A 48,175-nucleotide genomic window follows, 5' to 3' on the forward strand; every position below is an offset into this window, starting at 1 on the left:
ACGCGTTTAAGCAGTTAACGCCCGCACAACAGCGCGTTGTAAATGAAGCGGTAAAAGACTTCAAACTTTCTGGGGTTGGCTTGCCACAGGCACAAAAAGAGCGTTACGGCGAAATTCAAGCGCGCCTTTCTGAGCTGAGCTCAACCTTTAGCAACCAAGTGCTCGACGCTACGCACGCTTGGCATTGCCACATTACGCACTCAGAAAAATTAGCAGGATTGCCGGAAAGTGCACGCGAAGCTGCAGCTGAAGAGGCAAAGGCGCGGTCACTCGAAGGCTGGGTGTTCACCTTAGATATTCCAAGTTACTTGCCAGTAATGTTGTACGCGCAGGATCGTGCTTTGCGCGAAGAGATGTACCGCGCCTACACAACCCGAGCCTCTGAGCTTGGCCCAAATGCCGGTGAATTCGACAACACCGAGATAATTGAAGAAACCTTAGCGCTGCGCCATGAGCTGGCGCAACTCCTTGGCTTTGAGCATTATGCTGCGCTGTCACTCGAGAGTAAAATGGCGGAGTCTGCCGATCACGTTATGGCGTTCTTACACGATTTAGCAAAACGTTCTTACCCACAAGCGCAGCAGGAACTCGCGGAGGTGCGGGACTTTGCCGCGGCACACGGGGTAGCGCAGCTAGAAGCCTGGGATATTGCCTTTTATTCCGAACAACTTAAGCAGCAGAGCTATGCTATTTCCGACGAATTATTGCGCCCTTACTTTCCAGAGCAGCAAGTGATAGAAGGCTTGTTTAGCGTAACAGAGCGCTTGTTTGGCATTCGTATTCAAGAAGTGAAGCACGTGGAAACTTGGCATGAGCATGTTCGTTATTTTGAGCTGCTCGACGAGGCAAACAATGTGCGTGCCAGTTTCTATCTCGACCTTTACGCACGCAGTAAAAAACGGGGTGGTGCTTGGATGGCCGACTGTGCTGTCCGCCGTCGCACAACTTCGGGTATGCAAAAACCAATTGCGTTTTTAACCTGTAACTTTAATAAGCCTGTGGGTAATAAGCCTGCGTTGTTTACCCACGACGAAGTGCTCACTTTATTCCATGAATTTGGCCATGGCTTGCACCACATGCTCACCCAAATGGACATTGCTGCAATTTCCGGCATTAATGGGGTGCCTTGGGACGCGGTAGAGTTACCGAGCCAGTTTTTAGAGAACTGGTGCTGGGAAAAAGAGGCATTGGCCTTTATTTCAAAGCATTACCAAACCGCTGAGCCCCTGCCGGAAAGCTTGCTGAACAATATGCTGGCAGCACGCAACTTCCAGTCGGCAGTGCAAATGGTGCGGCAGCTTGAGTTCTCAATGTTCGACATGGCGATTCACATGCAGCCTAATGCGTCTGAACCCGGTGTGGTGCAACAGATACTGAATCAGGTCAGAGCTGAAGTGTCGGTGGTGCCTACACCCGAATTTAATCGCTTCCAAAATAGTTTTGGGCATATTTTTGCAGGGGGCTACGCGGCTGGCTATTACAGCTATAAATGGGCAGAAGTGCTGTCGGCAGACGCGTTTGCTCGGTTTGAAGAAGAGGGTATCTTTAACACCGCAACCGGCCGAGACTTTTTGCATGCAATTTTAGAGCAGGGCGGCAGCGACGATGTGATGAATCTCTTTAAAGCGTTCCGAGGGCGCGAGCCGGATATCAGTGCGCTGTTACGCCATTCGGGCATTCAGGAGCAAGCCGCTTAACCTGTGCGATTAGCATAGGCGGCTACCCGCCGGTGCTTTGTATCACCCATTTTACAATGCCGGCAATAGAGAGCACGAAAAGCACAATAAAAAGCACACCAACAATTAAGTAGGGTAGCGGGTTTTTTTGGCTGAAATCCCGCTTGCGGTTGGCCTCCGTTTGGACACCAAACATGGCGGCCAACACGCTCCAAATAATACTGAGTAAACCGGGTTGTTTTTGCGAGCTTTCACTCATTCGGTAGGTCCTCGTTATTCGCCAGTATAAAGGGTCAATCTAGCACTATCGTTCTTTTTAGGCTAGCACCGAGGGTGCAAGGGCAGAGCGGTCTTGCTAAACTAGCGCAGCGGCGTTGTGCTGCGCGTTAGAAAATCATCACACAAAGGGTTAGGTTATGGCTAATTTTCTCATTGCTCCATCGATTTTGTCGGCCGATTTTGCCCGTTTAGGCGAAGACGTAGAGCGCGTGTTAAATGCTGGAGCGGATGTTGTTCATTTTGACGTGATGGACAACCACTTTGTTCCTAACCTTACCTTTGGGCCCATGCTGTGCCAAGCCCTGCGCGATTACGGTATTACCGCGCCGATCGACGTGCACTTAATGGTGTCGCCGGTAGACAGCATTGTGCCGCAGTTTGCCAAAGCGGGCGCGTCTATGATTACCTTTCATCCAGAAGCGTCTGTGCACATTGATCGTACGTTGCAGCTCATTAAAGATGAAGGCTGCCAAGCCGGGCTGGTGTTCAATCCCGCTACACCATTGCACTACCTTGACTATGTAATGGACAAGCTCGACGTTATTCTACTCATGTCGGTGAACCCAGGCTTTGGTGGTCAGTCTTTCATTCCAAGCACGTTGGATAAACTGCGTGAGGTGCGCAAGCGCATAGACGCCAGTGGCCGTAACATTCGCTTAGAAGTTGACGGCGGCGTAAAGGTCGATAATATCGGCGAGATTGCGGCTGCCGGTGCCGACATGTTTGTTGCAGGCAGTGCCATATTTAACGCGCCGAACTATAGCGACGTAATTCAGGCTATGCGCACTGAAATTGAGCGCGCCACTGTATAATTATCTGATTTTAAAAACTTTAAAAGAGAAACAAAGATGACCAAACCTGTAGTGTTGAGCGGCTGCCAGCCTTCTGGACAACTGACCATTGGTAACTATATGGGGGCTTTGCGCCAGTGGGTGCAAATGCAACAAAGCCACGACTGCTATTTTATGTTGGTAGACTTGCATGCCATTACCGTGCGCCAAGATCCACAAACACTTCGTGAAGCGACACTCGATGGTTTGGCGCTTTACATGGCTTGCGGCCTCGATCCCGAACAAAGTACGTTGTTTTTGCAGTCGCATGTACCGGCTCATTCACAGTTGGCGTGGGTATTAAACTGCTACACGCAAATGGGTGAGTTGAGCCGCATGACCCAGTTTAAAGACAAGTCGCAACGGCACGAGTCGAATGTAAACGTGGGGCTTTTTACCTACCCAGTGCTGATGGCTGCCGATATTCTTATTTATGGTGCAAACGAAGTGCCTGTGGGGAACGACCAAAAGCAACATTTAGAACTGAGCCGCGACATTGCCACGCGTTTTAACAATATTTACGGCAATGTTCTGGTGGTGCCTGAGCCTTTTATTCCGCAGCACGGCGCGCGCATTATGAGCTTGCAAGATCCCACCAAAAAAATGTCGAAGTCGGACGATAATCCGAATAATTTTATTGGCTTGTTAGAAGACCCCAAAGTGATTGCGAAGAAGATTAAGCGGGCGGTGACAGACTCCGACGAACAAGCACGAATCTATTTTGATCCTGCAGAAAAAGCAGGCGTGTCGAACCTGTTGACCTTACTGTCGGGAGCGACAGGGCGCACTATTGATGATTTAGTGCCGGAATATGACGGTAAAATGTATGGTCACTTGAAAACTGATGTGGCCGACGCGGTGGTCGCCTTTTTAGAGCCGATGCAAAGCCGTTTCAAGGATTTGCGCAGTGATCGCAATACATTAAACAGAGTTATGCAGCAGGGTGCTGAAAAAGCGCAGGCTCGTGCGCATGAAACGCTAGCGCGAGTGTATGACGCCGTTGGTTTCGTTCCGCTCGGGCGATAAGCGCTACGGCGACAAGGGCTCGGGCGCCCAGGTTAAAGTAAGGTGCATTGCGCTAATTTTGTAAGAAAGTATGAAAGAAAGGCGGTTTTTTCAGTGATTATGGCTGAAAAACCGCCTTTTTTATTCTTTTTGAGATAGATTGTTTTGATTTTGTTATTTATTCGTATTGTTGCAGAAGCGTTAATTTTGTATGCTCGGCGCAGGTTGTTAGCTGTTAAACATGGCGTTCGATCGTGTGAGCTACTCTGTTCTCTCTATTAAAAGGATTATTTTATGTTTTCTTCTCGCTTTCCCCGAGCGAAAGCTTCCCTTATTGCGTCATCGGTTTCGATCGCATTAGTGGGAGCTATGGGTGTTGCTGCGCATGCAGAACCCAGCAATCCTCTCTCCGTAGTGTCGGTTGACCGCGCGCCAGTGGCTGATGTTGAGCGCGCGAAGGCGCAGCCTCGCAGCCGCCTTTCCATTGTTGAGCCGACTTATTACATTGTAGAGCTCGAAGCGCCAGCAATGGCGGCGCATCTTGCTGAGAATAGCGACACCATGCTAAGTGCGCAAAATGCAGGAAACGCTCGTGCTGTGGGTAATCGATTAAATTTACAGTCTATTGAAGCGCGCGAATACGGTGCCTTCTTAACAGCACAACAGAACGCCTTTGTGCAGCAACTACAACGCCGTTTACCGAGCGCTGAGGTACATCGTCAATTCAGTACCGCTATGAACGCAGTGGTGGTGAAGAGCACTGAGCAACAAGCCATGGCAACTTTGCGTAATTTGCAAGGCGTAAAGCGCGTATATCGTAGCGAAATGCGTTACGCCATGATGGACGATTCTTTGTCGCGCATGAAAATAGAAGGCGCTTGGGCTGATGCGGGTGGCCGTGACATGGCCGGTGAAGGTGTGCGCATTGCCATTATCGACTCGGGCATTCGTCCGGAAAACCCAATGTTCACTAATACTGGGTTAGCGCCTGCAAGCGAACTGCCGAGTGACGATTACTGCAGTACCACTGACGCTACCTTTTGTACCGACAAAGTGATTGTGGCACGTTATTCAGAGCCCACGTTTACCGTACATGAAAACGAACATATCAGTCCGCTCGACTATAGCGGCCATGGTACCCATGTTGCCGGGAGTGCTGCTGGTGCCTACGTGGCGGCAAATTATTTGGGCAGTGAAGTGAACCTTTCTGGCGTTGCGCCAGGGGCCTACATTATGGCCTATAAAGCGCTATTTACTACGCCAACGTCGCCGGGTGGCGGCAGCGACGCCATGTTAGTGGAAGCACTCGAACATGCCTTAAATGACGGTGCCGACGTTATCAACAATTCTTGGGGCGGTGGGCCAGGTCAAGACGGCACCGACACCGTATATGACACCATTTTTGCGAATGCGGAAGCCGCCGGCGTAGTGGTTGTTACTGCTGCCGGTAACGACGGTTCGGGTGCAGAAACCATTGGCTGCCCAGGCTGTGTAGAGGCCGGTATTACCGTGGCTGCGCTGGACGAAACGCGTACTTTTAGTCAAAAAGTAAGCTTTAACGGGAGTGAGTTCGACGCTCGTATTGCGAGTGGTGACTTTGTAGTCACCGAGAATATTGAAGGGCCGTTGGTCTTGGCTGCCAATGTAAGCGAAGGTAACGAGCTGGGTTGTACTGCCTTTAGTGAAAACGCCTTTGCTGGCGCTATTGCTATGGTTACACGTGGCGAGTGTTCGTTTGTTGAAAAAGCACAAAATGTACAAGCGGCTGGCGCCATCGCTATGGTGGTAGGCAATAATGAAAGCGGCGTAATTGGTATGGCGCTCGACGGCATTACGCTACCGTCGGTGATGGTGTCGCAGTCGACCGCAGAAGCAATTGCAGAAAGTTATGAAGCGGGCGACGCTCTTACCATTCAAACAATTGAAGCAGAAACAATTGCCGACAGCGCTATGGGAATTGCCAGCTTTAGCTCGCGGGGGCCGAATGGGAATAACAGCTTCTTGAAGCCAGATATTGCCGCGCCCGGAACCAGTATTCTTTCTGCTTATTCTCCCGACCAAGGTGCTACTTTTGCGCTAAATAGCGGTACGAGTATGGCGAGCCCGCATGTGGCCGGTGCTGCGGCACTATTGCGCCAGCTTCGTCCAGAGCTCGATGCTTATCAAGTGAAGTCGGTGCTGATGGGTACGACACGTCTGTTAGCCAATACGACTATTTTTGAGCAGGGCACCGGCCTTGTGCAGGTGGACAACGCGCTAGCAGCCACTTTTGCACTCGACAAAGGCGCTTATGTGAATAGCGATTGCCGCCTAACATGCACGTTCACGATGGAAGTGACCAATTTAACCGACGAAGCGAAAGGTTACATGGTTACGGCGAGCCGACTTGACTATGTTGACATAAGTGTAGATGTAGGCGGTGATCTGGCGGAAGACGGAGACGCGATTGATCTCCTAAACGTTGCTGCGGGTGAAACCGAGTCGTTCACTGTTACTGTGGATAGCCGCTTTGCCGAGCAAGGTTGGAACCGCTTTGTGTTGACCCTAACCGACTCCGACACAACGCAACGTATTCCGGTAGTGTTTACGCCAAATCGTACAGACGACGCGCGCGTGCTGACCAGTGTTGTAAGCACCGGCGAACCGTCTTGGGGCGAAAAGGCAGTAGTGGAAACCTACTTCTCCGGTGAGAGCGATGCCGACAACGAAGTGCGGATAAACTTCCCTGAAGGCGTGAGCGTGAGCAACGTTCAGGTTCAGGAAGAAAACGCCATGGGTACCTTCACCGTTAACGAGGACCATGCGTTATGGACCGGTGACTTTTTGGCGGTTGCAGGCGATTCGGGTGTGGAAAGTGCGAACTTGCCGTCGATGAAATTGAACGACATGCCGTCGAGTATGCTGCTCGGTCCAATTCAGTCGTTTGGCTGTGCCGAAGAAGCTTGTGACGAGGTTGTTGTGCCTATTGGTGGAATTGGTGACCTTGGCGGCTTTATGTACAACGGTGAAGTGTATGAAACACTAACCGTGTGGGACAACGGCATTGTCGCGCCGGGTGACCAGTCGCGTACCCAGTTAACTTTTGACAACCTTGCCATGCCGGATACGGAGCTACCGAACAACGTGATTGCGCCGTTCTGGACTGATTTCGTACTCGGTGGCGCGCTGGGCGGCGAAGTGTACTTTGCACTTGCAACACACAACGGTGGCCAGTATGTGGTTATCGAGTGGAGTGACGCCAAGGTTTACAGCGAAACTTTGTCTCCTGCCGATCCAAGCTATACCGTTCAAGTTTGGTTACGATTTGGTGAAGACGAGCCGGCTCAGGTGTTCTTCAACTATGTAGAAATTCCAGAAATGCCGGAATGGCTGACCATTGGAATGGAAGACATTAGTGGCGAAACAGGCTTTACCTACCATTTCGACGGTGACGGTGAAGCGGTGGCGTCGGGCGATTCGTTAGAAGCTCGTTTAGCGATTCAAGACAGCCAAGTCATGGTGAGTTATGAAGTACCCTTCAACTTTGGTTCGAATGTAACGGCGAGCACAGACTGGAATACCGCCGTACAGGTGAATGTATTGGCAAACCTGAACTTAGACGCCCAAACCTTCTTAGGCGACGCAGTGGGTACGGTTGGCGAACAGCAGTTCTCTGCGCTGGCGCCAGTTATTGCCGATGCAACCGGGAATGTGAAGGCGGTAGTCACTAGTCAGCATGGTACCAATGCATCGCTGTCTACCTCTGGTGGTACTATTACCTTTACACCGGATCGCAGCTTTGCGGGTGACGAAGTAGTGACCTATCACTTGGAAGATGCGGCAGGAAATCGCACCCAAGACTACACCTTAACTGTGTCGGTGGGTAAACGCCCGAACGACAAAAAATGGTATGAAGGTTCATTTGCTTTATGGCTCGCACTCGGTGGCCTGTTGGCGAGTGGTCGCCGCTTAAGTGTTCGTCGCCGCTAGGTAACTTACCAAGCAGCAAATAAACACGCTGCTTTATCTTAGTGAAAAGCCCGTAACCAAGAAGTTACGGGCTTTTTTTTGTGTGGCGTTTTGCGCAGCAATAAGCGGTGGTATAGTAGCGCCCGTTCCAAAGCAATGCGGCGATAATCGGTATGATGCTCCTGATTGATAATTACGACTCGTTTACCCATAACCTGCAGCGTTATTTTCGCGAGTTGGGGCAACAGGTGCTGGTGGTGCGAAACGACGCCATAACATTGGCCGATTTAGAACGCTTAAAGCCACAAGCCGTGGTAATTTCGCCGGGGCCTTGTACGCCGAATGAGGCTGGAGTTTCCTTGGCTGCAGTCGGTTATTGCGCCGGGCGCATTCCACTGTTGGGCGTATGTTTAGGGCATCAAGCTATTGCCCAGCATTTTGGTGGTAACATTATTCGCGCAGACCGTGTTATGCATGGCAAACTCTCGCATGTGCAGCATAATGGCGCGTCGTTATTCGAAAAGGTGAACCCCACTTTTTCAGTTGTACGCTATCATTCCCTTATGGTGGATCAACATTCATTGCCCACTGAACTTGAAGCGACAGCGTGGCTCGCTCAGAGTGAGCAAGAGCAGCAACGGTTAATGGCATTTCAACATAAAACCTTACCGATTGTGGGCGTACAATTTCACCCCGAGTCGGTGTTAAGTGACAGTGGCCACCAAATATTAGCGAATTTTTGCGCACTAGCGGGATTAACGCACAGCCCCGTAGCAACAAAGGAATAGGGTTTATGGCGCTTACCTACAAGGACTTTACGAGCCGTTTCGAGTCTGCTCCAGCAGACTCGGTGGCGTTGCTCGAGCGCAAGTTTTGTAGCTTATTGATTAGCCTTGATTTTGCACACAGCCTTGATGCCACAAGCACTTACGAAGTTGAAAAAGAAGAAATACGTCAGCGTGAACTCTTACAGGTTGAGAAGCGGCGAGCCGAAGAGCGACAACGGGTACGAAACTCGTTGCGCTACCAACGGGAAATGATGAGTGCGGAGCTGCATGAACGCTTATTTGAGCAGTTGTCTGAGACCCTGAATAACCCCGACTATGTGCGTACTCGAATACTCGCGATAGAACCCAATGCCCTCAGTTTAGTCGACGTGGTGCAAGCTCGAGCTGCTTCAATGAAAGCCCTTGAGCAAAAAGCCCAAGGGCTTGATTGGTTGCATGAGCAACTGCTTCGCGTTGTCAATTTACCGCCATTTGCCGACGCCAAAGATAAGCGCAGAGTGAAAGTGACCAGTGTAAGAAATGCGCTCGGTTTTGTTGGGATCGACGATTTACGCATACTTATTCCCGCTATGGCCATGCAACATTGGCTACCCAAGCGGTTAGAGCCTTTTAATTTATTGCGCCGAAAGCTCTGGGAGCATTCATTGGCAACGGCCATTACCTGCCAGGTACTCGCTGAGCTCGACGGCCAGCTGGACCCTGTTATTGCCTTTCTAACCGGGCTTTTTCATGATTTAGGCAAAGCCGCGGTAGCGCGACTGTATGTTGTTTGCTTTGACGATGTTCAGCGCGACTTGTTGCGTGAATTAAGGGCTGAGGTACGTTCCCACCGTTACAACGCCTTGCTCGAAATTGAACCCTCGGAGCTCATGTTGCGCAACCTCATGATGTGTTTCGCAAAAACGGCAACCGCGCGGTTGATTGAAGGGCTGGGTTTGCAGCATATTCCAATTGCAGAAAGCTACCAAAACCTCGCTAAAGCAAGCGCGCCAACTGCGTTAACCGGCTACTCCAAGATTCTCTATCAAGCCGCAAAGTATTCGGATTTCCGCATGCTCTACGCCGCTAAACTGGTCGACGCGGAAGCCGGTCGCGAAATGAGCCGCGACGCCCATTTTAACCACCAAACTTTAGCGCTTTTAAAAACTGTAAAGTTAACTCGCTTGCGCTTGAATCGCGGTATGGCCGATCAGGCTTAGCGCATAATTATGCGCCAAGTTTGCAAAACTAAATTACTTTTTTAATCTATACATTTCAAAAAGTTACCGTGCAGACTTTTCACAGGAGACGTGCCATAATAACGGCACTTTTTTTAGCTCAATAGAGAATCAATGGAGAGAACAACATGTCGAATGCAATGCCTGTAAATCGCGCGCTTTTTGACGAAGTTATGGTACCCAACTATAACCCTGCCGCTATTATTCCGGTGAAGGGCAAAGGCTCTCGGGTATGGGACCAAGAAGACCGTGAATTTGTCGATTTTGCCGGTGGAATTGCCGTGAGTTGTTTGGGGCATTGTCACCCCGCCATGGTAAACGCATTGACCGAACAGGCGAATAAGCTGTGGCATTTAAGTAATGTAATGACCAATGAGCCAGCGCTGCGTTTAGCGAAAAAATTGACGGACGCCACTTTTGCCGACCGTGTGTATTTTGCTAACTCGGGTGCGGAAGCGAATGAAGCAGCGTTAAAGCTGGCGCGTCGTTGGGCATTAGACCACTTTGGTGAAGAAAAGAACCAAATTATTGCTTTCCACAAAGGGTTCCACGGCCGTACGTTCTTCACCGTAACCGTGGGTGGGCAAGCCGCTTATTCCGATGGTTTTGGCCCAAAGCCAGGCGCAATCGAACATGTTACTTTTAACGATTTGTCTTCTCTTGAAGCGGTAATGAGCGATAAAACTTGTGCCGTTATGATTGAGCCGTTACAAGGCGAAGGCGGTGTAGTGCCAGGCGAGCGCGAGTTTTTGAAGGGTGTTCGTGAGCTTTGTGATCGCTACAACGCCCTGCTTATTTTCGACGAAGTTCAAACCGGCTTTGGCCGCACCGGTAGCTTGTATGCATACGAGCAAACCGGCGTAACGCCAGACATTCTTAGCAGTGCAAAGGCGTTGGGCGGTGGCTTTCCGATCGGCGCAATGCTCACCACGGCAAAAATTGCAGAACATTTGAAAGTAGGTACCCACGGCAGCACCTACGGCGGTAACCCGTTAGGTTGTGCGGTAGCCGAAGCCGTTATGGATGTTGTGAATACCGACGAAGTACTGCAGGGTGTGAAAAAGCGTGAACAATTGTTTAAAGACGCACTGCACGCTATTAACGACAAGCATAACGTGTTTGCCGAAGTGCGTGGCCAAGGCTTATTACTTGGCGCAGCATTGAATGAAAACTACCAAGGTAAAGCGCGCGATTTCTTGGTGGCCGCCGCAGAAGAAGGCTTAATGGTGTTGGTTGCTGGCCTTGATGTAGTGCGCTTTACGCCGTCGTTAATCATTCCAGAAGCCGATATTTCAGAAGGAATGGCTCGTTTTGAGCGTGCTGTAGAGCGTGTTGTTCGCGCTCAGCAGGGCTAATTATGGTTGTTGTTCGCCCTATTCAAGCAAGCGACTACGACGCACTTTATCAGTGTGCAGTGGAGTCGGGGCACGGCTTTACCTCATTGCCGGTCGACCAAAGCTTGCTTGAACGGCGGCTCGCAAAGGCCGAATATGCATTTCGTCAACAGGTTATTGAAACCCCGGGCGAAGAGGGCTACCTGTTTGTAATGGAAGATACCTCGAGCGGTGAAATTTTGGGCGTGAGTGGTATTGAAGCGGCGGTCGGGTTGAGCGACGCTTTTTGGCATTATCGCTTAGGCAAAGAGGTGCACCACTCGTCTCGGCATAATGTGCATAAGGTGCTCGACACACTGACGCTCTGTAATGACTACACGGGCGTGAGCGAGCTCTGCACCTTATTTTTACGCGAGCCTTTTCGCAAAAACCGTAATGGCCGAGTCCTGTCGAAGTTCCGGCTGCTCTTTATGGCGCAGTTTCGTGAACGCTTCGCCAAGCGGGTAATTGCAGAAATGCGCGGCGTTTCCGACAACAATGGCCAGTCACCGTTTTGGGACTGGTTACAAAAGCACTTTTTTGGCATGGACTTTACTTATGCCGATTATCTCACGGGTATTGGCGACAAAGCCTTTATTTTCGAGTTAATGCCACGTCACCCCGTGTACGTGAATTTACTCGACGAAGCGGCTAGAAATGTAGTCGGGCAGGTACACGAAAACACAGTGCCAGCGTTACGCTTACTGAAGTCGGAAGGATTTCGTTTTAGAGGCTACGTCGACATTTTCGACGCGGGTCCCACCGTAGAAGCCGAAGTAAAAGAGTTGCGTACGGTAAAGGCGAGTCATTTACGCACGGTGCGTGTAGGCGAGGTGAAAACGCCCGAAAGCATACTCGCGTGCAATACCGAATTAGCCGGATTTAGAGCGCTGCAGGCGAAAGCGGAACTCAGTGGTAATGGCACCGATGGTGAAATACTGATCACGCAGAAGGTTGCCGACGCACTGCAGGTGAACGCGGGCGACCGTATTCGGGTAGCGCCCTTTTAACACAGAATTGGAGAAACACATGACAGCAGAACATACGCATTGGATTAATGGTCAGTGGGTTGCTGGCAAAGGCGTTGCCTTTGAGTCGGTCGACCCTGCGCGTAACGAAGTGATTTGGCAAGGGAATGCAGCCGACGTAACACAGGTCGACAGTGCCATGCAGGCAGCGCGTACAGCTTTCGTAGACTGGTCGCGGAAGTCGGTAAACGAAAGGCTGGTAATCATTCGTGCATTTGCGAACGAACTGGGTGAGCGAAAAGAGCATATGGCCCGCGTTATTGCTCAAGAAACCGGAAAGCCTGTGTGGGAAACACTCACAGAAGTGGGTGCCATGATTGGCAAAATAGAGATTTCTGCCCGTGCTTATGAAGAGCGCACTGGCACAGTTGAAAACGAAATGCCGGGTGCGAAAGCTTTTATTCGGCATAAACCGCACGGCGTGGTTGCCGTTTTTGGTCCTTATAATTTCCCTGGCCATTTACCGAACGGCCATATTGTTCCCGCGCTTTTAGCAGGCAATACCGTGGTGTTCAAACCGAGCGAGCTCACGCCTAAGGTTGCTGAAGAAACCGCGAAAGCTTGGCAAGCCGCGGGCTTGCCTTCTGGTGTGCTTAATTTAGTTCAAGGCTTGGTTGAAACGGGTAAAGCTATTTGTGCGCACTCCGAATTAGACGGCTTATTTTTCACAGGCTCGTCCACCACGGGTAAATTATTACATGAACAGTTCGGCGGTCGCCCCGACAAAATTCTTGCGCTCGAAATGGGCGGTAATAACGCGCTGATTGTTCGAGACGTGAAAGATCGCGACGCCGCCGTGCACACCATTATTCAATCCGCTTTTGTAACCAGTGGACAGCGCTGTACCTGTGCACGTCGTTTATTTGTGCCAACGGGCGAAGCGGGCGATGCATTAATGGCGCGTCTTATTGAGGTAACCAAAGCGATTCAAGTAGGCGACTATGCAGCTGAACCGCAACCCTTTATGGGCGCAATGATTTCTGCCAAAGCAGCAGCAGGCATGGTGGCTGCGCAACAGCAGTTAATTGATGCAGGTGCGTCGGTATTGGTAAAAATGGAGCAAGCAGACGCAACCAAAGGCTTTGTTACACCGGGTATTCTCGACGTGACTGAAGTAGCTGACATGCCCGACGAAGAACACTTTGGGCCGTTGTTAAAGGTGGTGCGTTACACAGATTTTGACCAAGCGATTGCGCAAGCGAATCAAACCCGATTTGGCTTGTCTGCCGGCTTGCTGTCGGATTCGCGCAAAGATTGGGACCACTTCTTCACCCATATTCGTGCTGGAATTGTAAACTGGAATAAGCCCATTACGGGCGCCAGTAGTGCCGCCCCATTTGGCGGTATCGGCGACAGTGGCAACCACCGCCCGAGCGCTTATTATGCAGCAGACTATTGTGCCTATCCGGTTGCTTCGGTAGAGTCGGAACATGTTGATATGCCGAGCCAATTGAACCCTGGGCTGTCGTTCAATTAAGCGATATACAACCAAGCAGCACAGCAGGCGCGGCGCATAGAGCGTGAGGCAAGCATGATTATTGACACCGATGGCTACATTGAACTTGTGCATTACTTGAGTGAGAACCTAGAGCTCTTCACTCACACAGATCCACAAGCGCAAAAGTCGGAGCAAACCGTTGGAGAGTTGTTCGAAACAGAACTCGCCGACAATATCATGCGTGCTTGCCAGCAACACTCAATGAGCCAAGACGATCGCATTAATATTGTGCGCGAAGCCGACGCTATCTTTCACGACTTAGAGGAAGTTTTAGCCTCGGTGCTCGCGCGCCGGCCAGATGCACGGCAACATGCGTTTATTAAGGAATATGCAGGGTTGGTGAAAAACCTGATCGATTCCGAATTGTCGAAACTCGTATACTAAGGAAGCAACTTATGGCGGCAAAAATGGAAGCGCGCGTACAATGGCTGAATGACCTTACTTTTGTGGCGACCAGTGGCAGTGGGCACCAAGTAGTGATGGACGGTAACAAAGGTGCTCACGCGCCGAGCCCGATGGAAATGGTTTTGATGGCGGCGGGTAGCTGTGCCTCGGTAGATGTTGTGAGCATTTTGCAAAAGGCGAAACAAGACGTGCGCCATTGCGAAGTGAAAGTTACAGGTGAGCGTGCAGACGCGGTGCCTGCCGTTTACACCGACATTCATCTCCACTTTGTGGTAACCGGTCAGGCGGTGAAAGCCAGCCATGTTGAGCGTGCCGTAAGCTTATCGGCGGAGAAATACTGTTCAGTGTCGATTATGCTCGGCCACTGTGCGCGAGTAACGCACAGCTTTGAGATTATCGAGATCTAGCTGCGTCGCGCCGTTCAATTAATTGTTCAATGAGCGGCGTCAAAATAAGCTCCATCGCCAACCCCATTTTACCACCTGGTACCACCAACGTATTAATACGTGACATAAATGAGCCGTCGATCATTTGTAGATAATACGGAAAGTCGACGCCTTGCACGCCGCGAAATCGAATCACTACAAAGCTCTCGTCCATAGACGGAATGTCTTTTGCACTAAAAGGGTTTGAGGTGTCTACTGTGGGCACGCGTTGAAAGTTAATATGCGTGCGGCTGAACTGCGGTACGATGTGGTGGATGTAGTCTTCCATACTGCGAACAATACTTTGGGTAACCGCTTCGCGTGAGTGCCCACGCTCAGCGGTGTCGCGGATCATTTTCTGAATCCATTCAAGGTTTACAATGGGCACCATGCCGATTAGCAGGTCGACATGCTGGCATACATTGTAGCCTTCACCCACTACGCCGCCGTGTAAACCTTCATAGAAAAGCGTGTCTGTATTTTCCACAAAGGGTTCCCAAGGGGTAAACGTGCCGGGCATTAAATTGTAGGGAACGGCTTCGTCGAAATTGTGCAGGTAACGCCGCGTTTGGCCGTTGCCGGTTTCACCGTAGCTTGAAAAAAGCCGCTCTAAGGCCTCAAAATCATTCGCCTCCGGGCCAAAATAACTGATGTGCTTGCCTTGTTCTTGTGCTTTGCGAATAGCTAAGTCCATTTCTGGGCGCGAATAACGATGAAAACTGTCGCCTTCAACAAAGGCGGCATTAATTTTCAAATGCCGAAAAATATGGCGTACAGCTTGACTGGTAGTGGTGGTCCCTGAACCAGAAGAGCCGGTAACCGCAATAATAGGGTGTTTCACAGACATAATTTGCCGAGTCCCTGCAAGAATGAATGGTTACCTTAACCTAATTTTTTGCCCAGCAATAGAGCTCGATTTAGTAGTGTGGTGGTCGCTCGTCGGCGGCACTAAAACTTTGGCTTTGTTCGTCGCGCTCAAGAATAGGGGCAACTTTGTCGGCGATAAAGCGTAACTGTTGTTGCATGCGCAGCAGCTCGTCGGTTTGTTTGCTCACCAGTTGGTTGAGTGCTTCTATAGTGTCTTCCTGAAATGCGAGTTGGCTTTCAAGATCATCAATACGTTTGCTCAGGTGTTCCACGTGCTAGTTTTCCTTGTTGCAACAATTCACTTGTTCATTGAGTTGCCAGCGTTCGCCAAAACCCGCCGACGACTCACTTAGAATGGTTTGGTTGGGTAAAAATGCAAGGGCCAATACCGCAGCGCGCGGGGGGTGGTCGCTCGGTTTGCCGTCGGCTCGCCAATGCGCGATACGGTTGCCTGAGTTCATGGACCACAGTTCTATTTGCCGCGAAGCAGAACCAGTAAGTAAATACTTACTATTAGGGCTGAAGCGCGCGCTGGTGAAAACATTCTGCCGCGACAATGTCGACAAAGTATGCAAGCGCTCGCCGCTTACCAGATGATAAATAAAGGTGTCTGGTCCTGCGTTCACCATGGCTAATGTTCCATTTGCATCCAGCGCAATGCGGGTAACGCGGCCCGCAGCGGGTAAGCGGTGTACTATCGCCACTTGTTCTGTGTTCCAGAGTAATGCTTGATGGTCGTTGCCGCCACTCAACACATAGCGCCCATTGGCAGACACTTGCACCTGATTAACGCGGTCGCTATGGCCCTGAAACTCAAGGCGCCGGCCGGTGCTAGGGTTAAAAAATAATACAACACCGTCGTTTCGCGCCAAAACAATATGTTCACCACGGTTTGACACGGCAACGTCGATAATAAAGCTTTCGTCGTTGCGCCATGCGCCTAATACTTCTCCGCTTTCGGTACTCCAGAGCACAAGCGTCATGCGGCTAGCCGCGAGCGCAACACTATTGTCGGGGGAGAAAGCGACAGCCACGATTTGGCTAATGCCTTGTTCTTCTTGTTGCCAATTAAAGCGAATGGTGTTTTTTTGATTGTCGAACAGCCTTAGGCCTTCCTCGGCTGTTGCAACTAACGATAAGCTGCCGTCGTTTGTTAAGGCCGCCGCTTGTACTGTTCCTTCGGTACGCGTTTGGCGCTCGAGCAACTCTGAGCCTGGACTACAACCGAGCAGGCTGATAATCGCGCTGAACAAAGCAAATTTAAAGACGGTCCGCTGAAATGTCATTAGTCATTACCCTCTAATTATGTTTATTATAGAGCGTTCGCGTTTGAAATGCTGAGGTATTGAAAACGCCTTTTTTAGGCTCTCAATGATTAGATCGGAGAAATACATGAAAATTATGGCTAAAACAGTGCTTGCGTCGGCATTAGCACTCGCCATCGCCGGTTGCGGCGCAGAAGCGCCTTCGGCACAAAATGCTGCAGGGCAAAGCAAAGTAGCGCTCGACAACGAAGCGAATCGCCACGCATACGCGCTCGGCACGGTATTAGGGCGTGAAGTAGCCGCGAATATGGAACATCTTACCGAGACCGGCATTGAGCTCGACAACGCCGTGGTTCTCGCTGCGCTTTCAGACGCATTAAACGACAACACCCGTATGTCTGACGATGAAGTGCAAGAAGCCATTATGGCCCTCGTTGAATTGAGCACCAATTATGCTGAAGAGCAAAGCCAAGTGGCGAGCGAGCAGAACTTACAAGACGGTTTAGCTTATCAGGCTGAAAACGCTGCGCGTGAAGGCGTAATAGTGACCGAGAGCGGTTTACAGTATGAAGTGATTACCGAAGGTGAAGGCGAAAGCCCCGCCGCGGAAGATACGGTAACCGTACATTACGAAGGCACGTTAATTGACGGCACAGTATTCGATAGCTCTTATGAGCGCGACGAACCCATAGCGTTCCCACTGAACCGGGTAATCCCGGGTTGGTCTGAAGGCGTTCAGCTTATGAATGTAGGCTCGAAGTATCGTTTTGTTATTCCTGCAGAGCTCGCTTATGGTAGCGAAGAGCGCCCGGGTAGCCCAATTCCGCCAAATGCGACTTTGATTTTCGAAGTGGAATTGTTGGAGATCGAAAAAGCTGAGAGCGTAAGTGAATAAACGCTAGGCGTTAAGAATAAAAGCTCGCCGTTGAGGCGAGCTTTTTTTTAGGGGACTGGTTTTTCGTCAAGTAGCTCGCGAGCACTCAACAGTTGCAAGAGTTTATCTTCAAGTTCAAGGCGCTGCTCAATCGCTTCACCGATAATGCTTAATTGTCTGTCGAAGCCGGTTAAACTGCTGTCAGTGTCGATCTCACCAAATTGATCGTTAAACGCAAGCGCGGCTTCTGTGGTTTCTGCAATCTGTGGATAGACTTGCTCGGCAACTTCTTTCGCATGTTGGTCATGTTCATTCGCTTGGGACAAAATACGGTCGTATAATTCAAAATGGCCAGCCGATACGTAATCCACCAAGGTTTCACAAAAATGCTGAATGTGTTCAATGCTGGGCAATTGCCCGCGGTTTTCACTGTAAGGGGGTAACCCCGCCAAGCTGCAATACTGTACAAGTATAGACTGTCGTTCTTCTAGCCATCGGTCGAGTGAGGTGTCTTGCCCACCCCAACGTTGTTTTGCGGCTGTATTTCGGCTTAACATAGCCTCTCCTTTGCCATACGCACGTCATAAAAATCCACTGTACTGTTCGTATGAGGCAAAAAGCAACTATTTCTCGGTGGTCGGAGAAGCCAACTTATTATGATAATTCCAGATTGTATGCCCGAGCCTAGCGAATCGGTGTTATGGCTTATTTTGTACAATAATCAACTTATAGACACCAAGCCACAACAGCCGCACTATGCACCGCCACTACTCACGCTAGAGGAGCTCCCTCAAGCTAAACGCGGGTACACTGCTAAAATCGGCGACTATGAGGGGCGAGCGGTTTACATGTTGGTGGCCGATGCCGATATGAAGTTTCCGGCCCGTTGGCAGTGGCTGCCGCTCCGGCAATGCCTCTTGCGCACTAACGAGCTTCTGTTTAGTTTAGGTGCGCGAGCCTGCCAAATTCAGCACTTTTTGTCGACCCACAAGTTTTGTGGGCGCTGCGGCTCTGCGCTGGCGCAGTCGCGCGATGAATTGGCGGTTGTTTGTGGCGCGTGTAAAACCACTGATTACCCGCGTATTTCGCCTTGCATTATTGTGGGTATTTATAAAGATAAACAGATTTTACTGGCGCAGGGAACACGCCACCCGCAAGGGCTCTATTCTGTTTTAGCGGGCTTTGTGGAAAGTGGCGAGTCTCTTGAGCAAACGTTAAAGCGAGAGGTCAAGGAAGAGGTAGGCATTGAGGTAACCGATATTGAATACGTAATGAGCCAAGCTTGGCCGTTCCCACATTCACTGATGGCCGGCTTTGTGGCGCGCTACGCCGGCGGCGAGATAACGCCCGACCCAACGGAAATTGTTACCGCTGACTGGTTTCACTTCGACGCACTTCCGCAAACCCCACCGCAAGGCACCATAGCCGCTAAATTAATTAATGTGGTAGCGCAAAAGGTGGGCCTGTGATTTAACTGACAGCAGCGCACGGTCTTGGTAGAATCCGTGCATCCATTTTTTTGAGTTGTGAATTGTTATGAGTGCAGAATTAAAGAACGATCGTTACCTTCGAGCCTTGGCAAAACAGCCGGTTGACCGCACGCCCATTTGGATGATGCGTCAGGCGGGGCGTTATTTGCCAGAGTATCGTGAACTGCGTAAAGAAGCCGGTGACTTTATGGCGCTGTGCAAAAATGCTGAACTTGCGTGTGAAGTAACGCTACAGCCGTTACGCAGGTTTCCGCTCGACGCTGCCATTCTGTTTTCTGACATTCTAACCATTCCCGACGCCATGGGTTTAGGCCTGTATTTTGAAACCGGTGAAGGACCACGTTTTGAGCGCCCGGTTCGTGATTGGCGCAGTGTGAATGCACTTGGAATTCCGGATCCAGAAGACGAGCTCGGCTATGTCATGAAGGCCGTGAGCACTATTCGTCGCGAACTGAAAGGTGAAGTGCCACTTATTGGATTTTCCGGCAGCCCATGGACGCTTGCTACCTATATGGTTGAGGGCGGCAGCACTAAGAACTTCTCTGAAGTGAAAAAAATGGCGTTCGAAGAGCCGGAAGTAATGCACATGTTACTCGACAAGCTGGCCAAGTCGGTAACCTTGTATTTGAATGCGCAAATCGCTAACGGTGCGCAGTCGGTGATGATCTTTGACACTTGGGGCGGCGTATTGTCTCCAAGAGACTACCGCGAGTTTTCGTTGCACTATATGGCGCAGATCGTAGACGGTCTAACCCGTGAAGCCGATGGCCGGAAGGTGCCGGTTACGTTATTTACCAAAAATGGTGGCCAATGGTTAGAGGCGATGGCCGCTACGGGCTGTGATGCACTGGGCCTCGACTGGACTACAGATATTGGTGAAGCACGGCGCCGGGTGGGTGATAAGGTTGCGTTACAAGGCAACATGGACCCAAGCATACTGTATGCGTCACCGGAGCGAATTCGCCAAGAAGTGCAAATTATTTTAGACGGTTACGGCGAGGGTTCTGGACACGTTTTCAACCTTGGTCATGGTATTCACCCTGGTGTAAAACCTGAGCATGCGGGTGAGTTTATTCGAGCGGTAACCGAGCTGAGTAAAACCTACCACCGTTAGGCCTTTGCGACCAGTTCCTCGAATACAGCGGTAAGGTGTACCGATTTTTAGCAGGGAAGGGCGTACAATCGGGCTATAACTTTAGGCATATAACGATCGATGGGGATAGTATGGCAAAGCGAGCGTATGTGACACCACTGAGTGTAGTCGCCGTTCTTCTGGCAGGCGTGGTGGCGTGGTTGTATTTTGGACCGGCCGACGAACAAGGCGGTCAACGCGAAATGCCGAAACCGACGATCGTAACAACGACCGCGCAAGTCATGGAATTCCGCGACACAATCGAAGGCTTAGGCACCTCGCAAGCGAGTGAGTCTGTGAACATTATGGCGCGTGTGACCCAAACGGTGCGCGAGCTTCATTTTAATGACGGACAAGACGTAGAGCGCGGTGACCTTTTGATCGTTTTGAACGATCGAGAAGAACGCGCGCGGGTACAGGAACTAGAGTTTCGTTTAGCGGAGAACAGACGCCAACTTGATCGTTTACGTGAGCTGGCGCGTGAGAACGCTGCCTCGCGCAGCATGATCGACGAACAAGAAGTGCGGGTAGAACAAACTGCTGCAGAGCTCGATGTGGCGCGCAGTCGATTAGAGGAAATGACGATACGTTCGCCGTTCTCGGGACGCGTAGGTCTGCGCGAGGTCAGTGTCGGTTCACTGGTGCGCCCTGGCGATACCATTACCACACTCGACGCGCTGGACCCGATTTACGTTGACTTCAGCGTGCCCGAACTTTATTTACCAAGCTTAGCCTCCGGACAAAACGTAGCGGCTTATTCGGCTGCTTATCCAAATCGTGCGTTTAATGGTCAAATTGTAAGCTTGGCGTCGCGTGTGGACCCGGTAACCCGTTCTATTCAGGTTCGCGCTGCAATTAATAACGAGTCGCGCGAGCTGCGGCCCGGTATGTTGTTGCGGGTTGAACTTGAACGTAGTGTCGACAACACCTTGATGGTGCCAGAAAGTGCGGTAATTCCAATTCGTAACGACCAACACGTGTACTTTGTGAATAGCGAAGACCGAGTTGAGCTCAAAGTTGTGCAAACAGGTCGCCGGCTACCGGGCTGGGTAGAAATTTTAGGCGGCATTGCCGAAGGCGACAGGGTGGTTGTTGAAGGAACGGTGCGAGTACGCGACGGCTTGCCTGTCAATGTCGTGGAGCGCTAAGCCATGTTGTTGTCTGATGTATCGGTAAAACGCCCCGTATTCGCAACGGTTATCAACATACTGTTAATTATCTTTGGGGTGGTGGCATTTACCTCACTGCCGCTGCGTGAATACCCAAATATTGACCCCCCAGTAGTTTCAATTGGTACGTCGTACCCCGGCGCAAACGCTGAAATTGTTGAAACCCAAATTACGCAAGTTATTGAAGAGCGCATTAGCGGTATCGACGGCATTAAAACCGTTAACTCAAGCAGCCGCGACGGCCGCTCTAATATTACCATTGAGTTCGAGCAAAGCCGCGACATCGACTCGGCCGCCAACGACGTACGCGAGCGCGTACAGCGTGTTTTACGTAGCCTACCTGAGCAAGTAGACCCGCCAGAAGTGACCAAAGCCAACTCCGACGAAGACACGGTGGTTTGGTATAACTTGCGTAGTGAAAATATGACCACGCTGGAGCTGACGGATTATGCCAACCGCTACATTGTGGACCGTTTATCGGTTGTCGACGGTGTTGCACGGGTCAATATTGGTGGTGAACGGCGCTATGCGATGAAGCTATGGCTCGACCGCAATGCCATGGCGGCGCGTAATATAACCGTGGGTGATATTGAAAGTCGGTTACGGGCAGAAAACGTAGAGCTACCAGCCGGAACTATTGAGTCGCGCGATCGTGAATTCTCGGTGCGGGTAACCCGTAGCTATTTATCGCCGTCTGATTTTGCAAATTTAACAATTGTAAGCGGAGCCGACGGCTATCTTGTGCGGCTTGGTGAAGTGGCACGGGTGTCGCTTGAGGCTGAAAACGACCGCTCCGAGTTCCGTGGCAACGGCATTAACATGGTGGGTATTGGAATTATTCGCCAGTCGAATGCCAATACGCTCGACGTGGTAGACAACGCCAACCGAGAAGTTGAGCGCATAAAAGCAACGCTGCCCGCCAGTATGCAATTGGTGCCGAGTTACGACTCGTCGGTGTTTATTCGCGAGTCGATTAAAGAGGTGTACAACACTCTTTATATCGCTATGGCCATGGTTATTATCGTTATTTACCTGTTCTTGGGGAATTTACGCGTAACCCTTATTCCGGCGTTAACGGTGCCCGTGGCATTGTTGTCGTCTTACATTGTACTTTCCGCCATGGGTTTCTCCATAAACTTGCTCACATTGCTTGCGCTCGTGCTGGCAATCGGCTTGGTGGTCGACGACTCGATTGTAGTATTGGAAAATATTTATCGTCGCGTTGAGCAAGGCGATCCGCCTTTGCTGGCCGCTTATCGGGGTGCCCGTGAAGTTGGCTTTGCGGTGGTAGCCACCACCCTAGTACTGATTTCTGTGTTCGTACCATTAGTATTTCTCGACGGTAACATTGGTTTGCTGTTTACCGAGTTTGCCATAGCACTTGCAGCCGCAGTGGCGTTCTCCAGTATTACCGCGCTTACCTTATCGCCCATGCTCTGTTCCAAACTGTTGAAAAAGAAAGAGCGTAGTTCACGTTTTGGTCGCGCTATGGACGCTGGCTTTGGCAAGCTCGAAGCGGGCTACGAGCGCTGGGTGCGGAAAACCATTAGCATACCGGTGATTGCTTTTGCTGTCGTTGTGTTATCGGCGGCGGGCAGTTACCTGCTACTCGACCGTCTAGGCCAAGAGTTTGTGCCACCAGAAGACCGCGGGAACTTTTTCGTGATGGTACGTGCTGCGGAAGGTGCCAGCTACGAGTCGAATTCGCGCAATATGAAAAAAGTGGAAGAGATTTTGTTGCCTTATATCGATCAAGGCAAAGTTGAGCGCCTTATTGTCCGTACTCCCGGTTGGGGCAACAGCGCGGGTATTGCCATTGTCGGCACTATACCTTTTAGCGAGCGCGACTGGAGTTCATTCGAACTGTTAAATGAAGTGCGTGCACGCTTAGAAGAAATTCCAGACGTAATTGCCTTTGCCAACATGCGCAGCGGTATTCGTGGAGGGGGTAGTTCACGGCCTGTTGAGTTCGTACTGCAGGGCAACACCTTTGAAGACTTGGCGCGTTACCGCGACATTTTGCTCGAACGCGCCTATGAAAACCCTGGATTAGTGCAGCTTGACAGTGATTATCGTGAAACCGTGCCGCAACTGCGTATTCGTATTGACCAAAGCCGCGCTGCTGACTTAGGTGTGTCGGTGGGCGATATCGGCCGTACGCTTGAAAGTATGCTCGGTACGCGTCGGGTTACGACCTACCAAGACGCAGGTGAAGAATACAACGTAATTTTGGAAGGCGAACGCAGCGATTATCAATCGCCCCAAGCCATCGACAATATTTACGTTCGGTCGCAACGTACAGGCCAATTAGTGCCGATGTCGAACTTGGTAACGGTAGACGAAGGAGCCACTGCTGCGCAATTGAATCGCTATAATCGGATGCGATCGATCACCATTACGGCAAACCTCGCCGACGGCTATTCGTTGGGTGAAGCGTTAGCCTATTTGGAGAATATTGTACTGACTGAATTGCCTGAAGACGTTTCATTCGACTACAAAGGCCAGTCGTTGCTGTACCAAGAAGGCGGCAGTACAATTATCTTTATATTTGCGCTGGCTTTGGCCATTACATTCTTGGTGCTCGCAGCGCAGTTCGAGAGTTTTATTCACCCACTGGTGATTATTCTCACGGTACCGCTGGCCATATTTGGGGCAGCTTTTGGTTTGTACATCACAGGGCAAACCATCAATATATACAGCCAAATAGGGATTATTATGCTGATCGGCTTGGCCGCGAAAAATGGTATTCTTATTGTGGAGTTTGCCAACCAGTTACGCGACGCAGGCATGAAGTTTGAAGACGCGTTAGCGCGTGCGTCTCGTTTGCGCTTAAGGCCTATTGTGATGACCGCGTTTACCACCATTATGAGCTCCTTGCCGCTGGTACTTGCAGTAGGACCGGGTGCTGAAAGCCGTATGGTTATAGGTGTGGTTATTTTTGCAGGGGTAGCGTTCTCGGCGTTTTTAACCATTTTCTTGGTGCCGGCGCTTTACATGGGCCTTGCCAAAAATACCTCATCGCCGAAGGCAATTGAGAACGAGCTGGAACGCTTAGAGGCTATTTATCCTGACCGCCGCGCGGAAGACGATGCAATAGCGCAGGCTGAGGCCGTAAAAGACTAAAGCAAAAGCAATTAGAACTGGCGAAGAAGGCTGTTTTGGGAAACGGGCAGCCCTTCTAAAATGTTCCGAGACAACTGGGGGTGATTGGTAAAAATACCATCCACCCCCATTTTTTTCAGCCATGCAATGTCGTGGGCCTCGTCGACGGTATACACAAATACTTTTAACCCCCGTTGATGAGCGTCTTCAACAAAGCGTGAGTTCACTACATTAATGTCGATGTGGGCCGACCATGCCTCTAAAGTCGTCGCGAAGGCCGCATAGTCTAAATGACAGCTGGCGGTAAGTGCACCTAGCAAGGTTTGCGGGCGAAGGTTTTTTAAGCTTTGCAACCAATGATGATCAAAAGACGAAACCAAGAGTTGGTTGTTGGCAAAGCCTTGCTCGGCGCAAGCCCAGTCGAGCAAAGCGGCAAGTCGGTGGGTGTCAATTTCCGACTTCATTTCAATATTGAGTAAACAGCGCCCTTGGAGAAACGAAAGTGTTTCCTGCAAGGTAGGAATGGGGTGCTGACCGAAAACTTTTAAGGTGCTAATTTGAGCTTGGGTTAGGTCTTGAATTCGACCGGGTTGTGCTGCAAGGCGCTCGAGGTATCGGTCGTGGAACACATAAATTTCCCCGTCCACTTCAATAATGTCAATTTCGATGCCGTCGGCTTTAGCGTCTAAAGCGCGCTCAAAAGACGCCAAGGTATTTTCCGGCGCTACCGCACTGGCACCTCGATGCGCAATAAGCAACATAGCTTTAATTAGTCCCACTCGCCTAAAATTGAGCCCATACGGGTTACCTCGCCAATTTTCATATTTTCGTGCCAGTGCATTTTGTTTTCGGCAAAGGCAAGAATAACAGTAGAGCCGAGTTTAAAGCGCCCCATTTCTTCGCCCTTTTTAAGCATAATAGCTTGTGGCCCTGCTGCTGGGTAATTCCATTTGTGCACGTGTGAACCGCGCGGAGGAGTAACGGTACCAGACCACGAAGTTTCGATACTGGCAACAATAGTCGCTCCCACCAAAACCATTGCAAATGGCCCGTGTTCACTGTCGAAAATGGCAACAACGCGTTCGTTACGGGCAAACAAATTCGGTACGTTCTCAGCCGTTAATGGGTTTACCGAGAATAGCTCACCCGGCACATACACCATACTCCGCAATACGCCGTCGCAGGGCATGTGAATGCGATGGTAATCGCGTGGTGCTAAATAAATAGTCGCGAATTCGCCACCTTCAAATTCTGCTGCTGTTTCTTTACTGCCGCCAAGTAGTGCGCTGAGGGTGTAGTCATGATTTTTAGCCTGCACTAGTGTGTCGTTGTAGATTGGGCCAAACTGACTCACGCGACCGTCGACCGGGTGGGCTAACTCATTGTCGCTTGCGAGCATTGGGCGGGCATCGGCCTTTAATGGGCGGGTAAAAAAGTCATTAAAGGTTTTGTAGCTACTGGCATTTTCATGTTCCGCTTCGCTCATATTTACGCTGTAATTGCGAATAAAGGCCTTAATAGCAAGCTGGGTAAACCAACCCGCCCGAGCCGCGGCGAATTTGCCGACAAGCCGCGAAAGCAAATGCTTGGGTAAAATATATTGGCTAATAATTTTGGTACGATCGATAGCAGACACGCTCTTTCCCTTCTTAAATTACATATAATTACTTATAAGCTGCAAGCGAACTTATAATGCGATGGTAGTTGGCAAAACGCCCTTCGTCTATTTCTCCGGCTTCTACTGCGGCACGAAGGGCGCAACCCGGGTCGTCTAAATGTTTGCAATCGCGAAATTTACAGGTTCCCAAAAAAGGATGAAAGTCACGAAAGCCAAAAGTAATACGGTCTACCGGTAAATGCCACAAGCCAAATTCTCGAATGCCCGGAGAGTCGATAAGCGCGCCCCCATTTTCAAGTGCATACCAACGGGCTACTGTGGTGGTATGTTGGCCTAAACCCGAGTTTTCCGAAATAGCGCCAATTACTAAACTCACTTCGGGTAATGCTTTGTCGATGAGTGAAGACTTACCCACCCCCGACTGACCAACTAACACGCTGATGCGTCCCTGAAAGGCCGTGCGTAGCTCGTCAATGCCTTCGCCGGTTTCAGCGCTTACATAAAGCACAGGGTAGCCAATGTGCTGATAAACGTGCAGCCGTTGTTCAATATACTCGCGCTCGTCGTGGGCAATAAGGTCGGCTTTGTTCATTAAAATAAAAGGTTCGATACCCGCGTCTTCACAGGCTACCAAATAGCGGTCGATGATTTGATCGGAAAAAGCAGGTTGTGGCGAAGAAACAATAAAAATCCGCTCTACATTGGCCGCCACGGGCTTAAGGCCGTCGTACATGTCCGGCCGGCATAGTTCCGACTCGCGCTCTTGTACCGCTTCAATAACGCCTTGCATACCTTGTTCACTTGCTTGTGCGCGGCGCCACACTACGCGGTCGCCGGTAACTAACGACTCAACAGCACGGCGAATATTACAGCGCAACGTTTCACCTTGTTCGCTAAGAACATCGGCGTGTTGGCCAAAGCGACTGACAATGCGGCCCGGTTCTGGCGCGCCGAGTTGCTCGTTCTCCAATGCAGTATCAGCAGCTGGTTTTTCCAGCCGCTTGGCATGGTTTGCGCGAACGCGCCGTTGTTGCCCTTTGGTTAGTTTTCTCTTTTGTGCCACCCGCGCTCCTCGGTGATTTTGGCAAGCATTTACTTTGCCTGTATCATACAATAAGCGAACGCGAGAAGGCAGTAATATGCCATTGATTAAGGTAAGGACAGTGAAATGACAGAGAACACCGGGCGCTTAATCTGGATTGACTTAGAAATGACCGGTTTAAGCCCAGAGCAAGACGTTATTATTGAAATAGCGACGATTGTAACCGACGACCAACTGAATGAAATTGCGGTTGGCCCCGTGTTGGCGGTAAAGCAGCCTGACGCTGTTCTTGCAGGTATGGACGAATGGAATACCCGCACCCATACGCAATCTGGGTTGGTAAAACGAGTGAAAGAGAGCGCTCATGACAGCACCGCAGCGGAGCAGGCAACGCTGGAGTTTCTGAAAGCCCATGTAGGGCCAAACGTTTCGCCCATGTGTGGGAATAGCATTTGCCAAGATCGTCGCTTTTTAGCACGCTATATGCCTGAGCTCGAGGCTTTTTTCCACTACCGAAACCTCGACGTAAGCACGGTAAAAGAGTTGGCGAAACGTTGGCAGCCCGAAATTCTACCCGGGTTTAAGAAGCACAACATGCACGAAGCATTAGCCGATATTCGGGAGTCGATAGAAGAGTTAAAATACTATCGTGAACACTTTTTCGTCGAACAGAAAAATTCTTAAAAAAGAGGCTTGCATTAGCAACAAGAATCAGTAAAATGCGCTTCGCAGTTGAGGCAAACACCAGAGCCCAACACAAAGTACGTTTTGCGAGTATAGCTCAGCTGGTAGAGCGCAACCTTGCCAAGGTTGAGGTCACGAGTTCGAACCTCGTTACTCGCTCCAAATTCTAAAACGCCACCTTCGGGTGGCGTTTTGCTTGCTGCCGCTTTAGCAATCACGTAGTAATCCTTTTTCGGATCAATCCGAATTCCTTGCGAAAACGTATTCTCTTACACATAGTAAAACCATACATTCCGCTTTCGGCATGTTTCAATCTGTGAGGTGCGTAGTGAAACACATACTAAAACTAAAATATCTGATTCCGAGCATGGTGGCGGTTGCTGCTAGCTTTCTTTGGGTTACGCCGACTTATGCGAACAGCTGCGAAGGCCCACTTAACGGCGAGCAGCGAATGTTACGTTCAGACAACGTGGCAAACCTTTGTGAACTGACCAAAGGCAAAGTAACACTGGTGGTGAATACGGCCAGCCAATGCGGCTTTACTGGCCAATTTGAAGGGCTTGAGGCGTTGTATCAAGAATACAAAGATCAAGGCTTTACTATTGTGGGTTTTCCTTCGAATAGTTTTCGCCAAGAGCATGCCGACGAGGAAGCGGTGGCAGAAGTTTGTTTCGCGAACTTTGGAGTAACCTTTCCTATGATGGCAACTTCCGACGTGACGGGCCGCCGAGCAAACCCTGTATTTGCGCGCCTCACACAAGAGAAAGGCCCACCGGCGTGGAATTTCCATAAATACTTGGTAGGCGCAAATGGCGAAGTACTTGATGCTTTTCCAAGCAATGTGGCACCTAACGACAGCCGGATAAAAACGCGTATTGAAAGCGCTTTGAATTAAGCAGTCTACTCTATAAACGCAGCTTTTAAGGTGCCGAGGAGTTCGTAGTCCTCGGCACTTTTGTTTTTGGGACTGTGTAGAAGGCTGATTAAATATTAAATTTTATCGCATAACACACAAAAAGCTTGACAAGCTATAAATAGAGCTCTATATCGTCACTTGAAAAACACGCTTAGCAATTTTTAAGCACGCCTTCGCAAGAGGCCAAGCCCATAAGGTGGATTAAAATGGCGACAATGACTCGTGACACACTCTTAAGAAAGCCCTTTAATGACTTTCGTAATTATCCCTATGGTTTTTCACGCTCCGGTGACTTCTCCATTCGTGAGAGTGACGCACTGTTGCATTACGGCTGCCTGATTACGGCCTTGGTTGCCGGTGATATTCAACCTGAAACTGACGAAGATAGAGGCTTACTTGCGGTAGCTAGCGGCCAGAAAGAAGCAGAAACAGCGGTCGAGAAAGCGTGGGACAAATACATGAAGCGCATTAATCGGCCGAAGGTAGGCAGTATGTATGGTCGTTCGAAGGTGGTTGACGACGACAGCGACTTCGACGCGAGCGCCACCGAAGATGATTTAGTGGTTGAAGATTAATCGCTTAGAATTATAGCCTGGCTTTACTTGGGCTGATAAAAAACCCACTAAGTTTAGTGGGTTTTTTTATGCGGACTGGACGTGAGCTGTTTACTGCTCACGAGCAATGGCTCGGTACCCAATGTCGGTGCGGTAGTAAGCATCTGGCCATTGAATCTTTTCAACCAGCGCGTAAGCCTTTTGCTGAGCTTCAGTGACGCTATTGCCAAGCGCTGTACAACACAGGACGCGGCCACCGGAAGTAACAACCTTTTGCTCGTCTAGTGCTGTTCCGGCATGGAATACCTTGGTATCAGCATGCTCAGCCGCAGCGTCTAAGCCTATGATAGTATCGCTTTTGCGGTAACTCTCCGGATAACCACCTGCAGCCATCACCACGCCCACTGCAGCGCGCGGGTCGAAGGTTATGGGGTTTACGCCCAGTTGACCAGCAAGCGCGTCGAAACAAAGCTCCACCAAGTCAGCGGTAAGGCGCATCATAATAGGTTGGGTTTCTGGGTCGCCGAAGCGGCAGTTGTATTCCAATACTTTTGCGCTGCCGTCTGGAGCAATCATCAATCCAGCGTAGAGGAAGCCAACATAGGTATTGCCTTCTTTGCGCATACCATCGACAGTCGGCTGCATAATGTGCTGCATAACCCAATCACTCACGCTGTCGGTGAGTACCGGCGCTGGCGAATAAGCGCCCATACCGCCGGTATTTGGCCCTTTGTCACCGTTGTCGCGCGCTTTGTGATCTTGGCTCGAGGCAAAAGGCAAAATGGTATCGCCGTCTACCATGGCTATGAAACTTGCCTCTTCGCCCACCAAAAACTCTTCAATCACCACACGGCTGCCAGCGTCACCAAATTTGTTGCCGGCGAGCATGTCGTCGATGGCCGCGTCGGCTTGTTGCAAGGTTTCTGCAATAATGACACCCTTTCCAGCGGCAAGACCGTCGGCCTTAATAACAATCGGTAAAGACTGCGAACGAACATAGGCTTTTGCTGGCTCAACCTCGGTAAAGTTCTGGTAGGCCGCGGTTGGAATTTTGTGCCGCGCTAGAAAGTCTTTACAGAATGCCTTGGAGCCTTCCAGTTGAGCCGCTCCCTTGGTAGGGCCAAAAATGGCCAAACCGTGCTGTTGGAATAGGTCTACAACACCCAAAACTAGGGGCGCTTCGGGACCAACGATCGTGAGCGCAATATGTTCTTTTTTGGCAAAGTTGAGCAGTTCCTGAATATTGTCTGCCGCAATTGCTACATTGCTAATTCCGCTTTCAACTTCGGTTCCGGCGTTGCCTGGTGCAACGTAAACGTGCTCAACGCGAGGCGACTGCGCAACTTTCCAAGCGAGGGCGTGCTCTCGCCCTCCGCCTCCGATAATCAATACTTTCATGAACAATCCTATGCGTCTGGCTTTCTAAATTTCAGCGTAAAGCGGTCGCTCTCGCCAATTTCCATGTAGCGGTCGCGGTCGGTGTCGCCATGGCGCAATGTTGGCGGTAGCGCCCAAACGCCGCCTTCATGGTCTGCCGTGTCTTTCGGGTTGGCATTGACTTGACTCGCTCCTACGAACTCAAAGCCGGCAGCTTCGGCAAAGGCAATGGCCCAACTTTCTTTCATATAACCACTACTTTGCATGTCCGCGTCACGTCGAATTTCAGGCAAACGGTGATCGACAATGCCCAATACTCCGCCTGGCTTTAGCGCGTCGTAGAAGGTACGAAAAGCAATTTCAAGCCCCTCGTCGCCCGCCTGCATGTACCAATTGTGCATACTGCGGAAACTCAGCACCATGTCGGCGCTACCTGCGGGAGCAATCGGTGTTTTCAGGTCTAAATCAAAGGTCGTTACTTGTACTGCACTGTAGAGCGGATCTTGAATCTTTTGTTCGAAGTTAGCGCGTGAGTTACGGTAAAAGTCGCGTGGGTGCTCAGCATTAAAGTGAGCGGCATAAAGGGTGCCGTTATTCTGTAAATAAGGCGCCAGAATCTCGGTATACCAGCCACCGCCTGGCCATACCTCAACAACCGTCATGTTAGGCTCTACACCAAAAAACGCTAAGGTCGCTTGCGGATTACGGTAAGTGTCGCGCGCAGCGAACGACTCAGTGCGGTGGCTTCCTGAAATAGCACTCGCTAACGCCGCATTCTCGGCGCCGGTGCTATTGGTGTTATCGCTGCAGGCGCTTAACGCCAACGCGCTGAGTACAGAAAAAGAAATGAGCATGGTTTTTGAGTTTGTTATTGGCATTGCGTGTTCCTTTCTTCAATCTTTGAGTGTGGTGTAGTTATAGCACAACTTCACTTCATTTCGTCTAATGACGGAAATGACGCATGCCGGTAAAGACCATAGCGATACCGTGCTCGTTTGCGGCAGCAATAACCTCGTCGTCGCGAATGGAGCCGCCGGGTTGAATAATGGCCCGGATACCATCTTTCGCGGCGTTATCTATGGTGTCGCGGAACGGGAAGAAGGCGTCGGATGCCATGACCGAGCCGGCAACTTCCAAATTCTCGTCAGCGGCCTTAATGGCTGCAATTTTGGCACTATAAACACGGCTCATTTGGCCCGCTCCAACGCCAATGGTCATGCCGTTTTTGGCGTAAACAATCGCGTTTGACTTGACGAAGCGAACAACGTCCCATGCGAAACGTAAGTCTTGCAGTTGCTCTGCGTTCGGTTTGGCGTCGGTGACAATTTTCAGTTCTGAGTCGGCTACTACTGCATGATCGCTATCTTGAATTAATAAACCGCCTTGCACCCGTTTAAAGTCAAGCTGGCCACTGGGCTGAGTTAAAGACTCGGTGGTGAGGAGCCGAACGTTGGGCTTGGTGGCAAGTAAGCTCATGGCTTTTTTGCTGACTCCAGGTGCGATAATAACTTCAACGAACTGACGCGAAATAATAGCGTGCGCGGTGGCTTCGTCGAGTGGCTGATTAAAGGCAATAATGCCGCCGAATGCTGAAGTAGGATCGGTTTTATAGGCCCGTTCGTAGGCGGCGAGGCTTGTTTCACCTATGGCCACACCACATGGATTTGCATGTTTTACAATCACACAGGCAGGAGCGCTAAAGCTTTTCACGCATTCGTAAGCAGCGTCGGTGTCGGCAATGTTGTTGTAGGAAAGTGCTTTTCCTTGTAGCTGCTGCGAGGTGGCTACACTCGGTGCTGTCGCGTTGGGGTCTACGTAGAAAGCAGCACGCTGATGGCTATTTTCGCCATAGCGAAGATCTTGTTTTTTCTCTACCTGCAAATTAAAGGTACGCGGAAATGCACTTGCCTCTTCGGTGTTATTTTCCACGTGAAGCCCGAGATAATTGGCAATCATACCGTCGTACGCTGCGGTGTGCTCAAATGCTGCAGTCGCGAGATCTAATCGTGTGGCAGCGGTAACGCCTTGGTGAGTTTGGAGTTCCGTAAGCACGCGCGAATAGTCCTTAGCGTTCACCACAATAGTGACATCATTATGATTTTTCGCGGCAGCACGCACCATGGTAGGGCCACCAATATCGATATTCTCAATCGCGTCGTCAAAGCTGCAGCCAGGCTTTGCAACGGTTTCTTTGAATGGGTAGAGGTTTACGGCAACGAGATCGATAGCGCCAATATTCTGTTCGCTCATTACGCCTTGATCTTGGTCGCGTCGACCGAGAATGCCACCATGAATTTTGGGGTGAAGCGTTTTAACCCGACCGTCCATGATTTCGGGTTGCCCCGTGTAGTCGGAAACTTCAATCACAGAGATGTTGGCTTCGCGGAGCAGCTTGGCTGTTCCTCCGGTCGATAAAAGCTCAACGCCACGTTGCTGCAAGGCTTGGGCAAACTCAACAATACCGGTTTTGTCTGAAACGCTTAATAGCGCACGCTGAATAGGGCGGATCTGGCTCATAGTTAACGCTGCTCACTGTGCTGTAGGGTGTCGGCGGCCGAAGGAACGGGCCAAAGATGTGTTGCACACTGCGGTTTGATAGGCTAAGCAGGACAACACCAATGCGGTTGCACATTATACGGCAAAAGTAAGGAAGACGCATTAGCTTAACGGTACAAAAAAAGCGCCCGTAGGCGCTCTTCTAAAATGAAGCTCGGCTTAGTTCATGCCGTATTTTTTCAGTTTTTTACGCAGTGTGCCGCGGTTAATGCCAAGCATAGTGGCCGCCCGCGTTTGGTTACCACGGGTGTAAGTCATTACTTCTTCGAGTAATGGCGCTTCTACTTCGGCGAGCACAAGCTCGTATAGCTCTTCTGGATCTTGCCCGTCCAGTTGGCCTAAGAAATTATTTAGCGCTTGTTTCACTGAGTTACGCAAGGGCTTAGGATTTGCGTTCGGGGCCTGAGTCATCAGTGGATTGGTTACTACTTCACGATTTCCATTTGGGTCAAACATAATAGCGCTCTTATCTCTCTGCTAAATTGACGAAAAAAAATCTAGGGCGTCCAGTTGCTCTTGAGCCGTTTCAAGTTGATTAAACTTGGCTCTAAAGTGGCTGGGATCGCCAATACCTTGCACGTACCAACCGATATGTTTTCGGGCAATGCGCACGCCGCGCCAGTCGCCATAAAACTTATGCAGTTCTTGCACGTGTTCCTTCATTACTGTGGTCACTTCCTCGCGCGTTGGCGCGCCAAGATGTTGCCCAGTATTTAGATAGTGCACAATTTCCCTGAAAATCCAGGGGTTTCCCTGTGCGCCGCGACCAACCATTACAGCGTCAGCCTCGGTGTAGTTCAGCACTTGTTCCGCTTTTTCGGGAGTCGTGATGTCGCCGTTAGCAATTAGCGGTATGCGAATTGCTTGGCGAATATCACGAATGGTGTCGAACTCGGCTTGCCCTTTATACATGCAAGCTCGCGTTCGCCCGTGCACGGTTAGTGCGTTCATGCCTTCACGCTCTGCCAGTTCTGCAATTTGAACACCATTACGGTGTTCTGGTGCCCACCCTGTCCGTATTTTCAGGGTTACAGGTACTGTTACTGCTGCTCGCACAGCACTGAGTATTTCTTGAACTAACCCGGGCTCCTTTAATAACGCAGAGCCCGCGAGTTTTTTGTTCACTTTCTTTGCCGGGCAGCCCATATTGATGTCGATAATTTGTGCGCCCTCAGCAACGTTATGCTGCGCTGCACGCGCCATCAATTCCGGGTCAGACCCTGCAATTTGTACAGAACGAATTCCCGGCTCATGGTTATGAACCATGCGAGCACGCGATTTTTCTGTGTCCCACACCTCTGGGTTACTCGACAACATTTCCGAAACAGCCATTCCTGCACCTAAGCGTGTGCAAAGGCGTCGAAACGGGAGATCGGTAACACCGGCCATAGGTGCAAGCAGCACATTGTTCTGAAGTTGATAACTTCCAATCCGCATCGGTTAAAAACTGTTCAGCGAAAGGGGGGAGAATTCTAAGGAATTTGCAGCGAAAAAAAAAGGCGAATAAGTAACCAAAACTACCTTTTTTTGCCTTTTTTACGCTTGACATTACGGGCCTAAACACCATCCATGGTGTGCTACGTAAAGGAATTGTTATCCAACCTCACTTTGGGTACAGCGGCCTTCAATGAGGGTCCATTCGTCTATGTAGCGCGGACTATTAAATGCAATACGCGATTGGTAAGCGTTCATAACGCTAGTGGCCTGGCGCCGCAAAATACCCGACATAGCAATTGGTCCGCCTGCTTTAAGGTATCCCAGAATAACAGCAGAAAGCTCTTGCAGTGGGCCAGCGAGGATATTGGCAATAACGATATCGGCTTCAAGTTGCGGAGCTTCATGAGGAAGGTAAACGTCGAAGGCGTCGCCAACGCCATTACGAACTGCATTGTCCTTGGTGGCAATGAGTGCTTGCTTGTCAATGTCGGTGCCGATACAGCGCGCTGCGCCTAACTTAAGCGCGGCAATACCTAAAATGCCTGAACCACAACCAAAGTCGACAATGGTTTTGCCTTTTAAGTCCTGTTCGGTAAGCCACGCAAGGCAAAGCGCTGTGGTGGGGTGGGTGCCGGTTCCAAACGCCATACCGGGGTCGAGCATAATATGTGGCTGTGTGGGTTCTGGTGGTTCATGCCAAGAAGGAACGACCCACAAGGTACCACCAAAACACATAGGTTTGAAGTTATCCATCCATTCCCGCTCCCAGTCTTTGTCTTCGAGCGGGTCTGTTTTGTACTGCAAAGGTTTGGCGAGAAAACTCACTTTGCCGAGGTTTGTTAAGATAGGCTGCAAGTTGGTTTCTGCAGGGTACAAGCCGGTCACCAAGGTTTGTGACCACAGTTGCACCTCACCGGGACCCGGTTCGAAAATAGGGGCGTCTTTTGCGTCTCGATAGGTGACTGCTTGGGCCTGATTCGCCATCAGTATGTCGCCGAGTTGGCGGGCATAGTCTTCGCTGGTGGTGAGCGTTAATTGAATCCATGCCATAAAGGGTCCTCGCGGCAGATATAAGAAAGCTCAGGGTTTTACCTGAGCTTTCGTTGAATCGCAAGTTGAAGTTTAGCTTAAACCAAGCTTCTTCTCGAGATAATGAATATTAGTGCCGCCATGTTGGAAGTTCTCGTCGGCCATGATTTTTTTCTGAAGTGGCACATTCGATTTGATCCCTTCCAAAATAAGCTCGCCTAATGCATTCCGCATGCGGGCAATGGCCACGTCACGGTTATCGCCGTAGGTAATAAGCTTGCCAATCATAGAATCGTAGTTTGGCGGAACGCGGTAGTCGGTATAAATGTGTGAGTCCCAACGAATACCCATGCCACCCGGTGGGTGAAATCGCGTAATCGTACCTGGCGAAGGAATAAATTTCTCTGGATCTTCGGCGTTAATACGGCACTCAATTGCGTGACCACGAATAACAATATCTTCTTGGCTAATAGACAATGGGCGTCCGGCAGCAATACGAAGCTGCTCTTTAACTAAGTCAACACCGGTCACCATTTCGGTAACAGGGTGCTCCACCTGAATACGGGTGTTCATTTCAATGAAGTAGAACTCACCATTTTCGTAGAGGAATTCGAAGGTTCCAGCGCCACGATAACCAATTTCAATACAGGCGCGAGCGCAGCGCTCACCAATACGATTGCGCATTTCTGGCGTAATACCCGGTGCTGGTGCTTCTTCTACAACTTTCTGATGGCGACGCTGCATGGAACAGTCGCGTTCGCCTAAGTGAATAGCATTGCCTTGACCGTCGGCTAAAACCTGAATTTCGATATGGCGTGGGTTCTCGAGGAACTTCTCCATATACACCACCGGGTTACCAAAGGCTGAGCGGGCTTCGCTTTGGGTGGCTTGAATCGATTTAAGCAGGTCTTTCTCTTCACGTACTACGCGCATGCCACGGCCACCACCACCGCCAGCCGCTTTAATAATAACCGGGTAGCCAATACGTTTTGCGGTTTTTAAATTCTTCTCGTCGTCGTCACCTAACGGGCCGCCGGAGCCAGGTACACAAGGAACACCCGCGGCTTTCATCGCTTCAATTGCGGAAACTTTATCACCCATCATACGAATAACGTCGGGGGTTGGGCCGACAAAGATAAAGCCGGAGTTTTCCACTTGCTCGGCAAAATCCGCATTTTCCGCTAAAAAACCATAGCCGGGATGAATTGCCGCCGCGTCGGTTACCTCCGCGGCGCTAATGATACGCGGAATATTCAAATAACTTTCAGTGGCTGAAGCTGGGCCAATACAAATCGACTCGTCGGCCAGCAGCACGTGCTTTAAATTTTTATCAACCGTTGAGTGCACCGCTACCGTTTTAATGCCGAGCTCCTTACAAGCACGCAATATACGTAGGGCAATTTCACCTCGGTTGGCTATCACTACTTTATCAAGCATGAGTATCGCCTTTATTCGGTCGTTTTATTCAATCACAAACAAGGGTTGATCAAACTCAACCGGCGCTTCGTTGTCGACAAGGATTTGTTTCACGACACCCGCCACTTCGGCTTCAATGTGATTCATCATTTTCATCGCTTCAACAATGCACAAGGTGTCGCCTACGTTCACGCGTTGGCCAACAGTAACAAAGGCTTTTGCGCCCGGAGCTGGAGACTCATAGAAGGTGCCTACCATGGGCGACTTCACTATGTGGCCTGTAATTTCTTCTTTGGCTGGCTCCGTTGGCGCTGGCGCGGCTGCCGGCGCAGCTGCTGGAGCTTGAGGCGCGGTGGCCATTTGTGGTGGCAATTGATACTGAGCAACGGCAGGCATGGTGTTCGGGCTAGTACGACAAATGCGCACCGCTTCTTCACCTTCTGTTATTTCGAGCTCTGCAATACCTGATTCTTCAACCAGTTCGATCAGTTTCTTAATTTTACGAATATCCATAACCTGTTTAACTCACTTTTTTCAGTGTTTATATTGAATGGTTTCTAAGGTGTTCATATTAAGGTTCGAGCAAAGAACGGAGCGCAAGTTCATATCCTTTGGTTCCGAGCCCACAAATAACCCCTTGCGCGCAGTCCGACAAATAGGAGTGATGGCGAAACGGCTCGCGGGCATAAATATTGGAAATGTGAACTTCAATAAAAGGAACAGCTACGCCCAAGAGCGCATCGCGAAGCGCAATGCTCGTGTGGGTAAACGCGCCGGGGTTAATAATAATGCTGTGTACTTTGCCCTGGGCTTGATGAATGGCATCAATTAACTCGTGTTCGGCATTGGACTGAAAGAAACTTAATGATGCTTGGAACCTGCTCGCCAGTTGTTGCAAGCTTTCGTTTAAGGCAGCAAGCGTGGTTGAACCATATCGCTCAGGCTCACGAGTACCGAGCAGGTTCAAATTCGGACCATTGATCACTAAAATATGTTGTTTTTCGGCCATTGTGTCGCCATTTGCTCTTAGCTTGCGTTATTTGAAAGCTAAACGCCTTCACAGCGAAGGCGTTTATGACAATACTGTCATTATAAGCAAATTTTTCGTGATCGCAGTAAAATACTGGTCTTATCAGCGAAATTAGCGACTTTTACGGCTCATTATAAAGCGCGTGCCTACAATGGCGATAACGGCAATGGCAACCCAGAACACAGTACGGTAAGGCGAGCGGGGCTCATGAGCAACGTCGGTTTCGCTTAGTTCGGGAGAGGCCGTGGTCGGTATAGCCTCGCCTGCACCCGCTGTGCGGCGCAAAAATATGGTTTGCGTGGCCGGAGGGTAGCAGAAACCTTGATCGGCACAGCCTTGATAACGAACATTTAATACTTGGTTGCGTTCCGCTTGGTTAAGGTCGACCTGAAATTCGACCCGATCTCGGTAAATCACCGTGTCACCAAAAAATTCGTCTTTGTACTCGATACCCTCGGGCATCGGACGTTGTGTGTGAATTAACTGTTCAGGCTCGAAGCCAAACCGGTGTTGGTATAAATAAAAGCCTTCACGAATCTCAAAGCTGACCGTAAGCAAGCTGTCGACTTGTTGGTAGTCCAGTACAAATACTTCTTCCGGAGGTGGGAATTGACCTTGCTGTAAGGCGCCCGAAAATGGGTTGTTCTGTGCTGCACTCACTGCTCCACTCGCTGCTCCAATCACTGCTCCAAAGCAGAGTGAAGTAGCGCAGAGACTTACTGCAAGCCATTTCATATTAAGTTTCAACATGATCTAAGTTACGTCCTCTATCCATTTTAAATAGGCGGAGTGCCCTTGGGCTACCGGCAGCGCAATCACTTCAGGCGTTTGGTATGGATGCAACTGCAGCACGAGCGCTTCAATTGCGGAATAATGTAGTTGCGGCGCTTTAATGAATAAAAGCTGTTCATTGCCTTCGGTAAGCTTGCCCTCCCACATGTAGAGCGAGCGCACGGTTGGTAGAATTTGTACGCAAGCGGCAAGTTGTTGCTCGAGCAAGGCGCTCGCGATCTGATTCGCCACAGTAACATCGGGCACGCTTACCATTACAACGTGAATTTGATTGCTCATTTCTATTCCTACCGAAAGTGCTTATGCCTTGAGCCTATATCTTGAAATATGCAACGGGTGGCCTCAGATCGACAGTATATCAAAAGTGAGGTTCCAATGTTTTTTCCTTTATTTGTGCTTTTTGTAGTAATGCCAGTAATTGAAATTGCTGTGCTAATTCAAGTGGGCAGTGTTTTGGGTGCCTTGAATACCATTGCGCTACTTATTTTAACGGCGGTGGTGGGGGCGTCTCTTGTGCGCTCACAAGGGCTCCGAGCGTTACAAAATGCACAACTGAAAATGAGCCAAGGTGTACTGCCGGGGCGTGAGTTAGCCAGTGGGCTCATGATCTTTATCGCCGGCATTATGTTTATCACGCCCGGCTTTGTAACAGATTTATTCGCCTTGCTGCTGTTGCTGCCGCCAGTTCAGGCAATTCTTGGTGTTTGGTTGCTCAAGCGACTACAAGCGCAAGGAACCCATACTCAGTTTCGCTTTTACAGCAGCCAACGCGGCGATGCCGAAAAGCCGTATTCGCCGCATCAAAAGGGCGGCAATCGTACGCTAGAAGGTGAGTATGAAGAAAAGGAGGACTCTGAAAAAAAATGAAAAAAATTTTAGTCTCGCCCCTTGGAATCGGTACGGCTGCCCCCATCTCGTAGTCACTAAAAATTTAAACTCGGGTCGGAATGGTTCTGGCCTGTTTCCATCATTGTTTATAGGAGTATCTCGATGAAACTTCGTCCTTTACATGATCGTGTGATCGTAAAACGCTCTGAAGCAGAGAGTAAGTCACCAGGGGGAATCGTTCTGACTGGTTCTGCCGCTGAAAAATCAACACGCGGTGAAGTTATTGCAGTGGGTAACGGTCGTATTCTCGAAAACGGTGACGTGAAACCGTTAGACGTAAAAGTAGGCGACACCGTGCTGTTCAGCGATGGCTACGGCGTAAAAACCGAAAAGCTCGACGGTGAAGAAGTGTTGATCATGAGTGAATCAGACATCTTGGCGATCGTTGAGTAAATCATTTCTTCCCATTTTGATTGAACATTCACAGTTTAGTAAGAAAGGAAAAAGATCATGGCAGCTAAAGAAGTAAAATTCGGTAATAGCGCGCGTCAAAAAATGCTAAAAGGCGTAAACACCCTAGCAGACGCAGTAAAAGTAACATTGGGTCCTAAAGGCCGTAACGTTGTACTGGAAAAGTCATTTGGTGCTCCTGTTATCACCAAAGACGGTGTAAGCGTAGCAAAAGAAATTGAACTCGAAGACAAGTTCGAGAACATGGGCGCGCAAATGGTGAAAGAAGTGGCGTCGAAGGCGAACGACGAAGCCGGTGACGGTACTACCACGGCAACCGTACTTGCTCAGTCTATTGTGACTGAAGGCTTGAAAGCAGTTGCAGCGGGTATGAACCCAATGGATCTAAAACGCGGTATCGACAAAGCGGTTATCGCAGCCGTTGAAGAGCTGAAGAAAATTTCTCAGCCGTGCTCAGACAGCAAAGCCATTGCACAAGTAGGTACTATTTCGGCCAACTCAGACACTACCATTGGTGAAATCATTGCCAATGCAATGGACAAAGTAGGCCAAGAAGGCGTAATTACAGTTGAAGAAGGCCAAGGCTTACAAGACGAGCTGGAAGTTGTTGAAGGGATGCAGTTCGATCGTGGTTACCTTTCTCCGTACTTCATCAACAATCAAGAGAACGGCACTGTTGAATTGGACAGCCCGTACATCTTGTTGGTTGACAAGAAAATCAGCAACATTCGTGAATTGTTGCCAGTACTTGAAGGCGTTGCCAAGTCAGGCAAGCCATTGTTGATGATTGCAGAAGACGTTGAAGGCGAAGCGCTAGCGACTCTGGTGGTGAACAACATGCGCGGCATCGTAAAAGTAGCTGCGGTGAAGGCTCCTGGTTTCGGTGACCGTCGTAAAGCCATGCTGCAAGACATCGCCGTATTAACCGGCGGTACCGTGATTTCGGAAGAAATCGGTATGGAGCTGGAAAAAGCGCAACTTGAAGACTTGGGCAGCGCGAAGCGTGTTGTTATTAACAAAGACAACACCACTATTGTTGACGGCGCAGGCGACCAAGACGCGATTCAAGGCCGTGTTACACAAATTCGCCAGCAAATCGAAGAAACTTCTTCTGACTACGACAAAGAGAAGCTGCAAGAGCGCTTGGCTAAACTGGCCGGCGGTGTTGCGGTAATCAAAGTTGGCGCGGCGACTGAAGTGGAAATGAAAGAGAAGAAAGCGCGCGTAGAAGATGCACTTCACGCAACCCGCGCGGCGGTTGAAGAAGGCGTAGTACCCGGTGGCGGTGTTGCCTTGGTTCGCGCAGCGAGCAAGTTAGCAGACCTTCGCGGCGACAACGAAGAGCAAAACGTAGGTATTAAAGTTGCACTTCGCGCGATGGAAGCACCATTGCGTCAAATCGCCTACAACGCTGGCGCAGAAGCGTCTGTAGTTACCAATAAGGTGAAAGAAGGCACGGGTAACTTCGGTTACAACGCCGGTAACGACACCTACGGCGACATGCTGGAAATGGGTATTCTGGACCCAACTAAAGTGACGCGCTCTGCACTGCAGTTTGCTTCTTCAATTGCGGGTCTGATGATTACTACTGAAGCGATGATTGCAGAACTGCCTAAAGAAGACGCACCAGCAATGCCTGGCGGCGACATGGGCATGGGCGGCATGATGTAGTTTCGGTTAATATTCCGAATGCATTTAAGAAAGGGGTGGTTTTCCGCCCCTTTTTTTGTGCTTTGTATAGATGAAGATAGTGGTTTTTATTGCCTGAGATCACAGAGGTTTTACGAAGTTTTACAAATTCTATACGCACTGTGACCGCTCCGCTCGGTGAATTCGTATATGCTTATGACATCAACAAAAGCACTAATCGGAGGTCCTTATGTTACGTCGTACATTTATTTCATTATTGCTAGGCTTTAGTGTTATAACCACAGCGTCTGCAGCAACGGTAGAGGTAGAGTGGCATGAGCCGAGCTCCTACCGTGATATTCGGCCCGCTGAAGAGCCTCAGGAGCGTTTTCAGAACCGGGTTTTTGAACATTTAAACGCTTATTTTGAAACCCTGGCGGCACGTTTGCCCGAGTCGCAGAAATTGCAGATCACTGTAACGGATTTAGACCTAGCCGGTGAAGTGTATCCCGAGAATATTAATAACAGCTTGCGTATGGTACGGGTGGTTCGATCGTCTGACTTTCCAAGTATTACCCTGAGTTACACACTCACCGATGCTAACGGAACAGTCGTGCAGGAAGGAGAGGAACGTTTACGCGGTCGCGACCTTCCGGGGCAGGGGCGTACGTCTATGCGAGGCACCAACACTCAGCAAGAAGCACTTGCCTATGAACGCGCAATGCTGGATCGCTGGTTTCGCTTTCGCTTCGAACAAAATCAGTAAAATTGATTAAAGTTCTGTGGGCACTGGCCGTTAACGAGTATACGGTGCATGCTGTGCCGTATACTTTTAGGCAGTAAAAAAGGAGGCCTCATGGAAATTGCATCGCAAGGTCCAAAGCAGCTTGAACTGATCTCATTGCAAATGGCGAAAGGTCAAATGCAGCAAGAAGGTGCCGCAACCCTGGAGTTGTTGGAATCTGCTGCAACGTCTGCGCCGCAACAGAGCTCAACACCAAGTGCGGCCGTAGGTAGTGTAATCAATACAACAGCGTAATCGCACGATTTGCTTAGTTGTTGATTAGGGGCCTTGCTTCTCAAGCGCTATATGTTGCAAGAGAAGCTCGGTTCCCATTTCTTTTTTACTTCATGTTACTCAATAGTGAATCGGTGTTTTACTTGCTTCCCCACCAATTTCTTTTACGAACTTCGGAACTAGAAAACCTGGCAATTCTCGTAATAACGTCTGCATGAGTTCTTTTGCACGCGCTTCGGGTACGTAAAAATGTGACGCGCCTGCTACCTTATCCATTTGGTGCAAGTAGTAGGGAAGAATGTGGTTGTCGAACAAGGTTTCGCTAAGCGCCTTTAATGTGTCGATATTGTCGTTTATGTTGGCCATTAAAACACTTTGATTGAGCACGAGCACGCCGGCCTGTTTAAGTGTGGCCACGCCAGTAGCCAGTTGTGGGCTTATTTCGTTAGGGTGGTTAATATGCAGCACCATAAGTGACTGTAAACGGCTTTGTGAAAGAGTTGCCGTGAGCTCTGGGGTAACTCGTGAAGGAATAACCACAGGCAGGCGTGTATGAATTCGAAGCCTTTTAATGTGGGTGTGCGATTCTATCAAGGAAACTAAGTCAGACAGGTGCCGATCTTTTGCCATTAAGGGATCACCACCGCTTAGAATCACTTCGTTCAGCTCTTTATGGTCGCCGATATAGCGGTCTATTTCTTGCCACTGTTGCTGGGTAATCCGGTGTTCTTGATAGGGGAAGTGTCGACGAAAACAATACCGACAATTCACGGCACAGCCACCCTTGAGTAAGATTAAAACGCGTGATTTATATTTGTGTAGTAGCCCGGCTGGACCTTTCAAGTTTTGCTCAAGTAGCGGATCCGCGGTAAAGTTTGGCTGTTCTTTAAATTCAGTTTGATTCGGCAGTACTTGTAGAAGCAATGGGTCGTTCGGCTGGCCATACTGCATTAGTGCAACGAACGGCCTCGGAATGCGCATGGGAAAGAGCGTTGTTGCACGAGTTTGGCTTTCGAGCCAGTCTTTATTCAAACCTAAAATAGAAGCGAGCTGTTCGGGGCGAGTGTAAGCACGGGCAATTTCATACTGCCACGACTCCGCTGCGACAGATGGCACATTAATTGGCTCGGGCTGGACAGTCACGAAGTGGAATTCCTACTCTGGTGTGTGAAGTGGCTACAATTTTACCTGAAATTCGCTACGAATTGGTTTATTATGAGCGCAATTTTTTGCCGTAATCGTTAAAGAGGAACACATGGCAAGTTACAGCACAAATGAATTTAAAGGTGGATTGAAAATCATGCTCGACGGTGAGCCTTGTTCAATCCTTGAGAATGAAATGGTAAAACCCGGCAAAGGGCAAGCCTTTAACCGCGTTCGTATAAGAAAACTCTTGAGCGGTAAAGTTGTAGAGAAAACCTTTAAGTCGGGCGACTCAGTAGAGGGTGCCGACGTAGTCGAAGTTGAATTGGCTTACCTTTATAATGACGGTGAGTTCTGGCACTTCATGAATAATGAAACCTTCGAGCAAATTGCTGCCGACGAAGCTGCGGTAGGCGACAATGTAAAATGGTTGGTGGAACAAAACGTTTGTACCCTTATGTTGTGGGACGGCAAGCCAATTAGTGTTACACCTCCGAATTTTGTTGAACTTGAAATTACCGAAACCGATCCTGGCTTAAAAGGCGACACGGCAGGTACCGGCGGGAAACCTGCCACTTTGTCGACCGGCGCGGTTGTTCGCGTTCCTTTGTTTGTGCAAATTGGCGAAGTGATTAAGGTTGATACGCGCAGCGGCGAATACGTTTCACGCGTTCAAAAGTAATGCATTCGTTGAATTGGAAGCCTGTCGCAACACGGCAGGCTATAGAAGCCCGGGCTGCGCTTAATGCGAGTATCCGGGCTTTTTTTACGGGCCGAAATGTTCTTGAAGTTGAAACGCCCATTTTGGCACAAGCGGGTGTGCCGGACCTCCACCTCGTTAATGCTACCACTGAATTGACCGGCGCAGGTCTCGCCAAGCCGCAAACCTACTATTTACAAACCTCTCCTGAGTTCGCAATGAAAAGGCTGCTGGCAGCTGGAATTGGAGATTGTTTTCAATTGGCGAGAGTGGTGCGAAACGATGAGCTCAGCCGCCGCCACAATTTTGAATTCACGTTGCTTGAATGGTACCGATTAAATTTTACTGATCATGATCTTATGCATGAGCTAGACGCGCTGATGCAATACTGTTTGCAGGCGCCACCGGCAGAATATGTGAGCTATCAAACCGCTTTTCAGCAGGCACTAGAATGTGATCCCTTAAGTGACAGTGCAGAGCGGATCGCCCGCCAATTAACGGCGAAGGGCATCGACTGTGACGTGGTGTCGGATAATAAGCAGGCATTGCTGCATTTAGCGATGAGTCTTGTTGTTGAACCAAGCTTAAATCCTGAAGTTCCTACCTTTGTTACGTTTTTTCCTAAAGAGCAAGCTGCATTGGCGCGCTTGAACGAGAATGACCCGCGTGTTGCGCACCGATTTGAGCTCTTTTATAAGGGCTTGGAATTGGCGAATGGATTTTGGGAACTCACCTGCGCTAGCGAGCAGCGCGCTCGATTTGAACAGGATAACCGTAACCGTAAGGCGCAAGGCTTACCTGAAATCCCTATAGATGAACGGCTACTTGCGGCGCTCGAACAAGGTTTGCCGCCGTGTGCAGGCGTTGCTGTGGGGGTTGATCGATTGCTGATGATTCAACTCAAAGCACTCTCAATTGAAGAGACTCTGTGCTTTCCAAGCTTGCGCGCTTAAATCGTCGTTTTCTTTTTCATTGGCTATGTTATACTATAACAGTAAAGAAAAGGAGACGCTGAATGCAACACAAACCACTCGACAAAGCAGGGATTGTAATGGCCGTTTTATGTGCATTACATTGTTTGCTTGTGCCTGTAGTTCTGCCCACTTTAGGGCTTATGGGATTGTCATTTTTAGGGTTTGAATGGTTCGAGCGGCTAGTACTTACCGTCGGCTTAATTATTGGTGCGTTAGCAATTAGCTCCGGAATTCGTCACCACGGAAGTCCTTTCCCTTTAATTGCTTTAAGCTTGGGCGGTGTTCTTTACTTTTTCAAAGATGCTCTGGGGCATCATTTTGAGCCGCTCCTAATTGTAGTCGGGGCGAGTCTTTTGGTTACAGCTCATGTGCTCAACTTGCATTTATGTAGAACCCGCAATCGCCTACCCTGTGAAGAAGTGGAGCGTAGCGTCGAACTTGTGACCGAAAGTGTAGACCCAGCCCCACAAAAATAACCTTATTTTTTCTTCAAATACACGCCTGCTTCAGTGTGCTGTGTGAAAGGAAACTGATCAAATAGTGCTATGCGCTCGAGAGCATGTGTTTGCGTCAGTTTTTGCAAATTTTCACAGAGTGTATCGGGATTACACGAAATATATAGGATGTGCTCGTACTGGGCGACCATGTCTAATGTGTCGGTGTCGAGCCCCGCACGAGGTGGGTCAACAAGAACACTGTCGAATTGGTAACTACTCAGTTGCAGTGCTTCAACCCGTTTCGAGGTAAAGCTGCCGTCCATCGCTGAGCTGAATTCTTCAGCCGACATTCTAGCAATGACAACATTGTCGATTTGGTTAAGTTGAATATTTGTTTGTGCGGACTGTACCGATGTTCTTGAAATTTCAGTAGCAAGTACGCGTCTAAAGTTCTGCGCCAAGGGCAAACTAAAGTTCCCGTTACCGCAATAAAGTTCAAGCAAATCGACTTCTTGGTTTTTCTCTGCATTGGTGCAATTCAACGCCCATTCAATCATTTTTGTATTCACGAGAGCGTTAGGTTGAGTAAAGCTATTTTCGATCTGTTCAAAGTGATAAGAACGATTTTCAATATTGAGTGTTTCCACAACACGGTCGGTGTTCACTAAAACTTTTTGCTTCCGTGCTCTGCCGATAATCTCTACAGAGCCAAATCGCTGGAAAGCCTCCCGCATTGCAAGCGCCTGTCGCTGCCACTCATCACTAAGTTGCCGGTGGTAAAGCAGCGATATAGTAGCTTGTCCAGTGGTAGTGGTGAGAAAGTCTACTTGGAATAAGCGGTTGCGTAATAACGGACGGTCGCGAACATAATCAAGAACCGCAGGCATTAGAGTGTTAATCAGCGCCGAGCCGGGCGGAAAGGTGTCAACGCGATATTTCTCGCGTGTACCTTGATGAAACATAATGTAATAGAGCTCGTCACCTTCATGCCAAACTCTAAACTCCGCACGCATGCGATACCCTTTGGGTTCAGAGGCGAAGACTTCAAGGGGAATCAAGGTGCTTGGGTTAGGTTGAAAAACTTGAAGCTGCTGGCGAAGATGTTCGGTTTTCAGCGTGAGTTGTTGCGAATAGCTTAGTTGTTCGCCTGACATAATGGACCTCATAAGTGACAAGCGCGGTATTCTACCTTGATGAGGCTAATAATGTAAAAAATGAAGGACCGATAATTCATTATCGGTCCTAATAGGGGAGAAAAGATTTATTCTTTGTCTGTTTCAGAATGAGCCGCGCGGACTTTTAAAGTTCGACCTTCAAAGTCACTATCATTCAGTTTTGCTAACGCAAGGTCAGCACCGGTAGGCTCCATTTCTACAAATCCATAGCCTTTCATCCGGCCGCTGCGACGGTCTTTCACTAAACGCACTGACTCCACTTGACCATATTGTTCGAATAGCTTTTGAACAGCCCCTTCGTCTGTTTTAAACGGTAAGTTACCCACATAAAGTGTTTTAGAGTCACCGCTAGTGGCGGCCGAAACGGGTTTAGCACTTGGCCTGCTAGAAGTTCTTTTATCAGCTTTTGGCTTGGCGGCTGCTTTATCTGTACCTTTTTGCTGGGTGATCATTCTGCTCAAGAGAGGTGTAAGCACCCCGCCTAGAAACGTAGATAACGCTATTGCAGTCACCATAGTGTTACTAAGGGGACCGTATAAGAGCCAAAATACACCGGTGAACACAGCTGCGAGTACCGCGGCTACAATAATGCGTGAAGCTGGGGTCGATTGTTCCATGAAAAATCCTTGGTTATAAAAAATAAAAATGAGAAGAAATGCAAAGCTATAGTAGCGCTTCCCCAAGCGTTCATCAAAGGAATCGGATTAAATATGAAAAAATCTTTCAAAAGGGGCTTGACCCAAATCTAAAAGTGTCTAAAATGCGCCTCTCTTCGCAAGAAGACGCTAAAGAGCTCAAAACAAAAGGTTAACTTTTCGTAAATGGGCTCAGCGGTCGCCGCAAACTTAGGAAAATGAAAAAACTTTCCGAAAGCGGTTGACAACAAAAATGAGGTGTGTAGAATGCGCACCTCGCTTCGAGCTCCACTGAGCCAAGCAACGTTCTTTAACAATATATCAAGCCAAGTAATCTGTGTGG

The 48,175-nt window shown here is 49.6% G+C and carries 49 protein-coding genes and 1 tRNA gene (1 of these 50 only partly in view); 28 read left to right on the forward strand and 22 right to left on the reverse strand.

The features are described from left to right. Positions 1-1,697: the 3' portion of an oligopeptidase A gene (gene prlC / locus DQW12_RS10505; protein WP_113907823.1), read on the forward strand. The gene continues 370 nt to the left of window position 1, outside the view; only the last 1,697 of its 2,067 coding nucleotides appear in the window; its start codon lies beyond the left edge, outside the window; it ends in the stop codon at positions 1,695-1,697. 22 nt (positions 1,698-1,719) lie between these two features. On the opposite strand, the gene DQW12_RS10510 is transcribed toward prlC, so the two are convergent. Beyond that, entirely contained in the window at positions 1,720-1,935 is a 216-nt protein-coding gene (locus tag DQW12_RS10510; protein WP_113907824.1) for a DUF2970 domain-containing protein, read from the reverse strand. Positions 1,936-2,092: 157 nt separating this feature from the next. Between DQW12_RS10510 and rpe the strand changes: the two genes are divergently transcribed. The 10 genes from rpe to DQW12_RS10560 all read left to right on the forward strand — a co-directional run bounded on the left by rpe (position 2,093) and on the right by DQW12_RS10560 (position 14,454). Continuing rightward, complete coding sequence (gene rpe, locus DQW12_RS10515) at positions 2,093-2,767, forward strand: ribulose-phosphate 3-epimerase (RefSeq protein WP_113907825.1); 675 nt, start codon at positions 2,093-2,095, stop codon at positions 2,765-2,767. A gap of 36 nt (positions 2,768-2,803) precedes the next feature. Beyond that, complete coding sequence (gene trpS, locus DQW12_RS10520; RefSeq protein ID WP_113907826.1) at positions 2,804-3,811, forward strand: tryptophan--tRNA ligase; 1,008 nt, start codon at positions 2,804-2,806, stop codon at positions 3,809-3,811. A 273-nt stretch (positions 3,812-4,084) separates the two neighbouring features. Beyond that, positions 4,085-7,759 (forward strand): S8 family serine peptidase, encoded by a 3,675-nt coding sequence (locus DQW12_RS10525; RefSeq protein WP_113907827.1) that lies wholly within the window; start codon positions 4,085-4,087, stop codon positions 7,757-7,759. 152 nt (positions 7,760-7,911) lie between these two features. Next, complete coding sequence (locus tag DQW12_RS10530) at positions 7,912-8,526, forward strand: anthranilate synthase component II (RefSeq protein ID WP_113907828.1); 615 nt, start codon at positions 7,912-7,914, stop codon at positions 8,524-8,526. Positions 8,527-8,531: 5 nt separating this feature from the next. Next, the gene (locus tag DQW12_RS10535; protein ID WP_113907829.1) at positions 8,532-9,725 is read left to right on the forward strand and encodes an HDOD domain-containing protein; all 1,194 of its coding nucleotides are present in this window, start codon (positions 8,532-8,534) and stop codon (positions 9,723-9,725) included. 158 nt (positions 9,726-9,883) lie between these two features. Beyond that, positions 9,884-11,098: an aspartate aminotransferase family protein gene (locus tag DQW12_RS10540; protein ID WP_198683951.1), complete on the forward strand. Its 1,215-nt coding sequence runs from the start codon at positions 9,884-9,886 to the stop codon at positions 11,096-11,098. A 2-nt stretch (positions 11,099-11,100) separates the two neighbouring features. Then, positions 11,101-12,126 carry an arginine N-succinyltransferase gene (gene astA, locus DQW12_RS10545; protein WP_113907831.1) on the forward strand — a complete coding sequence of 342 codons (1,026 nt, stop codon included), beginning with the start codon at positions 11,101-11,103 and terminating at the stop codon, positions 12,124-12,126. Between the two features lie 19 nt (positions 12,127-12,145). After that, positions 12,146-13,621, forward strand: a complete 1,476-nt coding sequence (gene astD / locus DQW12_RS10550) for a succinylglutamate-semialdehyde dehydrogenase (RefSeq protein ID WP_113907832.1) — start codon at positions 12,146-12,148, stop codon at positions 13,619-13,621. A gap of 54 nt (positions 13,622-13,675) precedes the next feature. Then, positions 13,676-14,026 carry a DUF3802 family protein gene (locus DQW12_RS10555; protein ID WP_113907833.1) on the forward strand — a complete coding sequence of 117 codons (351 nt, stop codon included), beginning with the start codon at positions 13,676-13,678 and terminating at the stop codon, positions 14,024-14,026. Between the two features lie 23 nt (positions 14,027-14,049). Next, a complete protein-coding gene (locus tag DQW12_RS10560; protein ID WP_113907875.1) occupies positions 14,050-14,454 on the forward strand; it encodes an OsmC family protein in 405 nt (134 codons plus the stop codon). Here the strand turns inward: DQW12_RS10560 and DQW12_RS10565 are convergent. The 3 genes from DQW12_RS10565 to DQW12_RS10575 all read right to left on the reverse strand — a co-directional run bounded on the left by DQW12_RS10565 (position 14,441) and on the right by DQW12_RS10575 (position 16,625). Then, positions 14,441-15,319 (reverse strand): phosphoribulokinase, encoded by an 879-nt coding sequence (locus tag DQW12_RS10565; RefSeq protein ID WP_113907834.1) that lies wholly within the window; start codon positions 15,317-15,319, stop codon positions 14,441-14,443. The genes DQW12_RS10560 and DQW12_RS10565 overlap by 14 nt on opposite strands. Positions 15,320-15,389: 70 nt before the next feature. Beyond that, on the reverse strand, positions 15,390-15,611 hold the full coding sequence (locus DQW12_RS10570; RefSeq protein WP_113907835.1) for a SlyX family protein: 222 nt from the start codon (positions 15,609-15,611) through the stop codon (positions 15,390-15,392). Positions 15,612-15,614: 3 nt separating this feature from the next. Next, positions 15,615-16,625, reverse strand: a complete 1,011-nt coding sequence (locus DQW12_RS10575) for a WD40 repeat domain-containing protein (RefSeq protein WP_113907836.1) — start codon at positions 16,623-16,625, stop codon at positions 15,615-15,617. 106 nt (positions 16,626-16,731) lie between these two features. Here DQW12_RS10575 and fkpA point away from each other — a divergent pair, with 106 nt between their 5' ends. Further along, positions 16,732-17,499, forward strand: coding sequence for an FKBP-type peptidyl-prolyl cis-trans isomerase (fkpA, locus tag DQW12_RS10580; protein ID WP_113907837.1), 768 nt, complete (start codon positions 16,732-16,734; stop codon positions 17,497-17,499). Positions 17,500-17,546: 47 nt separating this feature from the next. Here the strand turns inward: fkpA and rsd are convergent, their stop codons facing one another. After that, complete coding sequence (rsd, locus tag DQW12_RS10585; protein WP_113907838.1) at positions 17,547-18,035, reverse strand: sigma D regulator; 489 nt, start codon at positions 18,033-18,035, stop codon at positions 17,547-17,549. Positions 18,036-18,134: 99 nt separating this feature from the next. Here rsd and nudC point away from each other — a divergent pair, with 99 nt between their 5' ends. The 4 genes from nudC to DQW12_RS10605 all read left to right on the forward strand — a co-directional run bounded on the left by nudC (position 18,135) and on the right by DQW12_RS10605 (position 24,392). Beyond that, positions 18,135-18,947 carry an NAD(+) diphosphatase gene (nudC, locus tag DQW12_RS10590; protein ID WP_113907839.1) on the forward strand — a complete coding sequence of 271 codons (813 nt, stop codon included), beginning with the start codon at positions 18,135-18,137 and terminating at the stop codon, positions 18,945-18,947. A 67-nt stretch (positions 18,948-19,014) separates the two neighbouring features. Beyond that, positions 19,015-20,082, forward strand: coding sequence for a uroporphyrinogen decarboxylase (gene hemE / locus DQW12_RS10595; protein WP_113907840.1), 1,068 nt, complete (start codon positions 19,015-19,017; stop codon positions 20,080-20,082). A 110-nt stretch (positions 20,083-20,192) separates the two neighbouring features. Then, positions 20,193-21,248, forward strand: coding sequence for an efflux RND transporter periplasmic adaptor subunit (locus DQW12_RS10600; protein ID WP_113907841.1), 1,056 nt, complete (start codon positions 20,193-20,195; stop codon positions 21,246-21,248). 3 nt (positions 21,249-21,251) lie between these two features. Continuing rightward, entirely contained in the window at positions 21,252-24,392 is a 3,141-nt protein-coding gene (locus DQW12_RS10605) for an efflux RND transporter permease subunit (protein WP_113907842.1), read from the forward strand. 11 nt (positions 24,393-24,403) lie between these two features. Here DQW12_RS10605 and DQW12_RS10610 read toward each other — a convergent pair whose 3' ends face one another. From DQW12_RS10610 to rsgA, 3 genes are read right to left on the reverse strand one after another with little or no spacing between them, the layout of a single operon-like run. Next, entirely contained in the window at positions 24,404-25,132 is a 729-nt protein-coding gene (locus tag DQW12_RS10610) for a glycerophosphodiester phosphodiesterase (protein WP_113907843.1), read from the reverse strand. Between the two features lie 8 nt (positions 25,133-25,140). Further along, on the reverse strand, positions 25,141-26,007 hold the full coding sequence (asd, locus tag DQW12_RS10615; protein ID WP_113907844.1) for an archaetidylserine decarboxylase: 867 nt from the start codon (positions 26,005-26,007) through the stop codon (positions 25,141-25,143). A gap of 28 nt (positions 26,008-26,035) precedes the next feature. Then, on the reverse strand, positions 26,036-27,052 hold the full coding sequence (gene rsgA, locus DQW12_RS10620; RefSeq protein WP_113907845.1) for a small ribosomal subunit biogenesis GTPase RsgA: 1,017 nt from the start codon (positions 27,050-27,052) through the stop codon (positions 26,036-26,038). A 105-nt stretch (positions 27,053-27,157) separates the two neighbouring features. Between rsgA and orn the strand changes: the two genes are divergently transcribed. The 4 genes from orn (at position 27,158) to DQW12_RS10640 (ending at position 29,206) form a co-directional block, all read left to right on the forward strand. After that, positions 27,158-27,715 (forward strand): oligoribonuclease, encoded by a 558-nt coding sequence (gene orn, locus DQW12_RS10625; protein WP_113907846.1) that lies wholly within the window; start codon positions 27,158-27,160, stop codon positions 27,713-27,715. 86 nt (positions 27,716-27,801) lie between these two features. Next, a tRNA-Gly gene (locus tag DQW12_RS10630) sits at positions 27,802-27,877 on the forward strand. A gap of 166 nt (positions 27,878-28,043) precedes the next feature. Beyond that, positions 28,044-28,610 carry a glutathione peroxidase gene (locus DQW12_RS10635; RefSeq protein WP_232819950.1) on the forward strand — a complete coding sequence of 189 codons (567 nt, stop codon included), beginning with the start codon at positions 28,044-28,046 and terminating at the stop codon, positions 28,608-28,610. A 227-nt stretch (positions 28,611-28,837) separates the two neighbouring features. Continuing rightward, a complete protein-coding gene (locus tag DQW12_RS10640; RefSeq protein ID WP_113907847.1) occupies positions 28,838-29,206 on the forward strand; it encodes a MaoP family protein in 369 nt (122 codons plus the stop codon). Between the two features lie 90 nt (positions 29,207-29,296). Here DQW12_RS10640 and purD read toward each other — a convergent pair whose 3' ends face one another. The 11 genes from purD to cutA form a co-directional block, all read right to left on the reverse strand. Beyond that, positions 29,297-30,583, reverse strand: coding sequence for a phosphoribosylamine--glycine ligase (purD, locus tag DQW12_RS10645; protein ID WP_113907848.1), 1,287 nt, complete (start codon positions 30,581-30,583; stop codon positions 29,297-29,299). Between the two features lie 8 nt (positions 30,584-30,591). Next, the gene (locus DQW12_RS10650; protein ID WP_113907849.1) at positions 30,592-31,440 is read right to left on the reverse strand and encodes a class I SAM-dependent methyltransferase; all 849 of its coding nucleotides are present in this window, start codon (positions 31,438-31,440) and stop codon (positions 30,592-30,594) included. Positions 31,441-31,504: 64 nt separating this feature from the next. After that, a complete protein-coding gene (purH, locus tag DQW12_RS10655) occupies positions 31,505-33,079 on the reverse strand; it encodes a bifunctional phosphoribosylaminoimidazolecarboxamide formyltransferase/IMP cyclohydrolase (RefSeq protein WP_113907850.1) in 1,575 nt (524 codons plus the stop codon). A gap of 198 nt (positions 33,080-33,277) precedes the next feature. After that, positions 33,278-33,574, reverse strand: coding sequence for a DNA-binding transcriptional regulator Fis (fis, locus tag DQW12_RS10660; RefSeq protein WP_113907851.1), 297 nt, complete (start codon positions 33,572-33,574; stop codon positions 33,278-33,280). Positions 33,575-33,595: 21 nt separating this feature from the next. After that, on the reverse strand, positions 33,596-34,555 hold the full coding sequence (gene dusB, locus DQW12_RS10665) for a tRNA dihydrouridine synthase DusB (protein ID WP_113907852.1): 960 nt from the start codon (positions 34,553-34,555) through the stop codon (positions 33,596-33,598). A 156-nt stretch (positions 34,556-34,711) separates the two neighbouring features. Continuing rightward, a complete protein-coding gene (gene prmA, locus DQW12_RS10670) occupies positions 34,712-35,605 on the reverse strand; it encodes a 50S ribosomal protein L11 methyltransferase (RefSeq protein ID WP_113907853.1) in 894 nt (297 codons plus the stop codon). A 72-nt stretch (positions 35,606-35,677) separates the two neighbouring features. After that, on the reverse strand, positions 35,678-37,021 hold the full coding sequence (accC, locus tag DQW12_RS10675; RefSeq protein ID WP_113907854.1) for an acetyl-CoA carboxylase biotin carboxylase subunit: 1,344 nt from the start codon (positions 37,019-37,021) through the stop codon (positions 35,678-35,680). A gap of 24 nt (positions 37,022-37,045) precedes the next feature. Continuing rightward, positions 37,046-37,513, reverse strand: a complete 468-nt coding sequence (gene accB / locus DQW12_RS10680) for an acetyl-CoA carboxylase biotin carboxyl carrier protein (protein ID WP_113907855.1) — start codon at positions 37,511-37,513, stop codon at positions 37,046-37,048. Positions 37,514-37,571: 58 nt separating this feature from the next. Further along, positions 37,572-38,009 (reverse strand): type II 3-dehydroquinate dehydratase, encoded by a 438-nt coding sequence (aroQ, locus tag DQW12_RS10685; RefSeq protein ID WP_113907856.1) that lies wholly within the window; start codon positions 38,007-38,009, stop codon positions 37,572-37,574. Between the two features lie 132 nt (positions 38,010-38,141). Continuing rightward, positions 38,142-38,780 (reverse strand): protein-disulfide reductase DsbD domain-containing protein, encoded by a 639-nt coding sequence (locus DQW12_RS10690; protein WP_113907857.1) that lies wholly within the window; start codon positions 38,778-38,780, stop codon positions 38,142-38,144. Positions 38,781-38,783: 3 nt separating this feature from the next. Further along, the gene (gene cutA / locus DQW12_RS10695; protein WP_113907858.1) at positions 38,784-39,101 is read right to left on the reverse strand and encodes a divalent-cation tolerance protein CutA; all 318 of its coding nucleotides are present in this window, start codon (positions 39,099-39,101) and stop codon (positions 38,784-38,786) included. Between the two features lie 96 nt (positions 39,102-39,197). On the opposite strand from cutA, the gene DQW12_RS10700 reads away from it, so the two are divergent. The 5 genes from DQW12_RS10700 (at position 39,198) to DQW12_RS10720 (ending at position 42,789) form a co-directional block, all read left to right on the forward strand. Then, complete coding sequence (locus tag DQW12_RS10700; protein WP_157957907.1) at positions 39,198-39,689, forward strand: FxsA family protein; 492 nt, start codon at positions 39,198-39,200, stop codon at positions 39,687-39,689. 123 nt (positions 39,690-39,812) lie between these two features. Continuing rightward, a complete protein-coding gene (locus tag DQW12_RS10705) occupies positions 39,813-40,103 on the forward strand; it encodes a co-chaperone GroES (RefSeq protein ID WP_072154776.1) in 291 nt (96 codons plus the stop codon). Positions 40,104-40,160: 57 nt separating this feature from the next. Further along, positions 40,161-41,792 carry a chaperonin GroEL gene (gene groL / locus DQW12_RS10710; RefSeq protein WP_113907860.1) on the forward strand — a complete coding sequence of 544 codons (1,632 nt, stop codon included), beginning with the start codon at positions 40,161-40,163 and terminating at the stop codon, positions 41,790-41,792. Between the two features lie 208 nt (positions 41,793-42,000). After that, positions 42,001-42,516, forward strand: coding sequence for a DUF3016 domain-containing protein (locus DQW12_RS10715; RefSeq protein ID WP_113907861.1), 516 nt, complete (start codon positions 42,001-42,003; stop codon positions 42,514-42,516). A 90-nt stretch (positions 42,517-42,606) separates the two neighbouring features. Continuing rightward, positions 42,607-42,789 (forward strand): hypothetical protein, encoded by a 183-nt coding sequence (locus tag DQW12_RS10720; RefSeq protein ID WP_113907862.1) that lies wholly within the window; start codon positions 42,607-42,609, stop codon positions 42,787-42,789. A gap of 99 nt (positions 42,790-42,888) precedes the next feature. Here the strand turns inward: DQW12_RS10720 and epmB are convergent, their stop codons facing one another. After that, a complete protein-coding gene (gene epmB / locus DQW12_RS10725; protein WP_232819952.1) occupies positions 42,889-43,911 on the reverse strand; it encodes an EF-P beta-lysylation protein EpmB in 1,023 nt (340 codons plus the stop codon). 112 nt (positions 43,912-44,023) lie between these two features. On the opposite strand from epmB, the gene efp reads away from it, so the two are divergent. The 3 genes from efp to DQW12_RS10740 all read left to right on the forward strand — a co-directional run bounded on the left by efp (position 44,024) and on the right by DQW12_RS10740 (position 46,061). Beyond that, positions 44,024-44,593: an elongation factor P gene (efp, locus tag DQW12_RS10730; RefSeq protein WP_113907863.1), complete on the forward strand. Its 570-nt coding sequence runs from the start codon at positions 44,024-44,026 to the stop codon at positions 44,591-44,593. Beyond that, entirely contained in the window at positions 44,593-45,564 is a 972-nt protein-coding gene (gene epmA, locus DQW12_RS10735; RefSeq protein WP_113907864.1) for an EF-P lysine aminoacylase EpmA, read from the forward strand. The genes efp and epmA overlap by 1 nt, the downstream gene beginning before the upstream one ends. Before the next feature lie 62 nt (positions 45,565-45,626). Continuing rightward, complete coding sequence (locus tag DQW12_RS10740; RefSeq protein ID WP_113907865.1) at positions 45,627-46,061, forward strand: MerC domain-containing protein; 435 nt, start codon at positions 45,627-45,629, stop codon at positions 46,059-46,061. A 2-nt stretch (positions 46,062-46,063) separates the two neighbouring features. Here DQW12_RS10740 and trmA read toward each other — a convergent pair whose 3' ends face one another. After that, positions 46,064-47,176: a tRNA (uridine(54)-C5)-methyltransferase TrmA gene (gene trmA / locus DQW12_RS10745; RefSeq protein ID WP_113907866.1), complete on the reverse strand. Its 1,113-nt coding sequence runs from the start codon at positions 47,174-47,176 to the stop codon at positions 46,064-46,066. 107 nt (positions 47,177-47,283) lie between these two features. Beyond that, positions 47,284-47,712 (reverse strand): RNA recognition motif domain-containing protein, encoded by a 429-nt coding sequence (locus DQW12_RS10750; RefSeq protein WP_198683950.1) that lies wholly within the window; start codon positions 47,710-47,712, stop codon positions 47,284-47,286. Positions 47,713-48,175: the final 463 nt, after the last annotated feature.

This window comes from Aliidiomarina celeris (assembly GCF_003316875.1).
Taxonomy (GTDB): domain Bacteria; phylum Pseudomonadota; class Gammaproteobacteria; order Enterobacterales; family Alteromonadaceae; genus Aliidiomarina; species Aliidiomarina celeris.

Coding starts and splice junctions, on each gene's coding strand:
- DQW12_RS10510 (WP_113907824.1), bottom strand. CDS start 1,935: ATGAGTGAAAGCTCGCAAAAACAACCCGGTTTACTCAGTATTATTTGG.
- rpe (WP_113907825.1), top strand. CDS start 2,093: ATGGCTAATTTTCTCATTGCTCCATCGATTTTGTCGGCCGATTTTGCC.
- trpS (WP_113907826.1), top strand. CDS start 2,804: ATGACCAAACCTGTAGTGTTGAGCGGCTGCCAGCCTTCTGGACAACTG.
- DQW12_RS10525 (WP_113907827.1), top strand. CDS start 4,085: ATGTTTTCTTCTCGCTTTCCCCGAGCGAAAGCTTCCCTTATTGCGTCA.
- DQW12_RS10530 (WP_113907828.1), top strand. CDS start 7,912: ATGATGCTCCTGATTGATAATTACGACTCGTTTACCCATAACCTGCAG.
- DQW12_RS10535 (WP_113907829.1), top strand. CDS start 8,532: ATGGCGCTTACCTACAAGGACTTTACGAGCCGTTTCGAGTCTGCTCCA.
- DQW12_RS10540 (WP_198683951.1), top strand. CDS start 9,884: ATGCCTGTAAATCGCGCGCTTTTTGACGAAGTTATGGTACCCAACTAT.
- astA (WP_113907831.1), top strand. CDS start 11,101: ATGGTTGTTGTTCGCCCTATTCAAGCAAGCGACTACGACGCACTTTAT.
- astD (WP_113907832.1), top strand. CDS start 12,146: ATGACAGCAGAACATACGCATTGGATTAATGGTCAGTGGGTTGCTGGC.
- DQW12_RS10555 (WP_113907833.1), top strand. CDS start 13,676: ATGATTATTGACACCGATGGCTACATTGAACTTGTGCATTACTTGAGT.
- DQW12_RS10560 (WP_113907875.1), top strand. CDS start 14,050: ATGGAAGCGCGCGTACAATGGCTGAATGACCTTACTTTTGTGGCGACC.
- DQW12_RS10565 (WP_113907834.1), bottom strand. CDS start 15,319: ATGTCTGTGAAACACCCTATTATTGCGGTTACCGGCTCTTCTGGTTCA.
- DQW12_RS10575 (WP_113907836.1), bottom strand. CDS start 16,625: ATGACATTTCAGCGGACCGTCTTTAAATTTGCTTTGTTCAGCGCGATT.
- fkpA (WP_113907837.1), top strand. CDS start 16,732: ATGAAAATTATGGCTAAAACAGTGCTTGCGTCGGCATTAGCACTCGCC.
- rsd (WP_113907838.1), bottom strand. CDS start 18,035: ATGTTAAGCCGAAATACAGCCGCAAAACAACGTTGGGGTGGGCAAGAC.
- nudC (WP_113907839.1), top strand. CDS start 18,135: ATGATAATTCCAGATTGTATGCCCGAGCCTAGCGAATCGGTGTTATGG.
- hemE (WP_113907840.1), top strand. CDS start 19,015: ATGAGTGCAGAATTAAAGAACGATCGTTACCTTCGAGCCTTGGCAAAA.
- DQW12_RS10600 (WP_113907841.1), top strand. CDS start 20,193: ATGGCAAAGCGAGCGTATGTGACACCACTGAGTGTAGTCGCCGTTCTT.
- DQW12_RS10605 (WP_113907842.1), top strand. CDS start 21,252: ATGTTGTTGTCTGATGTATCGGTAAAACGCCCCGTATTCGCAACGGTT.
- DQW12_RS10610 (WP_113907843.1), bottom strand. CDS start 25,132: ATGTTGCTTATTGCGCATCGAGGTGCCAGTGCGGTAGCGCCGGAAAAT.
- orn (WP_113907846.1), top strand. CDS start 27,158: ATGACAGAGAACACCGGGCGCTTAATCTGGATTGACTTAGAAATGACC.
- DQW12_RS10640 (WP_113907847.1), top strand. CDS start 28,838: ATGGCGACAATGACTCGTGACACACTCTTAAGAAAGCCCTTTAATGAC.
- purD (WP_113907848.1), bottom strand. CDS start 30,583: ATGAAAGTATTGATTATCGGAGGCGGAGGGCGAGAGCACGCCCTCGCT.
- DQW12_RS10650 (WP_113907849.1), bottom strand. CDS start 31,440: ATGCCAATAACAAACTCAAAAACCATGCTCATTTCTTTTTCTGTACTC.
- purH (WP_113907850.1), bottom strand. CDS start 33,079: ATGAGCCAGATCCGCCCTATTCAGCGTGCGCTATTAAGCGTTTCAGAC.
- fis (WP_113907851.1), bottom strand. CDS start 33,574: ATGTTTGACCCAAATGGAAATCGTGAAGTAGTAACCAATCCACTGATG.
- dusB (WP_113907852.1), bottom strand. CDS start 34,555: ATGCGGATTGGAAGTTATCAACTTCAGAACAATGTGCTGCTTGCACCT.
- prmA (WP_113907853.1), bottom strand. CDS start 35,605: ATGGCATGGATTCAATTAACGCTCACCACCAGCGAAGACTATGCCCGC.
- accC (WP_113907854.1), bottom strand. CDS start 37,021: ATGCTTGATAAAGTAGTGATAGCCAACCGAGGTGAAATTGCCCTACGT.
- accB (WP_113907855.1), bottom strand. CDS start 37,513: ATGGATATTCGTAAAATTAAGAAACTGATCGAACTGGTTGAAGAATCA.
- aroQ (WP_113907856.1), bottom strand. CDS start 38,009: ATGGCCGAAAAACAACATATTTTAGTGATCAATGGTCCGAATTTGAAC.
- DQW12_RS10690 (WP_113907857.1), bottom strand. CDS start 38,780: ATGTTGAAACTTAATATGAAATGGCTTGCAGTAAGTCTCTGCGCTACT.
- cutA (WP_113907858.1), bottom strand. CDS start 39,101: ATGAGCAATCAAATTCACGTTGTAATGGTAAGCGTGCCCGATGTTACT.
- DQW12_RS10700 (WP_157957907.1), top strand. CDS start 39,198: ATGTTTTTTCCTTTATTTGTGCTTTTTGTAGTAATGCCAGTAATTGAA.
- DQW12_RS10705 (WP_072154776.1), top strand. CDS start 39,813: ATGAAACTTCGTCCTTTACATGATCGTGTGATCGTAAAACGCTCTGAA.
- groL (WP_113907860.1), top strand. CDS start 40,161: ATGGCAGCTAAAGAAGTAAAATTCGGTAATAGCGCGCGTCAAAAAATG.
- DQW12_RS10715 (WP_113907861.1), top strand. CDS start 42,001: ATGTTACGTCGTACATTTATTTCATTATTGCTAGGCTTTAGTGTTATA.
- DQW12_RS10720 (WP_113907862.1), top strand. CDS start 42,607: ATGGAAATTGCATCGCAAGGTCCAAAGCAGCTTGAACTGATCTCATTG.
- efp (WP_113907863.1), top strand. CDS start 44,024: ATGGCAAGTTACAGCACAAATGAATTTAAAGGTGGATTGAAAATCATG.
- epmA (WP_113907864.1), top strand. CDS start 44,593: ATGCATTCGTTGAATTGGAAGCCTGTCGCAACACGGCAGGCTATAGAA.
- DQW12_RS10740 (WP_113907865.1), top strand. CDS start 45,627: ATGCAACACAAACCACTCGACAAAGCAGGGATTGTAATGGCCGTTTTA.
- trmA (WP_113907866.1), bottom strand. CDS start 47,176: ATGTCAGGCGAACAACTAAGCTATTCGCAACAACTCACGCTGAAAACC.
- DQW12_RS10750 (WP_198683950.1), bottom strand. CDS start 47,712: ATGGTGACTGCAATAGCGTTATCTACGTTTCTAGGCGGGGTGCTTACA.